61 protein-coding genes, 1 tRNA gene, 1 other RNA gene, 1 pseudogene and 1 riboswitch (2 of these 65 cut by a window edge) are annotated in these 57671 nt (G+C 29.4%); of the genes and pseudogenes, 55 read left to right on the top strand and 9 right to left on the bottom strand.

Annotated elements, in window-relative coordinates:
• The 4 genes from ELUMI_RS03820 to ELUMI_RS03805 form a co-directional block, all read left to right on the top strand.
• Positions 1-822: the 3' portion of a segregation and condensation protein A gene (locus ELUMI_RS03820; RefSeq protein ID WP_025734636.1), read on the top strand. It extends 12 nt beyond the left edge of the window; 822 of the gene's 834 nt are visible here — the last part of the coding sequence; its start codon lies beyond the left edge, outside the window; it ends in the stop codon at positions 820-822.
• On the top strand, positions 809-1456 hold the full coding sequence (scpB, locus tag ELUMI_RS03815; RefSeq protein WP_025734637.1) for an SMC-Scp complex subunit ScpB: 648 nt from the start codon (positions 809-811) through the stop codon (positions 1454-1456). Before ELUMI_RS03820 ends, scpB begins: the two co-directional genes overlap by 14 nt.
• Positions 1456-2214: a pseudouridine synthase gene (locus ELUMI_RS03810; protein ID WP_025734638.1), complete on the top strand. Its 759-nt coding sequence runs from the start codon at positions 1456-1458 to the stop codon at positions 2212-2214. Before scpB ends, ELUMI_RS03810 begins: the two co-directional genes overlap by 1 nt.
• A 143-nt stretch (positions 2215-2357) precedes the next feature.
• Positions 2358-2978 (top strand): deoxynucleoside kinase, encoded by a 621-nt coding sequence (locus ELUMI_RS03805; RefSeq protein ID WP_025734639.1) that lies wholly within the window; start codon positions 2358-2360, stop codon positions 2976-2978.
• A 76-nt stretch (positions 2979-3054) separates the two neighbouring features.
• Here ELUMI_RS03805 and ELUMI_RS03800 read toward each other — a convergent pair whose 3' ends face one another.
• The 5 genes and pseudogenes from ELUMI_RS03800 to ELUMI_RS03780 form a co-directional block, all read right to left on the bottom strand.
• On the bottom strand, positions 3055-4740 hold the full coding sequence (locus ELUMI_RS03800; protein WP_025734640.1) for a hypothetical protein: 1686 nt from the start codon (positions 4738-4740) through the stop codon (positions 3055-3057).
• A gap of 1 nt (position 4741) precedes the next feature.
• Positions 4742-5566: an ABC transporter ATP-binding protein gene (locus tag ELUMI_RS03795; RefSeq protein ID WP_100618552.1), complete on the bottom strand. Its 825-nt coding sequence runs from the start codon at positions 5564-5566 to the stop codon at positions 4742-4744.
• Positions 5547-5831: a hypothetical protein gene (locus ELUMI_RS03790; RefSeq protein ID WP_025734861.1), complete on the bottom strand. Its 285-nt coding sequence runs from the start codon at positions 5829-5831 to the stop codon at positions 5547-5549. Before ELUMI_RS03790 ends, ELUMI_RS03795 begins: the two co-directional genes overlap by 20 nt.
• A 237-nt stretch (positions 5832-6068) precedes the next feature.
• The gene (locus tag ELUMI_RS03785; RefSeq protein ID WP_100618551.1) at positions 6069-7832 is read right to left on the bottom strand and encodes an ABC transporter permease; all 1764 of its coding nucleotides are present in this window, start codon (positions 7830-7832) and stop codon (positions 6069-6071) included.
• Positions 7832-8656 (bottom strand): annotated as a pseudogene (locus tag ELUMI_RS03780) (ABC transporter ATP-binding protein). The gene ELUMI_RS03785 and the pseudogene ELUMI_RS03780 overlap by 1 nt, the downstream one beginning before the upstream one ends.
• Positions 8657-8912: 256 nt before the next feature.
• Here ELUMI_RS03780 and ELUMI_RS03770 point away from each other — a divergent pair.
• The 10 genes from ELUMI_RS03770 (at position 8913) to ELUMI_RS03725 (ending at position 17807) form a co-directional block, all read left to right on the top strand.
• Positions 8913-9524, top strand: a complete 612-nt coding sequence (locus tag ELUMI_RS03770) for a deoxynucleoside kinase (protein WP_025734551.1) — start codon at positions 8913-8915, stop codon at positions 9522-9524.
• Positions 9525-9700: 176 nt separating this feature from the next.
• The gene (locus ELUMI_RS03765) at positions 9701-10669 is read left to right on the top strand and encodes an NAD-dependent epimerase/dehydratase family protein (protein ID WP_025734552.1); all 969 of its coding nucleotides are present in this window, start codon (positions 9701-9703) and stop codon (positions 10667-10669) included.
• A 53-nt stretch (positions 10670-10722) separates the two neighbouring features.
• Positions 10723-11868, top strand: a complete 1146-nt coding sequence (locus ELUMI_RS03760; protein WP_025734553.1) for an AEC family transporter — start codon at positions 10723-10725, stop codon at positions 11866-11868.
• Between the two features lie 37 nt (positions 11869-11905).
• On the top strand, positions 11906-12904 hold the full coding sequence (dhaK, locus tag ELUMI_RS03755) for a dihydroxyacetone kinase subunit DhaK (protein ID WP_025734554.1): 999 nt from the start codon (positions 11906-11908) through the stop codon (positions 12902-12904).
• Between the two features lie 118 nt (positions 12905-13022).
• Positions 13023-14021, top strand: coding sequence for a dihydroxyacetone kinase subunit DhaK (gene dhaK, locus ELUMI_RS03750; RefSeq protein WP_025734555.1), 999 nt, complete (start codon positions 13023-13025; stop codon positions 14019-14021).
• A 2-nt stretch (positions 14022-14023) separates the two neighbouring features.
• Entirely contained in the window at positions 14024-14620 is a 597-nt protein-coding gene (gene dhaL / locus ELUMI_RS03745; protein WP_025734556.1) for a dihydroxyacetone kinase subunit DhaL, read from the top strand.
• Positions 14620-15018 carry a PTS-dependent dihydroxyacetone kinase phosphotransferase subunit DhaM gene (locus ELUMI_RS03740; RefSeq protein ID WP_025734557.1) on the top strand — a complete coding sequence of 133 codons (399 nt, stop codon included), beginning with the start codon at positions 14620-14622 and terminating at the stop codon, positions 15016-15018. The genes dhaL and ELUMI_RS03740 overlap by 1 nt, the downstream gene beginning before the upstream one ends.
• Before the next feature lie 217 nt (positions 15019-15235).
• Complete coding sequence (locus tag ELUMI_RS03735) at positions 15236-16099, top strand: TMEM164 family acyltransferase (protein WP_025734558.1); 864 nt, start codon at positions 15236-15238, stop codon at positions 16097-16099.
• 179 nt (positions 16100-16278) lie between these two features.
• On the top strand, positions 16279-16989 hold the full coding sequence (locus ELUMI_RS03730; RefSeq protein WP_025734559.1) for a YebC/PmpR family DNA-binding transcriptional regulator: 711 nt from the start codon (positions 16279-16281) through the stop codon (positions 16987-16989).
• Between the two features lie 38 nt (positions 16990-17027).
• A complete protein-coding gene (locus ELUMI_RS03725) occupies positions 17028-17807 on the top strand; it encodes a hypothetical protein (protein WP_025734560.1) in 780 nt (259 codons plus the stop codon).
• 63 nt (positions 17808-17870) lie between these two features.
• Here ELUMI_RS03725 and ELUMI_RS03720 read toward each other — a convergent pair whose 3' ends face one another.
• Complete coding sequence (locus tag ELUMI_RS03720; protein WP_025734561.1) at positions 17871-18431, bottom strand: inorganic diphosphatase; 561 nt, start codon at positions 18429-18431, stop codon at positions 17871-17873.
• 72 nt (positions 18432-18503) lie between these two features.
• On the opposite strand from ELUMI_RS03720, the gene ELUMI_RS03715 reads away from it, so the two are divergent.
• From ELUMI_RS03715 to ELUMI_RS03685, 7 genes are all read left to right on the top strand, one after another.
• Positions 18504-19205: an ECF transporter S component gene (locus tag ELUMI_RS03715; protein WP_025734562.1), complete on the top strand. Its 702-nt coding sequence runs from the start codon at positions 18504-18506 to the stop codon at positions 19203-19205.
• Positions 19206-19279: 74 nt separating this feature from the next.
• Positions 19280-20092: an ECF transporter S component gene (locus tag ELUMI_RS03710; protein ID WP_025734563.1), complete on the top strand. Its 813-nt coding sequence runs from the start codon at positions 19280-19282 to the stop codon at positions 20090-20092.
• Between the two features lie 63 nt (positions 20093-20155).
• Positions 20156-20857 (top strand): SH3 domain-containing protein, encoded by a 702-nt coding sequence (locus ELUMI_RS03705; protein ID WP_025734564.1) that lies wholly within the window; start codon positions 20156-20158, stop codon positions 20855-20857.
• 10 nt (positions 20858-20867) lie between these two features.
• Positions 20868-21536, top strand: a complete 669-nt coding sequence (gene cmk, locus ELUMI_RS03700; RefSeq protein ID WP_025734565.1) for a (d)CMP kinase — start codon at positions 20868-20870, stop codon at positions 21534-21536.
• Positions 21536-22846 (top strand): ribosome biogenesis GTPase Der, encoded by a 1311-nt coding sequence (der, locus tag ELUMI_RS03695; protein WP_025734566.1) that lies wholly within the window; start codon positions 21536-21538, stop codon positions 22844-22846. The genes cmk and der overlap by 1 nt, the downstream gene beginning before the upstream one ends.
• Positions 22846-23856 (top strand): NAD(P)H-dependent glycerol-3-phosphate dehydrogenase, encoded by a 1011-nt coding sequence (locus tag ELUMI_RS03690; RefSeq protein WP_025734567.1) that lies wholly within the window; start codon positions 22846-22848, stop codon positions 23854-23856. The genes der and ELUMI_RS03690 overlap by 1 nt, the downstream gene beginning before the upstream one ends.
• Positions 23849-24121 (top strand): HU family DNA-binding protein, encoded by a 273-nt coding sequence (locus ELUMI_RS03685; protein WP_025734568.1) that lies wholly within the window; start codon positions 23849-23851, stop codon positions 24119-24121. Before ELUMI_RS03690 ends, ELUMI_RS03685 begins: the two co-directional genes overlap by 8 nt.
• Before the next feature lie 53 nt (positions 24122-24174).
• On the opposite strand, the gene ELUMI_RS03680 is transcribed toward ELUMI_RS03685, so the two are convergent.
• Positions 24175-24666 carry a Holliday junction resolvase RecU gene (locus ELUMI_RS03680; protein WP_025734569.1) on the bottom strand — a complete coding sequence of 164 codons (492 nt, stop codon included), beginning with the start codon at positions 24664-24666 and terminating at the stop codon, positions 24175-24177.
• A 51-nt stretch (positions 24667-24717) separates the two neighbouring features.
• On the opposite strand from ELUMI_RS03680, the gene ELUMI_RS03675 reads away from it, so the two are divergent.
• From ELUMI_RS03675 to ffh, 6 genes are all read left to right on the top strand, one after another.
• A complete protein-coding gene (locus ELUMI_RS03675) occupies positions 24718-25074 on the top strand; it encodes a DivIVA domain-containing protein (protein WP_025734570.1) in 357 nt (118 codons plus the stop codon).
• A 243-nt stretch (positions 25075-25317) separates the two neighbouring features.
• Positions 25318-25651, top strand: an RNA gene (gene rnpB / locus ELUMI_RS03670) — RNase P RNA component class B.
• Positions 25652-25678: 27 nt separating this feature from the next.
• On the top strand, positions 25679-26158 hold the full coding sequence (locus tag ELUMI_RS03665; RefSeq protein ID WP_025734572.1) for a CinA family protein: 480 nt from the start codon (positions 25679-25681) through the stop codon (positions 26156-26158).
• Positions 26159-26176: 18 nt separating this feature from the next.
• Complete coding sequence (gene recA / locus ELUMI_RS03660) at positions 26177-27220, top strand: recombinase RecA (RefSeq protein WP_025734573.1); 1044 nt, start codon at positions 26177-26179, stop codon at positions 27218-27220.
• A 125-nt stretch (positions 27221-27345) separates the two neighbouring features.
• Positions 27346-28857, top strand: a complete 1512-nt coding sequence (gene rny, locus ELUMI_RS03655; RefSeq protein ID WP_025734574.1) for a ribonuclease Y — start codon at positions 27346-27348, stop codon at positions 28855-28857.
• A 62-nt stretch (positions 28858-28919) separates the two neighbouring features.
• Positions 28920-30278 (top strand): signal recognition particle protein, encoded by a 1359-nt coding sequence (ffh, locus tag ELUMI_RS03650; RefSeq protein WP_025734575.1) that lies wholly within the window; start codon positions 28920-28922, stop codon positions 30276-30278.
• 52 nt (positions 30279-30330) lie between these two features.
• Here ffh and ELUMI_RS03645 read toward each other — a convergent pair whose 3' ends face one another.
• Positions 30331-30903 carry a hypothetical protein gene (locus tag ELUMI_RS03645; RefSeq protein WP_025734576.1) on the bottom strand — a complete coding sequence of 191 codons (573 nt, stop codon included), beginning with the start codon at positions 30901-30903 and terminating at the stop codon, positions 30331-30333.
• Between the two features lie 373 nt (positions 30904-31276).
• Here ELUMI_RS03645 and ELUMI_RS03640 point away from each other — a divergent pair, with 373 nt between their 5' ends.
• Positions 31277-31879, top strand: coding sequence for a hypothetical protein (locus ELUMI_RS03640; protein ID WP_025734577.1), 603 nt, complete (start codon positions 31277-31279; stop codon positions 31877-31879).
• Between the two features lie 205 nt (positions 31880-32084).
• On the opposite strand, the gene ELUMI_RS03635 is transcribed toward ELUMI_RS03640, so the two are convergent.
• Positions 32085-32615 (bottom strand): phosphoribosyltransferase, encoded by a 531-nt coding sequence (locus ELUMI_RS03635; RefSeq protein WP_025734578.1) that lies wholly within the window; start codon positions 32613-32615, stop codon positions 32085-32087.
• 88 nt (positions 32616-32703) lie between these two features.
• Between ELUMI_RS03635 and ELUMI_RS03630 the strand changes: the two genes are divergently transcribed.
• The 27 genes from ELUMI_RS03630 to ELUMI_RS03500 all read left to right on the top strand — a co-directional run.
• Positions 32704-33171, top strand: a complete 468-nt coding sequence (locus tag ELUMI_RS03630; protein WP_025734579.1) for a 23S rRNA (pseudouridine(1915)-N(3))-methyltransferase RlmH — start codon at positions 32704-32706, stop codon at positions 33169-33171.
• 145 nt (positions 33172-33316) lie between these two features.
• Positions 33317-33631, top strand: a complete 315-nt coding sequence (gene rpsP / locus ELUMI_RS03625; RefSeq protein ID WP_025734580.1) for a 30S ribosomal protein S16 — start codon at positions 33317-33319, stop codon at positions 33629-33631.
• Positions 33632-33640: 9 nt separating this feature from the next.
• Positions 33641-34132 carry a ribosome maturation factor RimM gene (locus tag ELUMI_RS03620; RefSeq protein WP_025734581.1) on the top strand — a complete coding sequence of 164 codons (492 nt, stop codon included), beginning with the start codon at positions 33641-33643 and terminating at the stop codon, positions 34130-34132.
• Positions 34132-34884, top strand: coding sequence for a tRNA (guanosine(37)-N1)-methyltransferase TrmD (gene trmD, locus ELUMI_RS03615; protein ID WP_025734582.1), 753 nt, complete (start codon positions 34132-34134; stop codon positions 34882-34884). The genes ELUMI_RS03620 and trmD overlap by 1 nt, the downstream gene beginning before the upstream one ends.
• Positions 34856-35257 (top strand): 50S ribosomal protein L19, encoded by a 402-nt coding sequence (gene rplS / locus ELUMI_RS03610; protein ID WP_025734583.1) that lies wholly within the window; start codon positions 34856-34858, stop codon positions 35255-35257. Before trmD ends, rplS begins: the two co-directional genes overlap by 29 nt.
• 120 nt (positions 35258-35377) lie before the next feature.
• Positions 35378-35662 carry a lipoprotein gene (locus tag ELUMI_RS03605; RefSeq protein WP_025734584.1) on the top strand — a complete coding sequence of 95 codons (285 nt, stop codon included), beginning with the start codon at positions 35378-35380 and terminating at the stop codon, positions 35660-35662.
• A 174-nt stretch (positions 35663-35836) separates the two neighbouring features.
• Positions 35837-36133, top strand: coding sequence for a hypothetical protein (locus ELUMI_RS03600; RefSeq protein ID WP_025734585.1), 297 nt, complete (start codon positions 35837-35839; stop codon positions 36131-36133).
• A gap of 151 nt (positions 36134-36284) precedes the next feature.
• Positions 36285-36605, top strand: coding sequence for a lipoprotein (locus tag ELUMI_RS03595; protein ID WP_025734586.1), 321 nt, complete (start codon positions 36285-36287; stop codon positions 36603-36605).
• A 94-nt stretch (positions 36606-36699) separates the two neighbouring features.
• Positions 36700-37623: a ribosome biogenesis GTPase YlqF gene (gene ylqF / locus ELUMI_RS03590; protein ID WP_025734587.1), complete on the top strand. Its 924-nt coding sequence runs from the start codon at positions 36700-36702 to the stop codon at positions 37621-37623.
• Positions 37604-38221: a ribonuclease HII gene (locus tag ELUMI_RS03585; RefSeq protein ID WP_100618547.1), complete on the top strand. Its 618-nt coding sequence runs from the start codon at positions 37604-37606 to the stop codon at positions 38219-38221. Before ylqF ends, ELUMI_RS03585 begins: the two co-directional genes overlap by 20 nt.
• Before the next feature lie 76 nt (positions 38222-38297).
• Positions 38298-38600 (top strand): single stranded DNA-binding domain-containing protein, encoded by a 303-nt coding sequence (locus tag ELUMI_RS03580; protein ID WP_025734588.1) that lies wholly within the window; start codon positions 38298-38300, stop codon positions 38598-38600.
• Positions 38600-39367 (top strand): DNA-processing protein DprA, encoded by a 768-nt coding sequence (locus tag ELUMI_RS03575; RefSeq protein ID WP_025734589.1) that lies wholly within the window; start codon positions 38600-38602, stop codon positions 39365-39367. Before ELUMI_RS03580 ends, ELUMI_RS03575 begins: the two co-directional genes overlap by 1 nt.
• Positions 39368-39474: 107 nt before the next feature.
• Positions 39475-41364: an ABC transporter ATP-binding protein gene (locus ELUMI_RS03570; RefSeq protein ID WP_025734590.1), complete on the top strand. Its 1890-nt coding sequence runs from the start codon at positions 39475-39477 to the stop codon at positions 41362-41364.
• 12 nt (positions 41365-41376) lie between these two features.
• Complete coding sequence (locus tag ELUMI_RS03565; protein ID WP_025734591.1) at positions 41377-43233, top strand: ABC transporter ATP-binding protein; 1857 nt, start codon at positions 41377-41379, stop codon at positions 43231-43233.
• Positions 43233-44552 carry a methylenetetrahydrofolate--tRNA-(uracil(54)-C(5))-methyltransferase (FADH(2)-oxidizing) TrmFO gene (gene trmFO, locus ELUMI_RS03560; protein ID WP_025734592.1) on the top strand — a complete coding sequence of 440 codons (1320 nt, stop codon included), beginning with the start codon at positions 43233-43235 and terminating at the stop codon, positions 44550-44552. Before ELUMI_RS03565 ends, trmFO begins: the two co-directional genes overlap by 1 nt.
• A gap of 76 nt (positions 44553-44628) precedes the next feature.
• Positions 44629-44705 (top strand) — tRNA-Arg (locus tag ELUMI_RS03555).
• A 25-nt stretch (positions 44706-44730) separates the two neighbouring features.
• A complete protein-coding gene (locus ELUMI_RS03550; RefSeq protein WP_084040367.1) occupies positions 44731-45501 on the top strand; it encodes a DUF3196 family protein in 771 nt (256 codons plus the stop codon).
• Entirely contained in the window at positions 45488-45805 is a 318-nt protein-coding gene (locus tag ELUMI_RS03545) for a hypothetical protein (protein ID WP_025734594.1), read from the top strand. Before ELUMI_RS03550 ends, ELUMI_RS03545 begins: the two co-directional genes overlap by 14 nt.
• Positions 45795-47315 carry an APC family permease gene (locus ELUMI_RS03540; RefSeq protein WP_025734595.1) on the top strand — a complete coding sequence of 507 codons (1521 nt, stop codon included), beginning with the start codon at positions 45795-45797 and terminating at the stop codon, positions 47313-47315. The genes ELUMI_RS03545 and ELUMI_RS03540 overlap by 11 nt, the downstream gene beginning before the upstream one ends.
• Positions 47315-48613: a GTPase ObgE gene (gene obgE, locus ELUMI_RS03535; protein WP_025734596.1), complete on the top strand. Its 1299-nt coding sequence runs from the start codon at positions 47315-47317 to the stop codon at positions 48611-48613. Before ELUMI_RS03540 ends, obgE begins: the two co-directional genes overlap by 1 nt.
• A gap of 1 nt (position 48614) precedes the next feature.
• Entirely contained in the window at positions 48615-49349 is a 735-nt protein-coding gene (nadE, locus tag ELUMI_RS03530; RefSeq protein ID WP_025734597.1) for an NAD(+) synthase, read from the top strand.
• 56 nt (positions 49350-49405) lie between these two features.
• The gene (locus ELUMI_RS04650) at positions 49406-49681 is read left to right on the top strand and encodes a TIGR04561 family membrane protein (protein ID WP_025734598.1); all 276 of its coding nucleotides are present in this window, start codon (positions 49406-49408) and stop codon (positions 49679-49681) included.
• A complete protein-coding gene (locus tag ELUMI_RS03520) occupies positions 49648-50592 on the top strand; it encodes an MSC_0882 family membrane protein (RefSeq protein WP_025734599.1) in 945 nt (314 codons plus the stop codon). The genes ELUMI_RS04650 and ELUMI_RS03520 overlap by 34 nt, the downstream gene beginning before the upstream one ends.
• Before the next feature lie 128 nt (positions 50593-50720).
• Positions 50721-51686: a Fic family protein gene (locus ELUMI_RS03515; RefSeq protein WP_025734600.1), complete on the top strand. Its 966-nt coding sequence runs from the start codon at positions 50721-50723 to the stop codon at positions 51684-51686.
• Positions 51687-51810: 124 nt separating this feature from the next.
• Positions 51811-51872, top strand: a riboswitch (nucleoside riboswitch).
• A gap of 62 nt (positions 51873-51934) precedes the next feature.
• Positions 51935-53476 (top strand): glutamine-hydrolyzing GMP synthase, encoded by a 1542-nt coding sequence (gene guaA / locus ELUMI_RS03510; RefSeq protein ID WP_025734601.1) that lies wholly within the window; start codon positions 51935-51937, stop codon positions 53474-53476.
• 9 nt (positions 53477-53485) lie between these two features.
• On the top strand, positions 53486-54607 hold the full coding sequence (gene guaB / locus ELUMI_RS03505; protein WP_025734602.1) for an IMP dehydrogenase: 1122 nt from the start codon (positions 53486-53488) through the stop codon (positions 54605-54607).
• Positions 54608-54874: 267 nt separating this feature from the next.
• Positions 54875-57671, top strand: the 5' portion of a protein-coding gene (locus ELUMI_RS03500) for a BspA family leucine-rich repeat surface protein (RefSeq protein WP_100618546.1). Its footprint extends 422 nt past the window's final position; only the first 2797 of its 3219 coding nucleotides appear in the window; the start codon lies at positions 54875-54877; its stop codon lies off the right edge, out of view.

The following is a 57671-nucleotide window of genomic DNA, read 5'->3' as shown; positions in this document are numbered from 1 at the left end:
GATGAAATTAAAATAGGTAACTTCTTAGGGCCATTAGATCTATTATTAACGATGGTTCGTGAAAAAAAGATTAACATCATGGATGTTAATCTAATTGAATTAGCGGATCAATATATTATGTATATTCAAAAACAACAATCACTAGACATTGAAATTGCGAGTGAATATTTAACAATGGCTGCTCAATTAATTGAAATGAAATCACAATTATTACTCCCAAAAGAAGTTGATTTTTTAGAAGAAAATAATTTATATGATGACTTCTTACAACAATTAACACAATATGAACAAATAAGAAGTGTGACTGATTTTTTTGTTAAAAAACAAGAAGACTATTACTTGTCATTTTCAAAAACTAAGTCAAAAAATAAATTTTCTTCAACTAAAAATCTTGAAGCAAATATTGATGAAACATTGATTGAACCATTAACAATTGATATGGATGCATTTGCTCAAATTTTCAAAAATGCGATGGCCCGTTCAACAATCCAAGATGAAGATTTTTCAGAACTAGAAGAAGAATACTTCAACACAATTACAACTGATGTGATTTCCCCACACGAAATCACACAGATGATTTTAAGGGTGATGAAAACTGATCAAATGCGAAGATGAAGATTGGAAGAATTAATTACAAAAGATATTTTAAATTTAAAAAATTTAATCTCAACGTTTTTAGCGGTTCTTGACATCGTGCGGAATCAGGTCGCAATTATTGAACAATCAGATCAAACCTTATTTATCGAATTTAGTGCAGCAGCACTAAAAGATCAAACCTTAGTAGAGCAATTGGAGAATAGAAATTATGATGAACAAGAATAAATTAATGGCAATCATTGAAGGAATGCTTTTCATTTATGGAGATGAAGGTGTTGCATTAATGGATTTAGAAACAGTTTTAGACCACGAAAAACCCTCTGATATTAAAGAAGCAATTAAAAGTTTAGAAGATAAATATCTAAACGATGAAGCGTCTGCTTTTTCAATTCAAAAATTTAGTACAAACAAATATCGTCTTCAAACTAAAAAAGATTTACACGAGTGATTTGCTAAATTAGAAGATGTTGAAGTTCAATCTAAATTATCAGTTTCTTCAATTGAGGTGTTATCAATTATTGCTTACAAAGGTCCGATTTCTAAAAATCAAATCGATCATATTCGTGGATTAGATTCAACATATCAAATCTACAAATTGAAGGATCGTAAACTGATTAGAAGTGTTGGTAAAACTGAAGAAACCCGCGCTAACTTATATGCAATTACAGAAAACTTTTTCAAATTATTTAATCTAGCCGGAGGTAAAGAAATTTTACCTAAAATTAGTGATGATGAGATTCAAGAAGAAGTGGTAACTAAAAAAGCAAAACACAAAACTTCTGGAACTGGCATTTTTAATGCCGCAGATTTCTCAGAAGAACAAAACGAAAATATGGAAGAATTGTTTGGTACAAATTAATGAATAATAAAGAACAAGAACGCTTACAAAAAGTCATCGCTAATCGTGGTGGGGCTTCAAGAAGAGCGACTGAAAAAATGATTGAAGCTGGTAGGGTTAAAGTTAATGGGGTCGTTGTCACTCAATTAGGGACTAAAGTTGATGTGGATGCTGAAATTACAATCAACGACCAACCAGTGATTGATAATAAAGAAAAATACTATTTCTTATTCAACAAACCAAGACGTGTCATTTCAACAATGTATGATCCTAAAAAAAGAAAAATTGTTGCTGATTTTTTTCAAGATGTTGAAGCAAGAGTTTATCCTGTTGGTCGATTGGATTATGATGTTTCAGGTTTAATCATTATGACCAACGATGGAGATTTCGCTAATTTTGTAATGCACCCAAAATATGAATTTTTAAAAACTTATCAAGCACTTTGTGATGGGCCAGTTTCAAAAGAACAAATTCGTAATTTGTTAAAAGGTGTGATTATTGATGAAGATTATAAAACTAGTGCTGTAACAGCTAGAATGGCCAATTACAACAAAGAACGCAACCATTCAATTATTGAATTAACAATTGCCGAAGGACGCAAACACCATGTTAAAAAAATGTTAGCAGCTGCTGAAATTCAATTATTAAAATTAAAAAGAACCCAAATTGAATTTTTAACTGATGAAGGTTTAGAAGTTGGTGAATATCGTTCACTAACTCCTCATGAAATTAAAAGATTTTATGGAATCTATCATGCCGTTAAAAGAAAAGGTGATTAATTGTTCATTTTGAACAATTTTTTTGTTTAATTTTTACATAATAACATAATTGATACTTAAACCACTTAAATATATGTAAAAATTAAAAAAACAAAGCATTGAGATATGTAATTAATGAAACCTTAATTAGATCGGAGCACAATATGAAAATCGCCATTTTTGGAACAGTGGGAGCTGGTAAAACAACAATCGTCAATTTAATTGCTAAAAAATATGGCCATCAAATTTTTGCTGAACCCATTGCTGAAAATCCTTATTTTGATGATTATTATCGTGAGATGAAACCATTTGCTTTTAAGATGCAAATTTATATGTTAACTGCAAGAATTCAACAATTAACTCAAGCTCAAAACTTAAGTAATGTGATTTTTGATCGCACAATTTTAGATAATCCTGTTTTTGTCAAAACCAACCATGATTTAGAAACAATGAACAATCCTGATTTTAAAACTTATAATGATTTTTATGACCATGTAATCATTCCTTGAATCAGTCAAAGACAAGATTTTGATTTAGTAATTTATTTAAAAGTATCAACTGATAAAGCGATTGAAAGAATTCATAAACGTGGAATAAAAGCAGAACTTCAATTACCAAAAAAGTTTTGACAAACACTCAATAAAAATTATGATAAATATTTTAAAATTTGAAAAAATTATTTTAACTTTGTCGTGATTGACGCAACAACTGATGATTTGAATTTAAAAATGGATATTATTTACAAAAGCATTGCTGAAATTGAAACCAAAATTCAAAATAACTAAAAAACGAATTTTAAGAAATAGAACTTATGAATAGACATCAAAAAAACTAGCAACTTGCTAGTTTTTTCGTTTGAATCTATTTTGTCATTCTATATCTAAAAAGAAAGAATGATCCAATAATAATCATAATAAATATAGCGGCATAAACAACAATCGCAATAACCGGATTAAAAATTTGGCTTTTAATTTCTAATTCAATTAAATTTGAAGTATTGTTAAAAATTTTAGGTTCTTTTTCTGTACGTGTTTTTAGTTCTACAACAACTTCTTTATTTAATCATGAATAAGCGAAATTTTTTTGTTCAAAACGATTGCCTAAGATTTCACTACCAAAATAATTGTAATTAAGAATCCTATTAAACATAGTTCAAGGGTTAAGATACAAACTAACTTTAGCACGAGAATAATAGCTTTCTAAATTCATTTGAGATGTTGGCAGATTAATTGTTGAATTAATAACTTTAATAAAAGCTGTTTGATACATTCTAGCTCCAAGCGAAATGTTGACATTTTTTAATCATTCGTTTTTGACATCAAAATTTTCTCCCAGTCTTAAATTTCAATCTTTTCAATTATATAAATTGTCTAAAGAACTACCATCAAAAATAATAAACGAGTCCTTAACCACTCTATTGATAAGGTTGTAGAATTCTTTTTTTTCTTCGTTTGCATCTTCATTTAATGTTTTCATTAAAGCATTAAATCCATTTGGACCATCGTAGTTAAATTTGAATTTATCATTAACATATCAATCTTTTTTAGTAAAATAAAAACTTTGTTCTCAAATATCTTTCCGATATTTATTTTGAAGATTATAAACACCAAGTTCTAATTTTTGTTTCTCTTTTACAAATTTCAGATGTTCAAAAAGAGGGTTACCATTTAAATTTGGGTTTGTTTTATATGTGGTAAATCCATTTCCATCAAATTCAGTTATAAGTCCAGAAATAGCGATATCATAGATTTGTTCCTCGTTCAATGGTTCTCATCGTTCATCATTGTTCGATTTTTTCAAAATTGAACCATACAAACCACCATAACTATCAAGCATTTTTTGAGTAAAACCATTTTCATATTTTTTTGTTAAATTATGAACTTCGTCAGCAATTAAATATGCTTCATAATCTCTATATATTTGACGTGGATCTGAAAATTTAACAACATGATTACCAGTTATTTGTTCAAATGAAGCGATCACCGGTGTCATTGCTGCTAAGAAAAATGTTAAAAAGCCAAAAATTCCCATAAATATATTAGAACCAAATATCGCCACTATTAATAATATTGCAGTTAAAATTATATCGTATAGAAAAACCCCAATAAAACCAATCGAAAAATTAAATAAAATTGGTGGCAAAATACTTGATGGACTAATACCTGCAAATAAAAGAATTGATAATGTACAAAATATATAGAATCCAATTGTTCAAGATTTTGAAAGCAGAATTCTTTCAAAAAACATTTTGCCTTTAGAAATTCCGCTTCGTATTTCTAAACTCATAGTTCCATCTTTTGTAGAATTAGAAAAATATTTACTAAAAATAAATAAATTTATGACTGTAATTTGAATAAACCCCAAAATATATATCAATATTTTTAACACACTTGCTTTGAAATCTATGGCACTAGAATTTCCAATTAATTCAAATGTAAAAACAGATAATAGTATAATGATGATTAATGAAAATATTGTTGAAGTAATTCATAATAATTTAGATTTTAAAGTTGATCGATAAAAATATTTAAATATTGTTAATTGCATATTATTCTTTATCCTCATTTTTTAAAATATCAACTAATGAAGATACATTAGGTTTATTATCTTGATTTTTTTGATTGATATCTTTAATTTGTTTTCTTGAATGAGTAACATAATCTTTATATAATACTTCTAATTTTCCATCTTTAATAAGGGAATAATTATTGTCATAAACAATTTGCCCATCTTTAATTAAGACTACTTTATTAATTAAATTTTCCATCTCATCAATAATATGACTCGTGATAATAATTGAAATTTTTAAATCGTTTGCCAACGTTTTTAATATTTCTTGAAATTCCATTCTTGCATCAACATCTAAATTAGCAGTTGGTTCATCTAAAGCGATGATTTTAGGATTAGTTACTAAAACACTTAATAATAATGCTCGTTTTTGTTGTCCAGCAGAAAGTTTGGTAAATTTACTTTTTCTCAGTTCTTCTAATTTTAAAAATCTAATTAATCTTTCTAATTTCTCGGTATATTCTTTAGGTTTAATATCTTTTAATTCAGCTGAAAATTTAGCAAATTCAATAATATTAAAATGTTTGGGATAGTTATTTTGATCTGGAAAAAAAGCCATTTGTTTCAAATGCTTATTTTCTAATGGTTCCCCATTAATTAAAATTTGACCACTTTGTGCAGTATATTCTTTAAAAAGTGTCTTCAATAAAGTTGTTTTACCAGCTCCATTATTACCTATTAGACCAACAATATTATTTTCTTTTGATATATCAAAAGAAATATTTTGAATGCCTCTGCCTTCTTTGAAAAGTTTTGTTATTTCTCTAAATTCAATAACCGGATTATTATTTTCTAAGTAATTCAATTGAGTCCACCCTTAATAAGACGAAAACCTTGATTTGATCAGGTTTTTGCCCTCCTAAATTTCCCAATTCAATAGAAACTGGTTCTGATTCAATTTTGGTTAAATTAACTTTTTCCTTTTGAACAAACTTTGCTAAATTGTTTGTTGTTTTTGAAATAGTATGAATAGGAAGTACATTGTTATTTTGTTGTGTTGTAATATGTGTAGTTGTTAAAACTGGAGAGACTCCACTTATAGACAACATTGTTAATAATAATTTGGTCATATATCGTTTCTTTCTCAGAGTCTAATAGAAAAATGTCTAATATCAATTTATCTAAATCTCTTGGTTTTATCTTATATTATAAAATTTATTATTTGCGCATATTTTTATAAAAAAAGCAAGAAATTCAAAATAAAAATCTTAAATTAAATCAAAAAATTGATAAAAATGCCAAATAATAGCATTTTTATCAATTAAAATTAGGTTTTGAGTTTTATTTTATTAATTCAAAATCTTCATTTAGTGTTCTTTTTTCATTTTTAAATTAAAGATGAAAAATGTTCCAATAGTTATTAAAATCAGTATTAACCCATACACAACAATTGCTATAATTGGGTTAAAAACTTTATCTTTAATTTCTAGTTTTACAAAATTAGAAGAATTTAGGTCATTAAAAATTTCATTTTTACCTTCTTTGTTATTGTTAAGTTCGAGAATTACTTCTTTATCTACTCATGATTTATTAAATGCTTCTTGTTCTATTCTATTTCCAATAAGATCATCACCATAATAGTTAGCACTCAGTATTTTATTGAACATAGTTCAAGGATTCATATATGAATCAATTTTTGTTTTGTAATAATAAGTACTTAAATCTTGTTCTACATTATTTTGATTGACTGGATAAGGTAAGTTAATGGCTGAATTTATTGCTTTAATAAAAGCTGTTTGATACATTCTAGCTCCAACTGTAATAGTTACGTTCTCTAATCACTTGTTCTTGTCTTGTTCGTTTGAACCATTTTTATTGATAATTATATTTCAATCATCTCAGTTTCTTGAATCTAAAAACATGTGATCACCATTAAATATTACAAAAGAATTTTTAATAATTCTATCAATAATTTTATAAAATTCTTTCTTTTCTTGATCTTGTTCATTTTCGTTTAATTTTTTATATAAGTTATTAAAACCGTATTTTGAATCAAAAGCAAAATCAAATTTTAGATTAGGTCTTGATGGAGTAATTGTGTGATAGAAACTTTTTTCTCAAGTTTTTTCCCCGTAGTAATTAGATGAGTTATAAACTTGTTGAGGAAAAATTCCCTTTACGTCATTTAAATGTTTCAAAATGTCACTATTTTTAAATTCATTATTATCATTGTATTTATAATGACGTCCTTTGTTATCTCTATCAATTCCATCCGTAAACTCAGTTAAAAGACCAGAAATACCAATGTCATAAATTTCTTTTTCAGTCAATGGAACATACTTATCACTTGCAGTGCCATTATAATTCTTTCTTCATGATATTGAATCTTTTAAACTAGGGTAAGAATTTAACATTTTTTCAGTAAATCCACCAGGATTTTTATTTGCTAAAGTTCTTACATCATTTGCAATTATGTATGATTCATAATCATTATATGCTTTTTTAGAAGTTGTATAATGACTAGTTCATGTTTTATCAATCATTTGTCCAATTGATGGAACTAGTGGAGTTATACCACTTAATAAAAAGATTAAAACTCCGAACATTCCTAGGGAAAGATTTAAACTAAATGTTGACAAAGTAGCCAATATTGCTGTTAAAAATAGATCATACAAGAATACAACAATGAAACCCACTGATAAATTCATAAGAAAGGTTGAATAAACCAAAGAAGAAGTTGATAAACCAAAAATTAAAACAATCATTGTGAAAAAAATATACATTCCAATTGTTCATGCTTTGGATAAAAGTATTCTTTCAAAAAATATTTTAGTTTTAGAAATACCACTTCTAATTTCAAGACTCATAGTCCCATCTTTTTTAGAATTAGAAAAATATTTAGAAAAGATATAAAGGTTCATTGCTGTTATTTGAGCTATCGCTATTAAAAATAAGAGAATCATTTCCAAAGAAGATCATTGAGTTAAAACGATCGAATCTCCTTGCAATGCAAATGTGAAAATTGATAATATAATCAAAAAGATTAACCCAAACAAAACAGAACTAATTCACAAGAATTTAGATTTTAAAGTTGATCGATAAAAATATTTAAAAATTGTTAATTGCATCATTATTCTTTATCTCCGCCCTGTAAAATATCCACTAATGAAGATACATTAGGTTTATTATCTTGATTTTTTTGATTGATATCTTTAATTTGTTTTCTTGAATGAGTAACATAATCTTTATATAATACTTCTAATTTTCCATCTTTGATAAGGGAATAATTATTGTCATAAACAATTTGCCCATCTTTAATTAAAACTACTTTATTAATTAAATTTTCCATTTCATCAATAATATGACTTGTAATAATAATTGAAATTTTTAAATCGTTTGCTAATGTTTTTAATATTTCTTGAAATTCCATCCTCGCATCAACATCTAAATTAGCAGTCGGCTCATCTAAAGCGATGATTTTAGGATTAGTTATTAAAACACTTAGTAATAATGCTCGTTTTTGTTGTCCAGCAGAAAGTTTGGTAAATTTACTTTTTCTTAGCTCTTCTAATTTTAAAAATCTAATTAATTTTTCTAATTTCTCAGCATATTCTTTAGGTTTGATGCTTTTCAATTCAGCTGAAAATTTTGCAAATTCAATAATATTAAAATGTTTGGGATAGTTATTTTGATCTGGGAAAAAAGCCATTTGTTTCAAATGCTTATTTTCTAATGGTTCCCCATTAATTAAAATTTGACCACTTTATGCAGTATATTCTTTAAAAAGTGTCTTCAATAAAGTTGTTTTACCAGCCCCATTGTTTCCGATTAAACCAACAACATTATTTTCTTTTGAGATATCAAAAGAGATGTTTTGAATACCCCTACCTTCTTTAAAAAGTTTTGTTATTTCTCTAAATTCAATAACTGAGTTAGTTTCTATATTTTTATTCAATTTAAATGTTCCTTCTATGAATTTACTAGTTAATTATTAGCAAACTCTCTAACTTATTTTACATTATTTGAAAAATTTTCCAAATGGGCATTTTTATAATCAAAAAATGCACTTTTTCAGTTCTAAATTTTCTTATGAAATGTTATTATAGATATTGAAACCATTTCGATGTTTATCAATATTAAAAACAATAAAGTGAATAGCATAATCAAACCAATAACTTTATCATAAAACCAAATTCAAAGGAGAAAAGCAAATGAGAATAGCAATTTTTGGAACAGTCGGGGCTGGGAAATCAACAGTCTCTAATTTAATTTCTGAAAAATATGGATATGAAATTTTTCCTGAACCAATTGAACAAAATCCTTATTTTGAGGATTATTATCGTGATATGAAAGCACATGTCTTTAAAATGCAAATTTATATGTTGACTGCTCGCAGTCAACAATTAACTCAAGCTAAAGCTTTGAAAAATGTAATTTTTGATCGCACAATTTTAGAAGACCCAATTTTTGTTAAAGTTAACCATGATTTAGGAACAATGAATGATATTGATTTTAAAACATACAATGATTTTTATGAACAAGTGATTATTCCTTCACTTGGTAGTCGGAATGAATTTGACTTAGTGATTTATTTAAAAGTTACAACTGATAAAGCAATTGAACGAATTAAAGAACGTGGGATCAAAGCAGAATTACAAACCCCAAGACAATATTGAGAAACATTAAATAAACGTTATGATGATTATTTTAATTTAAGAAAAGAACATTTTAATTTTGTGGTTATTGATGCTAACACTGATGATCTAAATTCAAAAATGGATTTGATTTATAAAAACATTGATAATCTCCAAAATAAACAATAATTAGTGGAAAATTTTCTATTTAAAATAGAAAATTTTTTTTAGAAAATAAAACACCTTTACTTCTACTCAAATTCAAACCACAATCATCTTAGAGGTTGTAAAATACTGAAATTATAGTCATAACTTTATGATGTTTTTTAATCTCGTAAACTATTCAAGTGTAAGAAGGAGAAACTATGAAAAAAGTTTTAATTACAGGAGCAAATGGTCAAGTTGGAAATGAATTTACAGCAAGACTTAGAAAAGATTTAGGAAAAGATAATGTGATTGCCACAGATATCAAAATTAAACCAGATAGTGCTAATGCCACAGAAGGTATTTTTGAAGAATTAGATGTCACTGATGTCAAACGTTTTAGAGAATTAGCCCATAAATACAAAGTTGATGCAATTATTCATTTAGCATCATTATTGTCAGTGAGTTCAGAAAAGGACCCTGTTTTTGCATGAAGTTTGAACACAGGTTCAATTATTAATGGATTGGAAATTGCAAAAGAATTGAAAGCACAATTCTTTTTCCCATCTTCAGTTGCAGCATATGGAGTTGATGCTCAACCACGTTTTAATACACCACAAGATACATTTATGCATCCGATCACAATTTATGGAGCAAGTAAATATGCTGGTGAAATGCTTGCCAATTACTATCACTGAAATCACGGAGTTGATGCTCGTTCAGTCCGTTTTGGACGTTTGGTTTCATATAAAGTGAGACCTGGTCAAGGAGCTACAGATTATGCTGTAGCAATTTATTTTGATGCGATTGAAAAAGGTAGTTATGAATGTTATTTACGTCCAGATACAATGTTGGACTTTATGTATGTCGATGACGCAGTTGATCAAGTTTTAAAATTTTTAAATACTGACGAAAAGAAATTAACCCACCGCAATGGATTTAATGTGACAACTTTCTACGCAACCCCAGAAGACATTGCTGCTTCAATCAAAAAATTTATTCCTGATTTTAAAATCACGTATAAATTAGACCCGGTTCGTCAAGCAATCGCTGATTCATGACCTCAACATATGGATGACAGTTGAGCAAGAAAAGAATGAGGTTTAGATCCAAAAATTGGTTTGGATCAAATGACTGAAATCATTTTAACTAATTTAAGAATCAAATTAAAAAATGAGGGGGCAAAATAATTTTTAAAATTTATATCTAGTATAAAATTCAAAAATTATTTGATAAAAATATTATGAATTTTCAAAAATTGATAGAAGCAACATTTCAAAATTTTGCTTTTTGATCAGTTTTGCTTGCCGCCATTGTCATTATTGGTGTTGGTTATTTTATTGAAAAGAAAAAAATCATCGCCAGTGGGTGAGAAAAGGTTTTAAGTCGAATTGATTTAGTTATTGCCATCCCAGCTTTAGCTTTAAATAGTTTTATGGTTGATACCAAAGGAATTGAAATTGGAGAAATCTTAATCATCATTTTGATTGGTTTTGTCTTTTATGTTCCAATGACATTTTTAGCAAAATATTTCTTTTTAAAATCGAATATGTCCAGAACCTTGAGTTTAAGTATGGTTGTGGTGCTTCCAGCTGGTTTATTTTTTGGATTTCCAATTTTAAATGCAGCATTTTCAAGTGCCCAAGATCAAAAAGTGATTGGAATTATCACTAGTGTCTTTCAAATTTCATTTTGAATCTTTTTAGCAACTGCTGCTCAACACTTTTTTCAAAAACCAATTATTGAAAAAACTGATAATCTAGCAGTTGCTCATGAAAGAAAATATAAATTTACTTGAAATTGAAAATCAATCAAGCCATTTATTAGTAACCCAGTTTTAGGAGCATCATTAATTGGATTTACATTATGGATTTTCCAATTAATTCCAGGAATTGATTTTGTTCCGAGTTTAGCTGACCCAAGCAAATATGTTTCGATCACTAGATTTGATCAATACATTCCAGGATTTGACAAAATTTTAAAATTAATTAGTGCTCTAGCTGCTCCACTTGCTTGATTAGCAATTGGAGTAACAATTGGTAAAGTTGTTTGAAAAGTTGCTTTAAAACAAAAAATAGTTTGATATGCAGTGGGATTAAAAAACATCTTAGTACCATTTATTTTCTTCTTGATCACTGCATTCTTTGCATGAATCGGAAAAGCGAGTGGAGGATATAGAATTACTATTATGTCTTATATGGCAATCATGTCGATCATTGCTTCTCCAACAGCCACCGCGCTAGTTAGTTATGCAATTTTAAACAAACGAGAACCTGAATTAGTCTCTCAAAGTATTTCATTTTCAATTCTATTCTCATTTATAAGTCTTCCTTTATGGATGGTTTTTGGGACAAGTTTAGCACTTGAAATGAATGTTTTCTTAGCATAAAACAATTTAAAATTTAAAGTAAATTAAGGAGAAAAAAATGAAGAAATTCATTAATAAAATTGAGGACATTGTCACTGAAGTAATTGATGGATTAGTGCTAGCTAATCCCGAAATTTTAAGTCATGTCCCAAATACAAAAGTTATTACAAGAAAAAATATTAATAAAAACAAAGTCGCAGTTATTTCAGGTGGAGGTTCAGGACACGAACCTTCTCATGGTGGATTTGTCGGAATCGGAATGTTAGATGCCGCTGTTTTTGGTGAAGTATTTACATCCCCGGGTCCAGATCGAATTTATGATGGAATTCAAGCTGTTGTTGGAAAACCTGGTGGTTTATTATTGGTTAAAAATTATACTGGTGATACCATGAATTTTGCCATGGCAGAACAAATGGCCAAAGATGATGGGTATAATATCGAAACAGTAATCATCAATGATGATATCGCTTTAGTAAATTCTGATTCAACAACTGGAAAACGCGGAATTATCGGAACACTTTTTGTGCAAAAAATTGCTGGAGCAGCTGCTGAATCTGGTTTAGATTTACAAGAAGTTAAACGTATTGCTCAAAAAGCTGTTGATAATACAGCTTCATTTGGAATTAGTTTAAGTGGTTCAACAGTCCCAGCAAACGGCAAACCTGGTTTTATTGTTCCAGATGGAGAAATGGAAGTTGGTTTAGGAAATCATGGCGAACCTGGACTGCGTCGTGAAAAACAAAAATCTGCAGATGAATCTGCAGAGATGATTATGAAAAATATTGATCAATATTTAAATCTAAAAAAAGGTGATGAAGTCGCTTTGATTGTCAACGGACTTGGTGGAACACCAATGATGGAATTAAATATTCTTGCTAGAAAAGCCATCAAAATTTTACAAGCAAAAGAAGTTAAAATTTTTAAATCATTTGTTGGAGTTTATATTACTGCTATTGATATGGCTGGATTCTCATTTTCAGTCATTCGATTAGATGATGAATTAAAAAAATTCTTAAAAGCAAAAGTTATCACAAGTTCATTGGTTGGGATTGAATAAATGTTAATTGATTTTCTTTTGTCTTATAATTAAAAGGAGTTTTTCCTAAATAAATGGTTTATTCAGGAAAAATATCCATTTAAAATAAAATTATTTAAACAAAATTAAGGAGAATAAGATGAAAAAATTTATTAACAAAATTGATGATATTGTAACTGAAGTAATTGAAGGTTTGGTTTTGGCTAACCCTGAAATCCTAAGTAACATACCAGATTCAAAAGTAATTACACGTAAAAGCATCAACAAAAATAAGGTTGCACTTATTTCTGGAGGAGGTTCAGGACATGAGCCAGCTCATGCAGGATTTGTTGGGACTGGTATGCTTGATGCTGCTGTTTTTGGGGAAATATTTACATCCCCAGGACCAGATCGTATTTATGATGCAATCAAAACCGTTGTTGGAAAACCTGGTGGGTTAATACTTGTGAAAAATTATACAGGTGATGTCATGAATTTTGAAATTGCAGCAGATATGGCAAAAGATGAAGGAATTAATCTCGAAACAGTAATCATCAATGATGATATTGCTTTGGAAAATTCAACATCAACAACCGGAAAACGCGGAATTATTGGAACAATTTTTGTTCACAAAATTGCTGGAGCAGCTGCTGAAGCTGGTTTGAATTTACAAGAAGTTAAACGCATTGCTCAAAAAGCTATTGATAACATCGCATCATTTGGTGTGAGTTTAAGTGGATGTACAGTTCCAGCTAGTGGTAAACCAGGATTAATTGTTCCGGATGGAGAAATGGAAGTTGGTCTAGGAATTCATGGTGAACCTGGGTTGCATCGTGAAAAACAGAAAACTGCAGATGAATCTGCAGAAATCATTATGCAACATATCGATCAATATTTAAACCTTAAAAAAGGAGATGAAGTTGGATTAATTGTCAATGGACTTGGTGGAACACCAATGATGGAATTAAATATTCTTGCCAGAAAAGCGATCAAAATTTTACAAGCAAAAGAAATTAAAATTATCAAGTCATTTGTTGGTAATTATATGACTGCAATTGACATGGTTGGTTTTTCATTTTCAGTGATCAAATTAGATGCTGAATTGAAAAAATTCTTAAAAGCAAAAGTTGTAACAACCGCAATGGTTGGAATGGAATAAAAATGAATTATATAAGTGTTATTAAAAAAATATTGGATAAATTAGATGAGCACAAAAGCTTACTTAATGACCTTGATCAAGCAATTGGTGATGGAGATCATGGAACAAATATGGTGAGAGGTTTTCAAGCCGTTGTTGATGATGAACAAAACCTTAAAGATCTTGAACCAAGTGTTTTATTCAAAAAAATTGCCTTAATTTTAATGTCAAAAATTGGTGGTAGTTCAGGACCTTTAATTGGAACCTTTTTCATCAATTTAGGTAAAACTTGAACAGGTCTATCACAAACTGAAATTGCTCATGCATTTCATGCTGGGGCGATGAGTTTACAACAATTTGGTAAAGCAGAACTTGGTGAAAAAACAATGGTTGATGCATTAAATCCAGCTGTTGATGCTCTATCAAATAATGTTAATCTACCAATGAAAGCGTTTTTTGAACAAGGATATCTTGCAGCTAAAATTGGTGCTATAAACACTAAAGAAATGGTTGCTAAAAAAGGGCGAGCATCATATCTTGGACCCAGATCTGTTGGTCATGTTGATCCAGGTGCGCAATCAATCGCTTTTATTTTTGAAGCACTTTATGAGGTAGTGTAATGGTTGATATTTTAGTAGTATCTCATTCTGAGGATTTAGCAAAATCAGCAATTGAATTATTAAGTGAAATGAAAACCGAAGATTTTCAATTAACTTATTATGGTGGAATTTTCGATCAGAACCAAAAAGTTTTTGGTTCTGATCCAACGCTAATTGCTGAAAAAATTGAAAAAACTTATCATAAAAATGATCTTTTAATTATTTGTGATTTAGGTTCTTCATATATGAATAGTGAAATGGCACTTTCATTTTTACCAAGTGAAATTGAAAAACACATTTTAATTCATCATGGGCCCTTTTTCGAAAGTTTACTAATCGCTATTGTTAATAATCAAGAACATTTTACAGGTCAACAATTAAGTGAATTGATTAGTTTAGAAACAAAACAAATGTATTAATAAAATATCGATTAAAACAGAATTTTTTGTTAAAAAAATTGTATCTATTTAAGATCAAAATAGTTCTCTTTGTATCCAAAATTAAGACAATAAATTATTTATTGTTCTCATGATACAAAGAGAATTTTTTATATCAAATTCTAACAAAAAAATAATGATTAAGTTATAATAATTTACACATAAATTAAGATATAGAAATGTCGAACAAGGTAAATTAATGAATCATTTAGCAGAATATATTGTCGCTCTATTAGTGAGTGTTATTTTAATGGGATCACTTTTTGTTTTTCATAAATTTTGAGCAAAAACAACCAAAACATATTGAGTCAGAATCGTAATTATTACTTGAATGTTAGTGGTGCAAATTTCGTTTTATGTCACACAAGACATCTTTAACAAAGCTAAACCAAGTACTTTTATGTATTGAGAATTATGTAATATTCTCGCTTGGACCTCAATCTTTTTAATGATTTTTCCAACTAAATTACAATTAGATTTTTTTATGCCTTTGGCCATTATTGGCCCTGGTTTAACAATTTTTGTTCCGGTTGGTGAGGGTTATAGTTTTAGTTCTTTTTGGTATTATCAATTTTATTTAGGACATTTAATAACTCTTTTTGCCTATTTTTACATCTACTTATTTGGTTATACCAAATCTCAATTCAATTGAACAATGATTAGAAGATCTTATACTTTTGCTTTCTTCTTATTAACATTTGTGATGATTTGAAATATGGCTTATGTCCCAAATGGACATAACCCACTTGAACCAGTTCCAAGTGGAGAGTCAAGTGGAAGTTATTGAGGACCAAACTATATTTTTGGTCAAATCATCAATAATATGGGTCTAGGTTATCTAAGTTTATTAGTTCAATACTTCTTAATGATTTTAGTGTTTGGTCCAGTTTTGTTAATTGTGAGTTGAATTATTTTATATTTCACCAGACCGATTTATGCGAATTGCGGAACTGAAAAAATTAAGTTCAATCTTTGTGAAGATATTTTGGATGTGAAAACAATTTTTACTAAACAAAATTTAAAAACCATTTGCAAAAACTTGATTGCTAAAATTAAAGTTTAAAAATCTTATTATTAATTAATCTTAAAACTCAAAAACATCCTGATGTTAGCGCTAACATGCAGGATGTTTTTAAATTGAGATTTTTAAAAACTCCAAAGGAAGAAGGTAAAAATCAAATCTTAAAATCAACTTTTTTCTTATATAATAAATTAAGATTTAAAATACAAAAAGGAGTAATAATGGGAAGAGCACACGAAGTTCGGGCAGCGTCAATGGCTAAAACTGCTGCTAAAAAAGCATCAGCAAATGGTCGAGCAGCGAAAGAAATTTATATGGCGGCAAAAGCTGGAGGAAGTGATCCAACAGCCAATTTGGCGTTACGTTCATTAATTGATAAAGCTAAGCAAAATCAAATTCCAAGTGATGTAATCCAACGAGCAATTAAACGTGCTCAAGGTGGAGATGCTGAAAACTATGTGACTAATCGCTATGAAGCACTAGGACCTGGTGGTAGTGCATTAATTATTGAAGCATTAACTTCAAATGTTAATCGTGCCGCTGCCAATATTCGTGAAGTTCTAAATAAGAACCATGGAAACCCAGAAGGGAAAGTTTTATTTGGATTTAAAGACAGTTCTGTTTTTGCTTTTGAAGGTTATGAAATTGATGCGGTACTTGAAATTTTAATGGTTAATGATGTTGAAGTCGATGATGTTGAAGTCGATGAAGGTGTGGTTTTCGTTTATGCTCCATTCAAAGAATTTGCTCATGCAAAAAAAGTTTTGGATGAATTAGGAGTTAAAGAATATTTGGTTGCAGAAACAAAAATGATCTCAATTAATACAAACATTAAGTTGTCTGAAATTGACAACGATCAATTGAAAATTTTATTAGATAAACTTGAAGAATTAGAAGATGTGCAAAACATTTATCACAATGTTGATTTATAGAAACACTGAAAAGTGTTTTTTTATTCTATAATTGATTTATGGAACAAATCAGAAATTTAAATTTAATTCTATGAATTGTAGATACCACCTTAATTGCGATCATTGCTGGGGGTTATCTTTTTTATTTGCGCATTTACAACAACATTATCGTTCCCCCAATTAATAGTGCTCACGATGTAATTGATTCCAAATCAATTGAAAATTTAGTGCAAAGTTTTTTAAAGTTTAATAATTTAGAAGATTATGAAGTAGTTTTTACTGATAAATATTCTCACTCTAAACTTTTTTCTAATTTAAAAAAACATAAAAAACAAATTTTAATTAGTAAACGGATTTTTCTTTCAGTTGGTTATGAATTGGATTATATTATTTCTAAAATTTGATTAAGTGCCAAAGAAATCAAAAAAGATCGTCGCATCATTTTTTATAAATTAAGCATTAAATGATTTAACATCTCACTGTTATTAATTTTCTTTTTAGCATATGTGTTACAAGCAGTGACAACTTTTGGTGCGATGTTAATGGATGATAATACTCATCTTTCAGATACTTTATATACCATTTTTATAACTCCGATTTGAACAATTTTAATCTTTGTGGTGCTGGTTTTATTTTTGTTGAATTACCTTTTATCAAAAAAAATTAAAGAACAAATTGAATTAAATTATAATCAAGAGACAGTTTTAGCTTTTAAAAACACGTTACCAGAATATCATTTTGATTTTACTGCTGCTCGACAAATGGCGATTGAAAATAAATACCCACTGCTCCATATGGGAAGAAAAACCACAAAATGGTTTGGCCCATTTGTTTATTAAGAATTGAAAAAAGAATCTCGTTAGAGATTCTTTTTTAAATTAGTTATTTTCTGAACTAAGGTTTTAACCTTGTCCTAAACCTTTAGCTTTTCATTCTTCAAGAATCATATCTCTTTGGCCTTTTGCTAAACGGTCTTTGTATTCAACAAATCTTTCTTTACATTCTTCTAATTCATGTAAAGCTTCTTTTTGATCACCTCAACCATTGATCACAACTGTTTTCTTTTGCAATGCTTTGTATTGCAAGAAGAAATTTTCAATTTCATCACGTAAATGTTGTGGAACATCACTTAATTTTTCGTATGATTTAAATCTTGGATCATCATTAAAAACACCAAATAATTTTGTGTCAATTTCTCCAGCATCAATCATTTTAATTGAACCTAAAATACGCACATCAACTTCAACACCTGGTAGAGTTGGGTAAGTACATAAACTGATTACATCTAATGGATCACCATCTCAATCTAAGGTATTTTCAACCATTCCATATTCTCCTGGATAGAAGTTTGCCCCATATAAAACACGATCTAATTTAATTTTTCCACTCACTCCATCAACTTCATATTTATTTGATGAACCTTTAGGAATTTCAACAATCATTGGAATAACATTTTTACTCATTTAATTTTTCTCCCTTTTGACTATTATTTTACATTAATTTCTTTAAAATATAAACAATGGAAGTATGTAAGTGTGAAGAAAGAAAAAAAGCCTAAAATCAACTCGAATAAAAATCTAAAAAACATTTGAGGCAACAAATTTGACACTTCAGAAATCAACCGCCGTAATCGAAAAATAATTATCAAAAATTATTTTTCGTTATCAATTAAAAAGATTACGTTGATTTCAATGATGTTAACTTTGAATATTGTTGTTTCAGCGTTTTCAAAATTTGTGATTGGCATGGTTCCAATTAATGGTTTTTTTGTTTTGGAAGTTTCTTTTTTTACAATCTTGATTTTTCTTTTGATCACCAATCTATTTTATACAATATTTTTTATTCAAATGACCACTTGATTTAGAGTTGTGTTTGGGGATGAATGGGTTGGATTATTAGCAATGGATTTAATTGATTCATATTTTATTATTATCTTTGCCTTCATTTTATTTATTGTGAAATATTTAATGGTTAAATTTAAAACACCGAATATTTTGAACAAAGTTTTTTGATTGCAAATCCCAATCTTCATCATTGTTATTTTATTAACAGCTGGTTTTGGGACATTATTGAACTGAAGTTTTTTATTAGATATTTGAAACGCCCCCAAAGAAACCCAAATCGGTTATTTACCAATTATTTTTGGATTAAACATTGCCAAATATTCGATCAATGTTTTCATTTTTATGTTGCTATATAAACCAGTTTTAATCTTAATTAAAAACTATCAATTTTAATTTTTTCAAAGATGGTGCTTGTAAAATTCAGTTTCTTATTTATAATTTTTATAAATACAAGGATATAAATATACATGAAAAATAAAGAAAAAAAATCTCCAAAAGATTTTGATTTGTTAACTGAAACGAATGAAGCTAAAAAAGAACATTCAGAAACACAAGATCATTATCATGACGAGAAGCATTATGATGCAAAAGGAAATGTTGATTACATCACAAGAGAAGATTTTAGAATTAGAAACCATTTTAAATATACACGTCGAAATCTAATTTTAAAAATCTCGCTGACCGCGCTATTTTTAGCCCTTTCAGTGGCGGCCGCTGCTATTGATATGGCTTTAGAAATTATTGCCATTCCAATTGGACAATTACGATTATCAACAAGATTTATTGATGTTGTAGTGATTTTTTTAGCACTGCCTGTTGTTGGACCTTTGTTCGGAATGCTGATCGCTTTTGTTGAACCTTGAATTCATTTGATGATTGACCCGAACCACTTACCATTGCAAATTTTAGTTGATGCAATCACAAATACAATTATTGTTTTAACCACTTGATTTGTTTTTTATATTGCTTTTAAAAATTCACCGATTCATAAAGATCCAAATAAAAAAATTGATTTATATAAGAGAACTATTCCATTAATTATTATGTTTTTTGTTTCTACAATTATTGCTACTTTATTGTTTGTTTTTGCCTTGTTTATTCAAGACAAAAACATGGTCATTCATGCTGACCATGACCATGATCACATTCAATGAGAGAATTTAAACTGAACAATTATTGGTGTGGTTTTAGGAATGAATTTCTTAAGATTTGCTATTGCTTATACAACATTCTTTTTCATTGAAGTGAGAATGCGCCCGATTAATCACCGATATCGTTAAAAGAAAACTATATTCTTATGGTTTTTAGTATAATTAATTAAGTTAAGATAAGTGAGGTAGTTTATGTCAGATCAATTTGTATCGAGAAAAGAAATTCATAAAGACACTATTGCCTCGACTAACAAACAAATTGAAATTTTGAAATTGCAAACCCAAAACAGTCGCTACTTATCATCAATCACCGATGCTTTAAATGCGATTGATAAAAACCATTTTACTGAAGTTTTAGACGAAATAAATACAACTTTAAAAACTGTTAATTTTTATGTGGAAAATGATCATTCTAAAAAAATTATCAATCCTGAAAATCAACAAATTTTAGAAGAATATTTAAATCTTTTAATCAAAGCTAATCAAGTAAATGATGATGACTCAAGTAATGATTTAAATGCAAAAATAGAAGCTAAAATTTCACAAGATGTTTTATCTTCCTTATCTTTACAAAATCTACTGGATCGAATGAAAAAAATCATTGAAGAAAGAGGACAAAAATTAGAAGCTTGAGCTAAAAAAAATAGCAATGACATTGGTATTGCTTCCAATCCATTTCAAGACTCTCGAACTTTAGAAACTTTAATTCAGCAAAATAAAGATGTCGAAGTTCTGACTTTGGTGAAAGAAACCAAAGCTCAAATGCACCATAAAGTGGCTGAAATAAATATGCAAAAAAGTAAATATAAAATTAAGTATAAATGATTTTTAATTTCTGCTCCAATCTTGTTAATTGGAATGATTGTGGCAATTGCTTTGCCGTTTATTTTTTAGAAAGGAATATATGAAAGAATTAATTATTGCTGTTGATGGAACTGCTGGTTCTGGTAAAAGTGAAACAATGAAAAAAGTTGCCCAGCAACTTGGGTATAATTTTATTGACACTGGTTTAATGTATCGAGCTTTTACATTATTTGGTTTAAAAGCAAAAATTAACTTTTCACATTCCCAAGAAATCATTGGTTTAATTCCTCAATTTAATTACAAAGTTCAAAATGATTTAGTGTTTTTGAATGATGAAAATGTGACTGAACAATTACAAAGTAGTGATGTGTTAAAAGCAATTAATAAGGTGACAGTTATTCCTGAAGTGCGAGCAATGATGGTTGAAAAACAACGTCAAATCGGGAATGTTCCAGGCACAATTGCGATTGGTCGCGATATTACAAGTGTGGTTTTACCCAATGCTGATTTAAAAATTTATCTCGATTGTTCACCTAAAATTAGAGCCCAAAGAAGGTATGCCCAAAATGTTGCAAACAACATTTTGGATATGCATGTTGAAGAAATTGAAAAAATGATTATTGCAAGAGATTTCAATGATAAAAATCGTCAGGATGGACCATTGGTCTTAACCAAAGATGCTTGATACATTGATAACTCCAATTTAACATTAGAACAAACAGTCGAGCTGATCATCAACAAAATCAAAGAAATAAAGAGGGAAAAATAATGGCAAAAAAAAGTATCGTCGCAATTGTCGGGCGACCAAATGTTGGTAAATCATCATTATTCAATAGAATTATTCGTGAACAAAAATCAATCGTTGAAGACATACCAGGAGTAACTAGAGACAGAATTTATGGGAATGCTGAATGACTGACAAGAGAATTTCTTGTCATTGATACTGGAGGAATTACTTTAGCTGATGAAATTTTTGCCAAAGAAATTAAAATTCAAGCCGAAATCGCAATGCAAGAAGCCGATGTGATTATTTTTGCTTTAAATTTCAAAGAAGGTTTAACTGACCAAGATCATATGATTGCAAAAATTTTATATAAAACCAAAAAACCAATTATTTTAGTTGTCAATAAATATGATAAAAAAGGTTCTGACAATGATATGTTCGAATTTATGTCATTGGGATTTGGAAATCCAATTATGGCCTCATCAACACACGGAATTGGGATTGGAGATTTACTTGATGCGGTTGTTTATCAATTACCAAAAGTTGAAAATACTCAAAAAGATGATACACCCAAAATTGCAATTATTGGAAAACCAAATGTTGGTAAATCTTCTTTGGTAAATTCTTTGGTTGGAGAAGAGCGCATGATTGTTTCTGACATCGCTGGAACTACTCTGGATTCTGTTGATACCCAAGTTCAATATAATAATAAAAAATATGTTTTGATTGATACAGCTGGGATTCGTAAAAAAGGAAAAATTTATGATGGGATTGAAAAATATAGTTACTTAAGAAGTCTTGGTTCAATTTCTAATGCTGATATTGTCGTTTTGATGATTGATGGAACACAAAGCATCACTGATCAAGATACAAATATTGGTGGTCTAGCTTTCACTGAACACAAACCAATTATCATTGCTGTTAATAAATGAGATTTAGTTAAAAATAAAGAAAAAGCGATTTTAGAAAAAGAAGAAGAGATTAGAAGTTATTTTAAATATTTACAATATGCCAAAATTATTTTTATCTCAGCTCATGACAAAATTAGAATTGGAAAAATTTATGATGCTGTTGATCACATTAATGAAATGTTGAAAAAAACCATTAAAACATCTGTTTTTAATGAAATTTTAAACCGTGCTCAACTTGTCAATCCAGCTCCTGATCATAATGGTGGAAGGTTAAGAATTTATTATGGTTCTCAAGTTGAAGCTTATTTACCAACATTTGTCATGTTTGTAAATAACCCACATTATGTCCACTTCTCATACAAACGGTTTTTAGAAAACCAAATTAGATTACAATTTGGTTTTGAAGGTGTACCAATTACACTAATCTTTAGGGAGAGAAAATAATGAAAAAACAAATTACAATTATTGGAACTGGTGCATATGGCACATGTTTGGCAAACGTTTTAGCAGATAATGGACATGATGTTGTGATGTACGGAATCGTTGAACAACAAGTTGATGATCTTAATATTTATCACCGTAATTCGACCTTTTTTAATGACTTAAAATTTAATGAAAAAATCAAAGCAACAACAGATTTAGCAGCTGCTTTAGCTAAAACAGAAATTCTGATTTTAGGAGTTCCTTCTAAAGCTTTAAAATCTGTGATTGCAGATATTTTAAAAATTCTTAATCACAAAGTTATTGTGATTAACACAGCCAAAGGACTAGAAGAAGAAAGTTTAGGATTGTTATCAACGCTTGTGAAAAAAGAATTTGCTAAATCTGAGCTTTTAATCGCTTATGCTGCGATTTATGGGCCTTCAATCGCTAGTGAAGTGGCAAATAGAAAACCAACTGGTGTGATGCTGGTTAGTGATGATCTGAAAATAGCGACAGATTTAGCCCCAATTTTTAGAAATGAATATTTTGCAGTTTCCCCTTGAGATGATTTAGCCGGTTGTGAAATTGGAGCTGCCTTGAAAAACGCGATTGCGATTGGAAGTGGAATTTTTGATGGAATGGGGATTGGTGATAATGCTCGTGCATCCTTAATTACAGTTGGCCTGCAAGAAATCTATGAAATTGCCAAAAAATTCGGGGCAAAAATGGAAACTTTTCTCAATTTTGCCGGATTAGGAGATTTAATTTTAACTGCGACCTCAACAAAGTCAAGAAATTATTCGCTTGGTCAATTAATCGCCAAAGAAAATAACCCTCAAATGACAATAGAAAATCATAAAATTACAGTTGAAGGTGTAAATGCGACGAAAGTTGCTTATAATATGTTTGTTGAGTTTAATATCAGTTCGGAGGTTTTTAAAAACCTATACGAAATTTTATTTAACTACAAAAGACCAATTATTCTGGTCAACAATTTTTTAAAAATGAAAGAGGAAAAAACAAATGACTAAAAAAGAAATCGCAGAAATAGTAATTAATACTGAAAACTTATCAAAGGCTCAAAGTGAAAGAATCATTACATTAATATTTGATGAAATTGCTAAAAGCTTAAAAAGTGGAGAAGAAGTTTCAATTGCAAATTTTGGTAAATTTTCAGTTGCTGCACGTGATGCACGTGAAGGAATTAACCCAGCAACTAAAGCAAAAATTACAATCGCTGCTTCTAAATCAGCTAAATTCAAACAAGCTAAACAATTAAAAGAATCATTAAATTAATCATTTAAAAATTAGGATAAAAAATAAAGTTACCAATAACTAAATTGGTAACTTTATTTTTTTGCAATTTGCATTTTTAAACAATTTAAATAATCTAATTTTAATTGACTGTTTAAATAAATTTTTTGCGTGTTCAGTTCAAATCATTCATATGGGATATGTTGTTGATTTGTTTCAACTCAAGTTTTTAAAAATAGATAATCAACAAAATAAAAACTGTCATGTTCCCCAAAATAAATAATCAAAAAAGCAATTCCTTGATTTTGAATAATTTGATTCATTTTTAAAATTTGACTTTTTCTGATCATTTTTCAATCAAAAAAATTTTTATAAGTTTCTTTGGCTTCAAATTCAAAATAATAGCCTTGATAATTACCAATGTAATCACAAGCCTCATGCTTTAAAAATGAATGATCATTGGCTTTGGTAATTACTCAATTAGTTGGAATTTTAATGACTAAACATTCATTGTCGATTTTAAATTTTTCATGCGTCAGATTGAGAATTGTTTCTAAAAACATCCCTTGTTGGTTTAATGGTTGCATATTCACCCCTATATAGATTAGAAAAATGTTAAAATAAATGATGGAGAAATTATGCAAAAAATAAAAAATTTTACAATTGAAGAATTACAAACACATGAATTTTCGATTGAATTACAAGGTTATAAGATCGAAGAAGTGAATGTTTTTATCGATGATGTTCAACAAGACTATATTGCTTTTAAGTCTGAAATTGAACACTTAACCAATGAATTAACTCAAACTCAAAACAACTTAAAAAATCTGAAAAATGAAAACGTCAATCTGAAAGAACGCAGTGAAGTTTTTTTGGCTTCACACAACAAACAAATCAAAGAAAATCTTTCAAATGCTGATATTTTTACACGTTTATCAAGTTTAGAAGATTCAATGAAGCGATTATTGAGTTATTTTGAAGATAATTCTAAATAATTTCCAAAAACCACTTGCAAAAATAGAAAAAATAATCAATACTATTATTGAGGTTAGGGTTTCCTTTCCTCGAAGTTTATTGTTCTCATATTTCGAGTATATTTATTTTATAAATTTATAAATAAATATATCTTATTTTAAAAATTTTCCTTCTTTGGAAAATGCAATTAATAAAAATATTTTCTTGAATCCCATCTTAAAAAGATGGGATTTTTAATTAAAAAAGTATACAATTAATAAGAGATTTTGATAGTCAATCGCTGTATCTGAAAAAAGATATAGAGGAAACTCCACGCTTGCACAATCTGCGATGATTGTAGTGTTTGTGCTAAACGAAAAAATAAGTTTAGGCATTATTTATGATGACGGCAAAACTAACCTAAGGGAAACTATGGAATGGTTTGAGGTGCCACAGAGACGAGTAAAGGGAAACCTGGAAATGGAACGCGGTAAACCCCACAAGCAAGAAACTCAAATTTTGGTAGAGGAACTTAACAACAAGAATTGAATTGAAGTTAGGATCGAAAGATAGATAGATGATTGACACAGGAAACTGAACAGAACGTGGGTTATGCAAAATCTCGTATTTTTTAATAGGTTGTTTATGGAAAAAATAGTTCAAAAAATTATAGAAATTTTAAAAGATCAAAAGCTAAAGTTAGCTAGTGTTGAATCTTTTACAGGGGGCATGTTCGCCAATGAACTGACCAATGTACCAGGTGCTAGTGAAATCTTTTATGGTGGAATGATTTCTTATTCAAATGAATTTAAAATCCAACAATTAAAAGTCAAAAAAGGACTTATTAAAAAATATGGTGTTGTCAGTCAAGAAGTGGCTGAAGAAATGGTGGTCAAATTAATCAAAAAAACTAAAGCCCATGTCGGGATTAGTTTTACAGGTAATGCCGGACCCACAAGCAATAATCAAGAACAAGTCGGGGTTGGTTATATTTGTGTTTGATATTTGGGGTCTTTGACCTGTTTAAAGGTCGTTGAACCCGAAATGAGTAGAATTGAGTTCAAAACTAACGCTATTTTGATTGGTTTTGAAGAAATATTGAACAAAATTGAAAAAAATTCCTAATCTTATATGGAGGGAATTATGGAATTAATAAAAAATCAAGGAGAAACAAAGATGGCATCGAATTTAAAAAACGTTTGAGAAGACGAAATTTTAAAAGATGTTTTGAAAGAAATTGAAAAGCAATTTGGACATGGAACAATTATGAAACTCGGAGACGATGATGAAAATCTGAAAGTTGAAGCGATTTCAAGTGGAAGTTTTTTAATTGATCATGCAATTGGAATTGGGGGATACCCAAAAGGCAGAATTATTGAAATTTATGGTCCTGAATCATCAGGAAAAACAACAATTGCCTTACATGCAATTGTTGAAGCGCAAAAATTAAATGGGAATGCAGCATTTATTGACACAGAGCATTCACTTGATCCGAAATATGCTAAAAATTTAGGAGTCGATATTAACAATCTTTTAGTCAGTCAACCAGACAATGGTGAACAAGCTTTGGATATTTTAGAAATGTTAGTCCGCTCAAATGCGATTAGTGTGATTGTTTTAGATTCAGTGGCAGCGTTGACACCAAAAGCTGAAATGGAAGGTGACATGGGTGACCAATCAATTGGATTACAAGCAAGATTGATGTCAAAAGCGTTGAGAAAATTAAATGGAATCATTTCCAAAACAAACACGATTGTGATTTTTATCAACCAATTACGAGAAAAAGTTGGAATCACATTTGGTAATCCAGAAGTGACAACAGGAGGTAGGGCGTTACGTTTTTATTCTTCTGTGCGATTGGAAGTCAGAAAAGGTGAATCAATCAATGAAAATGGTGAAATTATTGCCAACAAAGTCAAAGTCAAAGTGGTTAAAAATAAGGTCGCCCCACCTTTTAAAACCACATTAATTACGATCAATTACAATCAAGGAATTGATCGCATGGTTGAAGTGATTGAATTGGCAGCAACTTATGATATTTTGAAAAAATCAGGAGTTTGATACTCGTATAATGACCAAAAAATTGGTCAAGGTAAAGCAGCTGTTGAACAATGGTTAAAACAAAATCCAGAAACGGCCAAAGCAATCGAAGAGCAAATTTTAGCCAAAATTAAAATTCAAGATTAAACGGTTTTAGTTGTAAAATAAAATTTTATGCTTAAAAGATAAGAAAGTAAACCTTTTTCCTTATATCATTATAAATAGGCATACGAAAGTATGCTCCACACTTTTCAAATAGAAAAGAAAATATAATGACTGAAAAAATTATAATCGGTTTACTTTCGTTTTTTTTGATTGTAGCCATTGGTTTAATCCTTTGAATCTACATCTCTAAAAGCCGAAAGAAAACTCTTGAAAATATAAAAAAAGAAGCAAAACAAGAACGAAAAAATATTATTTCGAATGCTTATCGCGATATTAGTGAAATGAAAATTTCTTTTCAAAGAGAAAGAGAAGTTAAAATTCATGAAATGGAATTGATCAAAAATCGCATCTTATTAAAAGAAGATGTTTTAGATAAGGACCAAGAAATTTTAAAAATCAGACAAGCGAGATTAGATGGATATGAAATCGCTTTAGAAAAAAGAAGTCAAGAATATGATTTTAAAATTTCTGAAGTGATCACTTCTTTAGAAGCGATCTCTGGATACTCTAAAGAAGAAGCCAAACAATATTTGATCGAACAAGTTAAACAAAGAAGTAAATTAGAAATTAACACTTTCTTAAAAAATGCTAAATTAGAAGCATATAACAAAGCAAAAGATGTTGGTGCAAACATTTTAGTTGAGGCAATGGAAAAATTTGTCACAAATGTTGTCAATGAAAAAACAACAAATCTAATTAGATTACCAAATGATGAGATCAAAGGTCGTATCATTGGAAAAGATGGAAGAAACATTAAGGCATTTGAACAATTTGGTGGCGTTGATATCATCATTGATGAAACTCCCGAAGTTGTGACCATTTCTTCATTCAACCCGATTAGAAGAGAAATTGCGACCAAAACTTTGGAAAAATTAATTCTTGATGGAAGAATTCAACCATCAAGAATTGAACAAGAACTTTTGAAACAAAAAGAAGAATTAGATGAAATAATTTTAGAAACAGGACAAAAAACAGTTCAAGAACTTGGTATTTTGGACATGGATATTGAATTAGTAAAATTAATTGGAAGATTAAAATACCGTACAAGTTACGGGCAAAATGTTTTAATTCATTGTATTGAAGTTGCTAAATTATCTGGTTCAATTGCTGCGGAATTAGGACTAAATATTAAAGATGCTATTAGGGGTGGACTCCTTCACGATATAGGAAAAGCTGTGGATTTTGAAATTGAAGGTAACCACACCACATTAGGAATTGAAAAGGCAACACTTTATGGTGAAAACGAAGTTGTGATTAATGCAATTGCAGCGCACCATGAAGAAGTACCTAAAACTTCATTGATTTCAGCAATTGTTTCAATTGCTGATTCAATGAGTGCTGCTAGACCTGGGGCGAGAAATAATTCAGTTGATGAATTTTTCAAACGTATGAGTACATTAGAAAAAGTGATCACCAAACTCACTGGAGTTGATAAAGTTTATGCTTTACAATCTGGAAGACAAATTCGGGTAATTGTTGACCCGAATATAGTTGGGGATAATGATATGGCGAATTTGATTGAAGAAATTCGTGAACAAATTATGAACAATGTGACAATTCCTGGAGAAATTACGATTACAATTATTCGAGAAACAAGAGAAATTAAAATCATTAAGTAAACTAAGCTTTTAAGGCTTAGTTTTTATTTGGTATAATAAAGTTTAGAAATAAAGGAGATTGTATGGGATTTGGTGATTTTTTATCTAAACGCATGAAGCGTTCTATTGAAAAAAATATTCAAAAATCAACTTTAACAAATGAAAATATTGCTGAGACATTAAAAGAAATTCGTTTAGCTTTATTAGAAGCCGATGTGAGTGTTGATGTTGTAAAAGAATTGATTTCGCGAATTAAAACAAAAGCTGAAGGAGGTTATATCCAAGAAGGGGTAAAAGCTCATCAGCAAATGGTTAAATTAGTTCATGATGAATTAATTGAAATTTTAGGTAAGGAATTAGCTCCTTTAGATTTAGGTAAAAAACCAACTGTGATTATGATGGTTGGTTTACAAGGTTCAGGGAAAACTACAACTGCTAATAAACTTGCGAACTTAGTTCGCAAGAAGAATTCTAAAAATCCACTGCTAGTTGGATTAGATATTTATCGACCAGGGGCGATTGACCAATTAGTTGAATTAGGTCATCAATCAAATATTCCTGTTTTTGAAAAAGGTAAACAAGACCCAATTAAAACTGCCAAACAAGCCATTGAATATGCTAATCAAAACAATCATGATGTTGTAATTTTAGATACAGCTGGACGTTTACAAATCGATAAAGATTTAATGAATGAATTAAATGAATTACGTAAACAAACAAATCCGAGTGAAATTTTACTTGTTGTTGATGGAATGATTGGTCAAGAAATTATTAATGTGACCAACGAATTTAATCGCTTATTAAAATTAACAGGAGTGATCGTGACTAAATTAGATGGAGATGCTCGTGGAGGAGCAACTTTATCAATTAGTCATATGACAAAACTGCCAATTAAATTTATTGGAGAAGGTGAAGGCATTAAGGCACTAGCTCCATTTTATCCAAAACGTATGGCTGATCGTTTGTTGGGAATGGGTGATATTGAAACACTTTATGAAAAAGCAATCGAAAATATTGATGAACGTTCAATTCAAAAAACGATGAAAAGAATGTTCATGGGACAATATGACATGGAAGATTTACGTAATCAATTAGTCCAAGTTGCTAAAATGGATAATCTTGGTGGAATTTTAAAAATGTTGGGTGGTCAAAACAAAGTCAACGAAGACCAAATTAATGATGCTCAACGTAAACTTGTTGTTTTCTCAATTTTAATGGATTCAATGACTTTAAAAGAACGACGTGATCCACGTTTATTAAAAGGTTTAACTAGAAAAAGCCGAATCATTAAAGGTTCTGGAAGAAATGAAAAAGAATTTAATGAACTTGTTAATAGCTTTGAAAAAGGTAAAAAACAAGTGATGGAAATGACCAAAATGATGAAATCTGGAAAAATGCCAAATTTTCCAGGTCGTGGTGGTAAAGGATTTGGTTCCTTTTAAGACAAAAAATGATAGTTTTTTAGAACTATCATTTTTTTTGCACATTTTTAATTTATGAATTAAAAATTTTTAAAATCGCTTTTTGAAATTCATCTAAAGAGCGATTGTTGTCCACAATTTTTGTGGCTATTGGCTCAACTTCTAAAACCCCTTTTGAGATTTTAAAAATATCTTTATTTTTTGTTTGTTCAATTACAGTTTCTAATGTGATGCTTGGGTCTGTTTGATAGATTTTTTCAAATTCTCTTTCTGCTCTTTTTTCGATTTCTGCATCAATATAAATAATTTCAGTATCAAATCTAAAATCATTTAAAAAAGATTTTGCTAAATTTGCACGATATAAAGACTCTAATGAAATTGCTTCACATTTATTGATTAGCATAAAATCAAAAATTTGATCTCGAAATTTCGAACACATTTCAACTTCGTTAGAATACATAGATTTGATGGCATTGTTCATTTCATTTTTATTTGAAACAGGGATACCTTCTATTTGGGCAATCATCTTTTCAAAATAAATGATTTTTAGTCTAAAAATTCCATTTTTGGTGGCTCATTCCCCGGCTTGAGATTTCCCACATTCACTCAATCCTGAGAGAAAAAACACTTTTTTCTTTTTTTCCATTTTTACTCATTTCTTGTTTTGTAATAAACAGTCTGATAAGACATTTATATTTTACAACAACATTTTTTTGTCATTACCCAAGAACACATAATAAAAAAATTTAGGATATAAAAAAGCGAATTAGAGAATATTAAAAACAAAAAAATCAAACATAATTTATTTCTAATTTTAAAAATAAAAGTAATTAAAAATCGAAATAACAAGTGCAACACCTTATAGGATTATTATCCTATAAGGTGTTGCACTTCCGAATTTAATTCATAAAGTTTATAGTTCATTTTTTATCCATCTACAAAAAGTTTTCAATTAATAATACAAATCAAATCTTAAATTTTAAAAAAGTTTATACTTTGCTTAGAAAGGAAAATAGACTATGAAACTTTTAGATAAATTAAGTAAAAAACCACAATACCAAACGCATGCAAAAATAACTGAATTTGTTTTTAACAATGATAAGGAACGTGCGATGTATGAAGAATATAAACAGCTAAAAGGTGAGGAAATTCACTTTTATGTAGCTGAACATATTCAAAGTAATAAATATATTGAAGTTGCTGCAGCAATCCAATATGATTTAAGACTTAAATACATCTTGTATCGTTACGTTTGTTTTTATGAAGAATGAATTCGTGCAATTTTAATGAATTGTAATATTAAAAATGTTGATTTCTTTTTATATAAATCAGTCACATTAGGCGATATTCAACAACTATATTTTAAAAATTTTAAACAAATACAAGAACAAAAACCTGATTTAAAAATGATTAGTGGAAATCAATTTGATTCAGTCCGTAGACTAAGAAATGATGTTTCACATTTTAAATTTTTAATTTTTGAAATGTATGATCAAAGCGTGAGAAACATTAAAACTTTACAAGCAGTTATTCCAGAACACTATATGGAAAATTTAAAAAAAGATATTAATAATTGCACTAGTGATTGACCATTACCACCTGGATTAAAAATTACAATTTAATAGCTATTTAACTAGAATGCATTACCATAAAGCGCCACTTTAAAAGTGTGTAAATCTGTTTGCATTATCTAATTTAAACATAATATTTTGAACACATTTTAAGAATTTGTAAATTCTTGAAATGTGTTTTTAAATTGTTTGTTAAATGAGCGTTTAACTAAAAAAAGAGTCCCAAAGGACTCAAAGTTTGAATTATAAAATTTAATTAATCTTCAACTGTGTAGATTTGGTCAAGTTGACGATAATTATCATCAAATTCTAAACCATAACCAACAATAAATTTATTTGGCACTTCAAATAAAGCTTGGTATGGATATTTAAAATCAGGATGAGTTCCATCTTTATCTAATAAAGTAATTAAACTCAGACTTTTTGGTTTTAAAGCTAAAAGTTCTTCATAAATTGCATTCAATGTTAAACCTGTATCAATTATATCTTCAATCACAACCACATCATGATCAGTAATGATTGGTTTGTTGACTTTTTTATAAAAAGTAATTTGTCTTGTTGATTGTTGTCCAACATAACTTGCAGCACAAATTGCATCAACTCGAATTCTCATATCTAATTGTTTTAATAGGTCTGCATAAAAAAATACTCCCCCATTCATAATCACAATTAAAGTTAATTCTTTGTCTTTGTATTTTGTGTTTAATTCATCAGCTAATTTGGTAATTCTTGCTTGAATTTCTTCCTTGGTTAATAAAATTTTTAAGTTGTGTCTAAATTTCATCATTTGTTTGTTTTCCTCACTTTACTAGGTAATTGTAAACTATATTTTTCAAAGGTGAAAAAAAATGCTTATAATTTTAAAAGAGGTTTTTATGAATATTAATATAATCTGTTTTGGCAAAATTGATAGCAAAAATGCTTTGCATTTAGCTAAAGATTACCAAGATAAAATTGTCCATTACACCAAACTAAATATTGTTGAATTACAAGAAGAAATTAACAGTGACTTAAAATCAGCGATGGTTAAAAATGAAAAGAAAATTACTGATAAATTAGCTAATTTTAAAAATTCAACAATCATTTTAGCTGATATTAATGGGGCACAAATCACAAGCGAACAATTAGCTAAAATGATTGAAAATAATAAGGATTTTCAAGGTGGGAATTTAACTTTTGTGATTGGACCAAGTGACGGATTTAGTCCAGAATTTAAAAATAAATATCAAAATAAAATTAGTTTTGGACAAATTACATTACCCCATCAACTTTTTAGAATTATTTTATTAGAACAAATTTTTCGCAGTTTCAAGATTATTAATAATGAAAAATATCATAAATAAAGACTTAAATCTAAAGTAAAACATTTGATTCGATGCTTTCGACAATAAAAATAATTATGTGAGTTAAGTAAAAAGACTTTACACCCACATTTTTTTTATGTATACTTAAAAAGTATTTATTTACAAGAAGAAAGGGAGGATACTAATGGTTAAATTAAGATTAAAAAGAATCGGTAAAAAACGTGCGCCGTTCTACAGAATTGTAGCAGCTGATGCTCGTGTTAATCGTAATGGACAATATATCGAATTAGTTGGAACATTTGATCCATTAAAAGATGAAATTAAAATTAATAATGATTTAGTTTTAAAATGATTAAATAATGGAGCTCAACCAACAGATACTGTTCGTGATTTATTTAGCAAACAAGGAATCATGAAGGCTTATCATGAAGAAAAATTAGCAACTGCTAAAACAAATAAAGAAAACAAGCCAACAAAAGCAGTTGCTGCTAAAAAATAAAGAGGAATTATGCAAGAAAAGTTAATGCGAATTGGTGAAATTGTTAACACTGTTGGAATCAAGGGAACTGTGAAAGTTTTGCTTGATTCAAATCTAGATATTAATGATTTATCTAATTTTAAATTATGCTTTTATCAAACAAATTCCAAAGTATTTATTCCATTACAAATTAAAACCTTGGAAGTAAAAAATAATACTTTATTAATATCTTTTATTGATTTTGAAAATATTAATGATGTGCAAAAATTCAGAAATCAAATTTTATATGCCCCAATTGAAATTCAAGCTTTCAGCTTAATTCCACATTGAACTGAATATAAAATTGAAACTGAACTTGGAGAAGGAATTGTGATTGATTGAATGAATAATTCAGTTCAATATCTAATTAAAATTCGAGTTCAAAATCATGATTTTTGAGTACCGATGGTTGATGAATATTTAGTGGTTAAAAATGATGAAACTAAAACAATTCAGTTAAAAAACATTAGAGGATTGATGTAATGAAATTTTCAATTATTACATTGTTTCCCAAAACAATCCAAGCTTATATTGAAGAATCAATCATCAAAAAAGCTTTAGAACGTAATCTTTTAGAAGTGGAAATTATCGATTTAAGAGACTATACAACTTTAAAACAAAATCAAGTTGATGAATATCAATTTGGCGGAGGTAAAGGGATGGTTTTAATGGTTGAACCAATTGTCAAATCAATTGAAGCAATTAAAACCAAAAATTCTTGAATCATCTTAACAACTCCGCAAGGGAAAACTTGAAATCAAAATCTAGCAAAACAGTCTGTCCAAGACCATGACCATATAATTATTATTTGTGGACATTATGAAGGATATGATGAAAGAGTGCTTGAATATGTTGATCAAGAAATTTCAATTGGAGATTATGTTTTAACAGGGGGAGAAATTCCAGCGTTAGTTATCCTTGATAGCATGACGCGTTCAATTCCTGATGTGATTAAAAAAGAATCATTTGCAAACGATAGTTTTGAAAATGATTTACTGGATTATCCAGTTTACACAAAACCAGTTGATTTTCGTGGAAGTAAAGTTCCTGATGTCCTGCTAAGTGGTCATCATGCGAATATTCAAAAATTTAGGGATGAACAACAAGTCATTAATACTTGAAATAAAAGACCAGATTTAATCAATGAATCGAAATTAAATAAAAATCAAAAAGCAATACTAAACAAATTAAAGAAAGGAGAAAGTTATGAGTACAAAACAAACAAAAGTAACTAAATCAAAGTACGATGTGATTAATAACCAATTAAGAACAGACCTACCAGACTTTAACTCAGGAGACACAATTTGTGTTGATGTAAAAATTAAAGAAGGGGAAAAATTCCGTATTCAATCATTTGAAGGACTTGTAATTAAAACTCAAGGATCAGGAATTACCTTTTCTGTTGTTGTTCGTAAAATGAGTAATGGTGTTTTTGTGGAACGTACATTCCCATTACACTCACCAATTATTGATAAAGTAACAATTATCAAAAAAGGACGTGTTCGTCGTTCAAGAATTTACTACATCCGTAAATTATCTGGAAAAGCTGCACGTATTAAAGAAATCTTACCTACTTCAGACAAAAAAGTTGAAAAAACCAAAAAATAATTGATTAATCAGATTAATTTAAACAAAAAACACCAATTTAATGGTGTTTTTTGTCTTTTTTGGTCATTTTTTCAACTTTTTTTCTAATCTATTATAGATACAAAAAAGGAGAATAATAATATGAAGAAATGATTAACAATCATAGGCAGTATCGGATTAGTGGGGGTGACTGGGGCAACGGTTGTTGGATGTCATCAACCAACTAAAATTGAACGTTTAAAAAATGAAATTAGCAAAGCTAAAAAACTCATTTCCAATCACCCCAACAAACAAGGGGTTGACCAATTAAAACAAGTCGTAAATATGACTGAAATTTTAATTCAAACAGATGAAATGACCGATGATCAAATGGATAAAATTGGATTATCCTTAAAACTTGCCATTGATTTAATTGAAGGGATGTAGGTTAAAGTGTCATCAATGTTATTTTTGAATTGAAGCTTAAAAGCTTATATATTGTTCATAATTGGGATTATTGAAAAATAATCCTTGTTTTTTGAGAAATAAGGTATAATTTTTAACGAAAATAAAAATTGAAAATATAATATGGATATACAAGTATTATGAGAAGGTAAGACAATGAAAAAATTATTAATGATTTTGACAAGTATTGGGATTATGGGAGCGACAACTTCGATGGTTGTTTCATGTGATCAACCAACAAAATTAGATGGTCTAAAAGCAGAGATCAAAGCTGCTCAAAAAATACTTAAAAATAGTAAAAGTAAATCGCTTGCAGATATCCAAGCATTAAGAGAAATGATTGAATTATCACAAATGTTAGTTGATGCTGGAGATTTATCTAAAGAACACGTTGAAGTGATTAAATTAGGATTAAAATTGACAATTGAATTATTCCAACACCACCAAGATTAAAATATTTTAAAAGTTCTAAATTTTTAATCTATTCATTTTTGTCATTGCGGCATCATGAAGTTTTTTAAAAACTAATCCTGATTCCAATAATGTTAAAAATATAAAAATATAATATGAATATACAAATGTATTGGAAGAAGGATCTAAAAATATGAAAAAACTATTAATCATTTTTGGTAGCATTGGAATAATGGGGATTGGGGCTTCAACGGTTGTTGCATGTACCAACTCTAAATTGGATGGTTTAAAGGCAACAATTCAAAAAGCGAAGAAAATAATTGCAGATAATGCAACTAACCCAAAAGAAGAAATACAAAGTTTACAACAAGTGGTGACGTTGACAGAAATTATGATTGAAACAAATCAAATGACAGATGAACAAATTGATGCAATTCATTTATCTTTAAAACTTTTGATAGCAATAATTGAAACGCCATCAATTCAGGATGTTGCTAATAGACCTCAAATATAATTAGTTTTCAAATTTAGTTATCAAAGTTCTTATTTTTTTATTATGTTCATTTTGAAAAGGTTGATATAATTAAAGATATTTTAAAAAGGAGTTTATGAGCGCAGAATTTAATTGATTTCCCGGACATATGAATAAAGCTTTGAAAGATATTGAAGCCAAAATTCCAGTTGTTGATTTAGTAATTGAAGTGGTTGATGCTCGCGCACCATTTTCTTCACAAAACTTAACATTTAGAAAATTATTAGAAAAAAAACCTGTTTTATATGTCATTTCTAAAGCTGATGTGGCGGACAAAAAAATCACCAAACAATGAATTAATTTTTTCAAAAAAGAAGGTCGTCTTTCGCATGTTTTAGATTACAAAAATAAACATGTTGTTGAAAATTTAGTTGCTTTGATTAATGAGGCAACTGCTGAAAAACAAGCAAAAGACAAAACAAAAGGCTTAGTTACTTCATTGATAAATGTTTTGGTGATCGGGATTCCAAACGTTGGTAAATCAACATTTATCAATAAAATTATTCGTGATAAATCTGTGAAAGTTGGGAATAAACCAGGGGTAACTCGTGGAATTCAAACTTTACAATTAAGTAAAAATATCACTTTAATGGACACGGCTGGTGTTTTGCCTTCACGTCTATTCAATGAAGTTATTGCTAGTCATTTGTGTGCAATCAATTCAATTAAAGAGGGAGTTTTCCCCTTAGAAAGAATTGCTGGAATTTTGATGAAAGAAATTTTTGATACTCATTTTGAGATGGTTTTAGATTATTACAAAATCAAATCAAATTTAAAAGCTCCAATCTCATTTGAAAAAGTTTATTTAATTTTTGAACATATTGCAAAATCTAAAAAATGATTATTAAGAAATGACCTATGAGATATTGAGCGTGCAATGTCTTCATTTTTAGCAGATATTGCTAATGGTAAATTTGCGATTTCATTAGAAACTCCAGAAGACATTGAATTTTTAATTAATGGTCCAGCCAAAAGTGAACATGTTAAAGTTGAAAAATAGAATTTTATTCGATCATAACATCCGTCAACAACATCAAGTGCAAATCATTTCTGGAAGTGATGAAGCAGGAAGAGGGGCGATGGCTGGACCGATTGTGGTGGCAAGTGTGATTCTTCCTTTGGATTATGAAAATGTTGAAATCAAAGATTCCAAACTAATTAACCAAAATCAACGAAAATTACTTTTTGATGAAATCAAAAAGATTGCTTTGAGTTATGCAATTGAAATTATTCCTGCAAGTGTTGTTGATGTTTTAAATCCTAAACAAGCAAGTATTGTCGGAATGATTAATTCAATTAAAAAATTATCAATCAGCCCAGAAATAAGTTTAATTGATGGTGAAAAACTTAATGACCCAAAAATTAATTCTTTGCAATTAATTAAGGGTGATAATTTAAGTCAATCAATTGCTGCTGCTTCCATTTTGGCTAAAGTTACACGTGATGAAATTATGAAAGATTTGGATCAAAAACATCCAGGATACGATTGAGCACAAAACAAAGGGTATGTAACTGTTGACCACCAAGAACGATTAAAAGTTCATGGAATTAGTCCAGAACACCGAAAAAGTTATGCTCCAGTGAAAAAATATTTATAAATTAACCATTTTTTGGTTATTTTTTTTATTTTATTCCTAATCTATATTGGGTACAACCTAAGGAGTAAGAAAAATTATGAATAACGTAAACATTATTGGTCAAATTGAAGGGGATGCACAAATTGCTTATACTTCACAAGATGGAGCTCGCAAATTATATAAATTTGTTTTAAGAGTGCCTAGACCATTTAAAAAAAATGATGAAGTCATCGATGACTTGATCAATGTTAAATGCTGATCAACAAAAATTGAAGATGAGGATAATCTTCATGATCAAGCATATGTAGGAATCGAAGGAAGAATTCAATCATTTGGCAATGAAGAGTTTAAAACTCCAGTCAATGAAGTGATTGCATTCAAAATCCTTTACTTAGAATAATGGATAAAGTTTTATTATATTTCTCATTAAAATACAAAGGAAATTGAGAAAAAATTTATGAAGCATTAGAGAGAAAAGAAAAAATTCCTAATGTTGAATTAGAAGAAGTTGAAGACAGAATTGATTGTAACTATTTAACAATTATCAACACGCTATATCCAAGCAATTTGAAACATAGTTATAAACCACCATTTCTACTTTATACACACGGTAATTTATCGTTGCTACAAAATTACTATCAAATCATTGGTGTGAGTGGAGATGAAAAATTTGACGAATATGGTTTTAAAAACGCCAGAGAAATCATTAAAGATTTAACCAATGAAAAAAGAACAATTTTAACTGGAAGTTCCGTTGGAATTGAAAGCGAAATCATTAAAATTGTCTTAGAAAATAAAGCCAAAATTATTATTGTGGCTGAAGAAGGGATTAAAAATTTTATTGATTCGCATCAAGAATTAGTGACAGAATTAGAGAAAAATGCTGACCTATTAATTCTTTCTGAAAGCTATGAAAATGAGCAATTAGACAATCTAACAAGTGAATATGCTTCACGTTTAAAAGTTGGATTAATGAAAGTTTTGGTTTATATTCAAATCTCAACATTCAACAAAAATTATCATATGAGCGAGTATGCTTTGAATGAAGGTAAAGACATCTTCGTCGTCCCTGAACCGATCAAATCAAAGTTTAAAGGAAACAATAATTTAATCAAACAAGGCGCTAAAATTATTGAAGATGGAAGAGATGTTTTAAACGAAATTTAACCCCAAAAATCAAAAAACGCAATTTGCGTTTTTTCTTTACAATATTCCTCTTTTTTTTAGATTATTAAAATGATAAAATTAAGCAATATGATAAACGAGGTGAAATAATGATCAAAAAAGAACAAAATTTAGATGATGTGAGCATTTTCGAGTCTCAAAAATCGCAAGCACAAATTAATGCTGAAATTGAAGACGAGTTAAGAGAAAAAGAAGGATCGTTTTTTAAAATGATGTTTCGTTTTTCAATGAAATACAAGTTGCAATCATTAATTGTTTTAATCACTGTGATTATTTCAGCATTAGCTGTTGCTGTAACACCTTTGATTACTAAAGAGTTAATGGAAGTGGCTGGAGAAATTGCAAGGGGTAAACCAGAATCAGTTGTTGGTAAATGAGGAATGACTTGGCAAGCTTTAGTTGGTTTAGACCTGGGAACGATTCTTGTCAATGTAGTGATGGGATTTATTGCTCAATTCATTTCAGGAATGTTAGGAAAACAATTAGAGATTGATTTAAGAAATCAAACTATTGAAAAATTAATTGAAGAAGATATGTCTTACTATTCTGATAAAAAAATTGGAGAAATTTTAACTAAAATTGTTTCTGATACCCAAATTATTGGTGAACAAGTAGCAATCATCATTATTACAGCCATCACTTCAATCTTAACTTTCTTCGTTTCATTGATTATGATGTCAATTATTGATTGAAAATTAACTCTAGTTGCTCTAGGAATGTTTGTAGTAATGCTTATTGCCATGGGTTTAAGTTTCCCACCATTAAGAAAAAGAATGCAAGTTATTCGTAAAGAAGTGACATCACTTAACGGGGATGTTATTGATCGAGTTAATGCTGTGAAATTAGTTAAAGCAATGGGAACAGAAAAATATGAATCAAAAAGAGTTGTTGAAACTCATAAAACATATTATGCAGAATTCAAAAAAATGAACTACTTTTTATCACTATTTATCGCATGTTTATTTGTTGGTGTTTCATCAGTTCAAGTCATGGTCACATTGGCTGCTGGTTTAATTTACGAATCAACACCAGAAGTTCTGATTTCATTAATTCCAACATTTATTATTTCTGTTGGGATTCTAATTGGTCCAATTATGCAAATGATTCGAGTAATTATTGGTTTAGTTCAAGTCTCAACTGCTTCAAAGCGTTTGCATGCAATTTTAACAACTCCAGTCCTATTTAATAACCATTATAAGGACAAGGCCGGAATCGATATTAAACATGTAAATGGTGATATTGTTTTTAAAGATCTTGAATTTAGATATCCTGAAAAACCAAACAAAGTCATCTTACCAAAATTCAATTTTACTTTTGAAAAAGGTAAATCATATGCCTTTGTTGGTGAAACTGGAAGTGGTAAATCTTCAATTGCTAAATTATTATTAAGATTTTACGATCCAAGTGAAGGTGCTGTTTTGATTAATGGTAAAACTGATTTGAAAAAAGCTAATTTATCAACTTACTTAGAACATGTTGGTTATGTCGAACAAGAACCAGCCATCCTTTTAGGAAATGTTTATGAAAATATTAAATATGGTAAATTTGATGCAACCAATGAACAAATCATTGCAGCTGCTAAAAAAGCAAATTTACACAATTTAGTAATGACTTGACCAGGTGGATATGACACCATTTTAGGGGAAAGAGGATTCATGCTTTCTGGAGGTCAAAAACAAAGATTAGTGATTGCTCGAATTTTCTTAAAAAATCCAGAGATCTTAATTTTAGATGAAGCAACATCAGCTTTAGACAATATTGTCGAAAAAGAAATTCAAGCTGAGTTAGATAAATTAATGGAAGGTCGTACATCTTTCACAATTGCTCACCGTTTATCAACAATTAAAAGAGTTGATAAAATCCTGGTTTTAGAACCAGGAAAAGGAATTGTTCAACAAGGAACATATAATGAATTGAAAAAAGTTGATGGAAGATTTAAAAGGCTTTATGAAGCTGGAAAATTAATTAACCAAAAATAGAAAGGGGTTCACATGAAAGAAAAACAAAAAAAGAAATTACCAAATCCAATGAAATTCGAAAGTGAATTTGCTTTTTCATGACAAAAAATGGGTGCTTTTGCTGCCATTATTTGAGAAACTGCAAAAAAGAACCCATTACTTTTTATTTCAATGGTTTTAACAACATCATTAAATGCTGTGATCGCCACTACCATGCCTTTGATTTCATCAAAAGCCGTTACATTATTAACTGCTAATGGTAGACCTTTAGGCCCTGAATTCACTAGCTTTCTAGGGATGGACATGGTTTGAACTAGTTGAATCTGAGTTGCGGTTTTTATGTTCGTGATTTTATTAATTTCAGAATATATAACTGACTATACAATTGGTTTATTCTCACTTAAAATCGAAATCAATGAACGTATCAAAATTGTTCAAGCCTTAGTTAAACAAGATGTAGACTTTTATTTTGATCATGTTTCAGGAAATATTTTAACAAGATTTGTTGCTGATACTCAAAACCTTTCACAAGGAATTCAACAATTTTTAAGTAACTTGATTTATTGTTTGGTGGCGTTTATCGCTGCAACTATAATCTTATTTTCACAAAATTTATATCTTGTTGGGGGAGTTACAATTGGTTATGTTGTCTTCGTGTTAGTGATTGCTGTCTTTATTTTCGTTTATTTCCGTCGTGCATTAATTAGACAATTTGACTTTAAACGTGAAGTCGATGCTGATATCACAGACCGAATTAACAACATTACATTAATCAAATCAACAGGAACAGAAAACTACGAAATTGATCGTCTATATCAAAAAAACCAAGAATATAGTCGTAAAGGAGATCGAGGAGTTTTATTATCAACAATTTTAACACTTTGATTAACTGTCACAATTTCTTTCTTAACCACTTTAATTACAATTGTTGTAATTGTCGGAGTAATTAAAGGCGGACATGATGGACCTAGTTTAATGTTTGAACTAACAACAGGATTACCAATGGCTTCATCAATGGCGATGGCAATTTATATGTTAGTTCCATCATTGCGTGCAGCGACTCGTGCTTCAAATGCGTCACATCGAATTAACGAATTAACTAAGCCAATTCCCTTTATCCAACCAAATCCCGAAGGTCCAAAAATTAATAAAATTAGTTCAATCGAATTTAAAAATATTGATTTTGCTTACCCTAAAAAAATTGATAAAGTGATTATTCCGAATTTGAGTTTCAAATTCGAAAAAGGTAAATCATATGCTTTTGTTGGTGAAACTGGAAGTGGTAAATCAACAATTGGAAGATTACTATTAAGATATTATGATCCAAAAAATGGTCAAATTATTATCAACAATAAACACGATTTAAAAGATGTGAATTTACCATCATATTTAGACAATATTGGTTATGTCGAACAAGACCCACAAATCTTTTATGGAAACTTTATTGACAATATTAAATATGGTCGTTTTAGTGACACCAAAGAACAAGTAATGGAAGCTGCTAAAAAAGCTGATCTTCATGATTTTATTATGTCGTTGCCTGAAGGTTATGAAACCTTAATTGGACAAAGAGGATTCTTATTAAGTGGGGGTCAAAAACAACGTTTAATTATTGCCAGAGTCTTTTTAAGAGATCCTGATTTAGTGATTTTAGATGAAGCAACATCAGCGTTAGATAACATTGTGGAAAAAGAAATTCAAGATCAACTTGATAAATTAGTCGTTGGAAAAACTTCAATCACGATTGCTCACCGTTTATCAACCATTAAAAATGTTGATCAAATTATTGTCTTAGGAATGAATAAAGGAATTGTTCAAGTCGGAACATTTGAAGAATTAATTAACAAACCTGGACACTTTAAAAACCTGTATGAAGCAGGAACAATTTAATGAAAACAAAAGTCCAAGTGATTGGGGCTGGATTAGCGGGATGCGAAATTAGTCACTATCTTGCTCAAAAAGGCTATTTTGTGACGCTTTTTGAATCAAAAAACGTCAAACCAAATCCAGTTCAAGTTTCGAAAACTTTTGCTGAATTAGTTTGTTCAAATTCTTTGCGCAGTAATGAAATTACTAACGCTGTGGGAACTTTAAAAGCAGAAATGCGATTGCTTGGTTCTTTGGTGATTGAAGCTGCTGAATTTGCTCAAGTTCCAGCTGGTGCTAGTCTGGCAGTTGATCGTGTTAAATTTTCAGATTACATCACAACTAAAATTAAAAACAATCCCAGCATTGAAGTTGTTGAAAAAGAAGTTGTTGATTTTGATGCTTCAATTCCGACAATTATTGCCACAGGTCCATTAACCACTCCAGATTTTCAAACCAAAATTCAAACATTACTTGGAACTGATGATTTTTATTTTTTTGATGCCGTGGCCCCAATTGTTAAAAAAGAATCAATTGATATGAATAAAGTTTTTCGTAAAAATCGTTACGAAAAAGGTGAAACCTCAGACTATTTAAATTGTCCAATGAACAAAGATGAATATACTAAATTTTATCAAGAATTAATTCACGGAGAAGTGGCAATCAGTCATTTAGCAGGAGAAGCTGAATTAAAATATTTTGAAGGTTGTATGCCAGTTGAAGCGATGGCAAAACGTGGTGAACAAACACTTTTATTTGGTCCAATGAAACCTAAAGGTTTAAGAAATTTAGATGGGGCAAATAATTATGCCGTTGTCCAATTAAGACAAGATGATGCCAAAGACAGTTTGTATAATCTTGTTGGTTTTCAAACCAACTTAAAATGACCAGAGCAAAAACGTATTTTTCAATTAATTCCAGGATTGGAAAATGCTGAATTTGTCAGGTATGGAGTGATGCATAAAAACAACTTCATTAATTCGCCTAAATTATTAAATCTAGGTCTACAATTAAAAACTAATCCCAACATCTTTTTTGCAGGTCAAATCACGGGCGTTGAAGGTTATGTTGAATCAAGTGTGACTGGAATTATTAGCGCAATTAACTTAGATCGTTGATTAAAGGGATTAGAACTTTTAACCCCACCATCAACAACAGTCACCGGGGCTTTGATTCATTATATTAATAATGCCTCAAACACTGATTTTCAGCCAATGAAAGCCAATTGAGGGATTGTTGATGATATTCCTGATCTCAACAAAAGAGAAAATAAGGTTTTGAAAAAAACACTCTTACACGAACGAGCAATTGAAGATCTTCAAAAATATCTGAATAAAATCTAGTTTTTATCAAATTTAATTTCAATTTACATTTAAATTCACCGTTTAAATATGGTATAACTTATATGTAAATTTATTTGCCCATGTAGCTCAGTTGGATAGAGCACGCGCCTTCTAAGCGTGAGGTCGGAAGTTCGAGCCTTCTCGTGGGCACCAATTAAAAACCAATCATGCTTATGGCATGATTATTTTTTTTAGAAAGGAATTTGTAACAATGTTTTATGAAGAATTAAAACAAGAATTAGAATTATTGAAACAACAAAAAGATTTTTCTGCAGCTTTAAAATTGATTGAACAAGAATTACAAATGCCTTATGTGCCCCACGAATTTGAGCAATATTTAATCAATTTAAAACAAGAAATAACTTCTGAAATGATGAGCGAACAAACTCGCAATCAAAAACAATATGATGTCAAAGAATTAATTAAGATGTTAAATGATGAACAAGATTTAGCAAGTCAAGCTTTAGCAATCAAAGCCTTAGAACATATTAATGTGCGTCCGATTTTAACAGAAATTGAACACTATTTAATGAATGCAATAATGCCTGATGAAAATAAAACCTTGATTTTATTTATTCTTAATGCCCAACAAATTAATCAATCAGTTAAGATGCAAAAAACTAATGGTTTTTACACTCTTAATCCGATGGAATTACAAATTAATCAATTCAATCAAAACTTTGATCAAGTTGTATTGATGATTGAAAATGCGATTGGTAATGAAAATCCAAGCATTAGTCAAATCGCATGTTCATCAGCTTTAATCTTCATGTTGATTAATTTTCCAGCTCCCAACCAAATTGCTGCAAACAATCTAGCAGCTGCAATGATCAAACAAGCTCATGAATTTTTAGGATTAGAATTAAACTATCCAGAATTAAAAACAATGATCAATTTCGACCAAGCAATGGTCGAAATAATTTTAGGAGGAACCAATGAACAAAATTAATTTTAAGGCTCATAATTATGAGAAATTTCATGATTTTAAAGATATAATGATCCAAGCATTTGGGATTGGTTGTTCGTTATGCGAAAGTGATGAAATCGAATATGTTTATCAGAATCACCCACCAATTATCGGAAATTTAATTAAAAATCAAAGTAAAAATTTAACAGATCAAGAAGTTGATAAACTCATTGCAAAACCCTTAGAACAATGACAAGCATTTGATGAACAAAATGCTAATCAAATGATTCCAACATTTTTATGCATGAATTGCTTTGAAATAGAAAAGGATAAAAATGAAGAATAAGAAAAAACTCTTTGAGTTTTTAACCATTTTTACAGCTGTTGTCGGAACAATGGTTGGAGCTGGAATTTATGTTAAAAACGACAATATTAATGGTCATGTTTTAGGAAATGTTCAAAACCCAATTTTAGCAATTATTTTATGAGCAATCATGGCTGTTGTTTTGTTGTTCACAATTATTGTTTTTTTAGAAATTGCTAGTTCAACAAAAAAAGATGGTCATGGAACACTTGCCAATTGAGTCAACAAGTTTTTAAATCGTCGTGTTGCAAGTGCGGTTAGCATTTTTTTCACCTTTGTTTATTTACCAATGAACTATGCTTTCTTTTCCACTTTAATCATTCAATATTTAATGGATGCTGCTCACGTGACATTGACTCAAAATCAAAGTTTTATTTTATATTTAACAGCCCCAGCAATTTTTATTCTTGGATTGGGTGCGATTAATGCATATGCAAGAAATATTGGTAAACATATTCAAATTTTTGGGACTTTTTTCAAATTTATTCCTTTATTTCTAGTCTTTATTGCCTTTATTGTTCCAGACAAAACTTGAGGTGTACTTTTAGGAACCAATCAAGATCCTGGGACTGGTAATTCATGGTCAACGAGTTTTGAAAATATTGATGGAGTGAAAGTTTTGTCTGGTTTTGCCCCGATTTTATTTGCTTTTAATGGTTTTATTTATGCTGCTAATATGCAATCAGAAACCGAAAACAAGGATGTTGTTGCCAAAGGAATTTTATTTGGTGTGATATTCACTGGAGCATTTTATGTTTTAATTGCCCTTGCTTTATTTTTAGGTTCAAAAAATGGAAGTGTTGTCAGTTTTTTTGAATATTTATTTTCTGGTTTTAAAAACGTTGAAACAGTTGATCCAACAACCAAAAGTGTTGCTATTTTATTATCTAATTTAATTTTAGTTTCAGTCTCATTTTTAGGAGTTAATTCTTATAATCTAACTGGAACGAATAACATTTATACTGATTCACAAACCGGAATTCTTTGATCGAATTCCAAATTTATCAAACGTGCACATTCAGGAATGTTTCAGTCATTGCTTGGATTAATCTATTTATTTATTTGAATTCCAATTTCAATTTCATCAGGTAAAAAACCTGGATATATGCTTGATCAAATGTCAAACTTTGGGGCTGTGATTAGTTTTACGATTTACACCCTTTTAGTGGTTTTAGCAATGATCAATCGGAAAACTCAAAAAGTCGAAGTTGATAAGATAAAAAATGGTGTTTTTTGAGTTTCATCCATCATTTCAACCTTAATGCTTGTTTTTATTATTGGTTTTCAATTTTATGATTATTTTTCCTCAAGTGAAATGATTAAACCAATTATGGCTGGGATTGTGATTGGTTTAATTGTCATTATTTGAACAATTAATGAAATTTTATTATGGAAAAAACCAATCAATCTGGAAAAAATAATCAAAGCAAAAAATGAGTATGAACAAAAAGAAAGTATAATTAAGAAAAGAAAACTTAAAGAGGTAGTGTAATGAAATTTATTGATAATGCTAAGTTTATGATTAAAGCTGGTAAAGGTGGAGATGGAGCCGTCAGTTTTCGTCATGAACTTTATGTCGCTGAAGGTGGTCCGAATGGTGGAGATGGTGGAAATGGTGGAGACATCATTTTTATTGGTGACAGCGGAAAACAATCATTATTAGATTTAAAAGTCCAAAAAATTTATAAAGCTGAAGATGGTGAAAAAGGCGATATTAAAAATATGCATGGAGCTGCTGGAAAAGATAGAGTTATTAAAGTTCCGACTGGAACTGTTCTTTTTGATGCTAAAACTGGAGCGATGTTAGTTGATATTGATGAACATGATAAAACAGTGATTGTTGCAAAAGGTGGCAAAGGTGGCAAAGGAAATGCGCGTTTTGCCAATTCTAGAAACAAAGCTCCAACCATTTTTGAAGCAGGTGAACTTGGTCAAGAATTTGAAGTTAGAGCAGAATTAAAAGTTTTGGCTGATGTTGGTTTTGTTGGTTTACCAAATGCTGGTAAATCAACTTTGCTAAGAGCAATTTCTAATTCTAAACCTGAAGTTGCTGATTACGCTTTCACCACTTTAAATCCTCAACTTGGTGTGGCAAAAGCCCAAAGTGGTGAAACATTTATTGTCGCTGATTTACCTGGTTTAATTGAAGGAGCAAGTTTAGGAAAAGGACTTGGTCATGAATTTTTAAAACATATTGAACGTTGTCGTGTAATTTGTCATGTGATTGATTGAACTGGAAATTATGGTCAAGAAAACATTATTAAAAATTATGAATTAATTCGCAAAGAATTATTAGATTACAATTTAAATCTTGATAAACGTCCTGAAATTATTGTGGCGAACAAAATGGATCAAGATGAAGCCCAAATTAATATGTTGGATGAAGATATTTTAGCTTACTTTAAAGATAAAAAACTTGTTCAAGTTTCAGGTTTAAAAAGACAAAACACGAGTCAATTATTAAATATGATTGCCGAAGAATTGAAAACTGCTAAAATGATTCCGTTATGAGAATTAGGTGAAACTCAAAATCCAGATTTCAAACTTTATACCCTTGATGAACCAGTTGTTGATATTCAAATTATGAATAAAGGGAATGGTCGATGAGAAGTTTCTGGTGATTCTGTTTTTAGAGTGTTTCAAAAAACCCCAATCACCACTCATGATAACTTACTATTGTTTAATGAAAAAATGAAAAAGCTTGGAATTTATGAGCAACTAAGAAATCGTGGTGCCAAAAAAGGTGATATTGTTAAAGTCTTTGATTATGAATTAGAATGATTGGACTAAGATGAAATTAGCAAAATATTTAGATGATCTTGTTGAATGAATTCAACAAAGTGTCAAAGCCGCACATGCTGATGGAGTTATTGTTGGATTAAGTGGGGGTATTGATTCGGCAGTTGTGGCCAATTTGGCCAAAAAAGCTTTTCCCAATAATTATTTAACCGTTTGGATGCCAATTGCTTCAAGTCAAGAAGATTGAACATGCCAAGAAGCAATTGTTCAAGCAAATGATTTAAATTGTGTGACTGTTGATTTGCTTGAAACATTCAAGCAAATCGAAAAAACAATGACTAAAACCAATGTTGAACTTGCCCCACTTGCTTTAGCAAACACTAAAGCCCGATTAAGAATGTCAACTTTATATGCTTTGGGTCAATCAAAAAAATATTTAGTTCTAGGAACTGATAATTGAGATGAATGACATATTGGTTATTTTACGAAGTATGGTGATGGAGGAGTTGATCTTGTACCATTAATTCATTTACTAAAACGTGAAGTCAGACAAGCTGCTAAACTGTTGAATGTCCCTGAAGTGATCATCGACCGTGCTCCCACTGCTGGATTATGAACCAATCAAACTGATGAAGATGAAATTGGGTTGAGTTATGATGTGATTGATGATTATTTAATCGGAAAAAACAAAGATGTAAATGTTGAACAACGCCTTCAACATTTACATGCAATTAGTGAACATAAACGTAATTTAGCTGCAAAACCAAAAGAATTTTTAAGAGATTAGAACTATCAAATGTTCTTTTTGTTAAAATAAGATAAATTATTAGTTGAGAGGTTAGCATGTTTTTATCGTCATTAGAAGTCTTCGGACTCAATGTTCCATTATCAATTTTGGTATATGTTTTTAGTATCATGGCCGGTTTAACCTTGCTGATTTACATCTTGAATTTAGTTTTTCGTAAGATCAAACAAGAAACAACCAACAATGAAGAATTAGAAAATATTAAAAAAATTGAACTAGGGAAACAAAACGTGGACAACGAAATTCAATCAATTCTGAAAGATAGAAAGAAAGGCAAAAAATGGACTTCTCTAATAAAAAGAATAACAACTTAAATCCGGTTCAACCTGACAAAACACCTGTTTATGTGAATGATGCCAACATCAAAAATCCATATCAACAAAGTCAATTTTCCAACCAAAATTTGAGCAATCAAAATTTGGCTGAAAATTTAGGATTTAACCAACCAATTCATAATCAAACAAGACCTAATTTTACAAAAAAACAATTAGAAAATGCTGAAATCCCGAATCAAATTGCTAAAGAAATTCGTTTGCAAAAACTTTCTTTAACCGGCATTATTTTTATTGGTTTTGTGCTTTTATTTATTTCGGCATTTTTTGTTTTAGTGCATTATTTAGCCCCAATCGTGAATGATTCACAACTTAAAATCCCGTTAAAGTTTATCCCTCATCCAGCTGTGATGATTATTTTAATGATCTTTTCATTACTTTTCTTTTTAATTGGTTTAATTGATTTTAACCATTTAAGAATTGGGTTAAAAAGTTATAAAACCGATTTGCTAATGGGGGTTGAAAAAATTCCTTACTTTTTGGTGAGAAATTATAAGGCTTTAGTTGCTCGTCCAATTTATATGAATTGAATTTCATTTAGTATTTATTTATGAGGTGGAATTATTATCGGAATTTTCTTTATTATTAAAACAGCGACAAAAGATAATCCTTCAATGAACACTGAAATTATTATTATGATTTCAATTTTAGCTTCAACACTTTTTATTCACATTATTTCGTTATTTTTTACAAGAGCTCGCAAAGGTAATATTAGTGCATATTATGGTTATGAAATTGTACCTTTTGATCAAGTTAAAGATATTCGTAAAAGAACTAACCGCATTTGCATGGTAATCTTCTTTGTCTTCTTAACATTGGTTTTATTCATTGTGATCATTCCTTGAATGATTGTCAGAAAAAATAAAAATAAACCAATAATTCCGTTCATTTAAATTGTAGTGGTTCCTTTTTCTTTACATATAATTTTACAACCACTTTGTTGTGATTTTGATTATGTGTCCCGAAAAAGGAACCACTCGTTTTTTGTTATAATATATGTATAGAAAGTTGGCGTTTATTTATGAAAGATTATCTAAAATATTGAAAAGAAGATATTGGTTTTAATTCAAATTCTATTGAAAATGAAGAATTGACTAAAGAACAATATCTTTCATATTTTTATCAAAATCAAGAAGTGCAGGAATATTATTCAGTAGCTAATAAAAATTTAAATAACGCTTTCTTAGAAACGTTGAATGGTAAAAGAATTAAAGAGATTTTTACTGAATTAGAAATCTTTAATTTTAAAAATGCCGTAGATTTTGTTGAACAAAATTTTTTTTATAATAAAACAAAAATTGACAATAGATATATCAAACAAATTAGTGAGATATTATTAGAAAATTTTAATATGAATATTTTTAGTAGAACGTTCGTTAATGCTTTGATGCCAATTTGAGATAAAAAAACTCAAGAACAAATATATCCGAATTTAATTGGAGAATATAGAACGACTGGTTTGGAAAAAATGAAAGCAAATGGAGAAAGGTTAGTTTTTATGAATCCTAATTTTATAGAATCTAACATGAATAAAAATTTGGAAAGATATAACAAAGTTTTATTAGATCCATTATCCACAGAAATCAAGAAAGTTGATGCTGCATTATTATTTCATCTAAATTTCGAATTTATTCATCCATTTGCAGAAGGGAATGGAAGAACTGGTAGATTAGTTTTGGATTCTATGTTTTTTGAACAAAACATATTTCCAATTAATATAAAAAATAAAAGAAATCACGAAAAATACTTAAATATTTTGAGCACAACATTAAGCGATAAAGAAAAACAAAAAGATTGAACTTTATTCGAAGAAATGCCAACTGATTTTAAAGAATTTTTCTATGAATTAATTTTCGAAGAATCTAATAATCTAAGTGAAAAAGGTTTAATTTCTAAGGAAGTTAAAAAACAATTTTTTTCAACTCAAAATTTATTAAAACAAATATATGAATATCATCAAAATAAAAATATTGAATTAGAACTTTAGAATAATTCAATGCAATGACTCAAAAGTGAAACAGCATTTTTTCTTGTAGTTAAATGATATTTTATTGTATTTTGCTTTATATTGTGTAATATTTCTATATACAATTGAATATCAAAAGTCAAAAACTTATATATGCTAGAACAATGGTCTGGCGTCTCTACCCTTAACCAATTAAGGACTATAAGTTCATCTTAAAGTAAGTTTTTGTCACACAAAAGCTTACTTTTTTTGATTTCAGAAAGGAAAAAATGAAAAATACACAAATTATTATTTTAGATTTTGGAAGTCAATACACCCAACTCCTTGCTCGTCGAATTCGTGAATTACATGTTTATGTTGAAGTTATTGATTATGAAATTACAGCTGCAGAATTAAAAGCATATCAAAATTTAAAGGGAATAATTTTTTCAGGTGGTCCGGCTAGTACTTATCAAACAGATGCTTATCAAATTGATCAGCAAATTTATAATTTAGATTTACCAATTTTAGGAATTTGCTATGGAATGCAACTTTTAGCCCATGACTTTGATGGGGTTGTGCAACAAGCACAAAAACAAGAATTTGGGCGTGCTACAATTTCAATTTCGATTCACAACGCTTTAACCAAAGATATTCCCAAAGACTCAATTGTGTGAATGAGTCATGCTGATCATATTGATAAAATGCCAAAAGATTTTGAAATTATTGGAACTTCAAAAAATTCAATTGCCTTGATTAAGCATGAAACCAAAGAATTCTATGGCATTCAATTTCACCCTGAAGTGACCCAATCAGAATACGGAACAGTGCTTTTAAAGAATTTTATTTTTAATATTTGCCAAGTCAATCAAGATTGATATCTTGAAGATTTTATCGAACAAACAATCGCTAACATCAAAGCAACAGTTAAAGACCAAAAAGTTGTTTTAGGATTATCTGGGGGAGTTGATTCTTCGGTGAGTGCTGTGTTAATTCAAAAAGCCATTCAAGAACAACTAACTTGTGTTTTTGTTGATCATGGTTTGCTTCGTAAAAACGAAGCAAACGAAGTGATTGAATTTTATGAAAAGCATTTTCAAATGAAGATTGTCAAAATTGATGCTAGTGAAATGTTTTATCAACATTTAAAAGGTGTTGTTGATCCTGAACAAAAACGGAAAGTTATTGGTAAGTTATTTATTGATGTTTTTACCAATTACATTGAAGAACATAACCAAGAAATTACTTTTTTAGCCCAAGGAACCATTTATCCCGATATTATTGAATCCTCAAAAAAAGGACATAGTTCAAAAACAATTAAATCACACCACAATGTTGGAGGATTGCCTAAAGATTTAAAATTAACTTTGTTAGAACCAATTAAAGATTTATTTAAAGATGAAGTTCGTCAAATTGGTCAAAGTTTAGGCATTGCTGATCAACTAATTAATCGTCATCCATTCCCAGGTCCTGGTTTAGGAATTAGAATCATTGGGGAAGTGACAAAAGCAAAATGTGATTTACTTCGTGAAGTTGATGCAATATTTATTGAAGAATTAAGAAAAAAGAAATTATACAATAAAGTTTCTCAAGCATTTGCCACCTTACTACCTGTTAAAACAGTCGGAGTGATGGGAGATAATCGCACATATGAAAATCTAGTGGCTTTGAGAAGTGTTGATTCAATTGATTTTATGACTGCTCAAGCTTCACATCTACCTTGAAAATTTATTGATCATGTTGTTGGACGCATTATTAATGAAGTTGAAGGGGTAAATCGTGTGGTTTATGACGTGACGTCAAAACCACCAGGAACGATTGAATGAGAATAAGGAGATAAGATGACAAAAAAATTAATCCAACAAGCTTTAACTTTTGATGATATTTTAGCAGTTCCAGCATACAGTGAAGTGTTACCAAAAGATGTAGTTTTAAAAACCCGTTTAACTAAAAAAATTAGTTTAAACATTCCTTTAATGTCAGCTGCCATGGACACTGTGACTGAATCAGAGATGAGTATTCATTTAGCGCTGCTTGGTGGGGTTGGGGTGATTCATAAAAATTTAACCATTGAACAACAAGCTGATGAAATTAGAAAAGTGAAAGCTTTTCAAACTAACTTTGACCATTATGTGAATGCCAATTTAGATCAAAACAAGCAATTAATTGTTGGTGCTGCAATTTCAACAAGTGCGGACGCTGTTAAACGTTTAGAACAACTAGTGGAGGCTGGAATTGATTTTGTGGTCATTGATTCAGCACATGGTCATTCTTTACATGTGCTGAATTTAGTCAAAAAAGCTCGTAATTTATATCCAAATTTACAAATCATTGCTGGCAATATTGCAACCGAACAAGCAGCCAAAGATTTACATGAAGCTGGGGTTAATGCTGTTAAAGTCGGGATTGGTCCAGGAAGTATTTGTACAACCAGAATTGTGGCTGGAATTGGAGTTCCTCAAATTACAGCTCTGGCCAATGTGGCCGCATATTGTCAACAACATGATCTGCCTTTAATTAGTGATGGGGGAATTAAATATTCTGGAGATTTAATTAAAGCATTGGGATTTGGGGCTGATGTGATTATGATTGGTTCATTGTTTGCTGGAACTAAAGAAGCTCCCGGAAACATCATTACAATCAATGACAAACATTTTAAATCTTATGTTGGCATGGGGTCAATGGTTGCCATGGAGCGTGGGAGTCATGATCGTTATTTTCAAAAAGACCAAAAAAAATTAGTTCCCGAAGGAATTGAATCGTTGGTTGAATATAAAGGTGAAGTTAGCAATATTGTTTATCAATTAATGGGTGGTCTTTGTTCTGGAATGGGGTATACTGGTTGTCAAACCATTGCTGAAATTAAACACAAAGTGGAATTTGTGCAAATCACACATGCTGGTTTAAGTGAATCACACCCTCATGGTGTGGAGATGATTAAAGCCCCACCAAATTACAAATAGTGACTTTAAATTGCTTGGCAATCTAAGCATAATAATCAAACTATTAGTTTATCATTTTCTCAATGTTAACCTAAAATTCTAAAAAGTACTTTCTAAACAGGAAAGTACTTTTTAGTTATTTTCTTATAAGATTAAATTGAGTAGGTATATAAAAAAACAAAATACTCACATAAAACAGCAATTATTAAGGTATTTAATTTAAAAATATAAACATTTAAGTGCTTATATATTAACATAAATGACATTTACTCAGAAAGAACTTTGAAAATGAAAAAACTATTAACATTATTAGGTAGTATCGGAATTTTAGCCACAACAAGTGTAACTGTTGTGGCTTGTGGGAATAAAGCAACAAATTCAATTACCAATATTGAAAATGAACTTAAACAAATTTTAAATCAAAAACAAGATTCCGCGTGAAATTTAGAAGAACTCCAAGACAAAATTAATGATCAATATGGAGAATCCTCAATTAGTGTTGAATTGATTGATTCATCCATCCGTGCTTCTGGTTCACAAATTCATCAAGATCAATACAAATTCACAAGTAGTGGTAATAATTACACTGGTTCAATTATTTTAACCCATACTTGAACAGAAACCATTAACGAGACTGTTAATATTTCAACAATCGAAATTGATTTACAAGCGATTTTAGATGAACAAACAACCAAAGCTTGAACTGAAAACGATTTACAACAAAGAATTGATGAAAAATATCCTTGAGGGGGAATTACTGTTAAAAAAAGTGGTTCATCTCGTGCTAATCATTTGGAAGAACGCCACGATCAATACACCTTTACAGGTGATGGAAATATTGGTAATGAATTTGAATATACTGGATCAATTATTTTAACTCATAATTGAACAGAAACAGTTGATGATACTGTTAATATTTCAACAATCGAAATTGATTTACAAGCGATTTTAGATGAACAAACAACCCAAGCTTGAACTGAAAACGATTTACAACAAAGAATTGATGAAAAATATCCTTTAGGTGCAATTGCTGTTAAAAAAAGTGGTTCATCTCGTGCTCATCATCCTGAAGAACATTATGATCAATATACATTTACAGGTGATGGAAATATTGGTAATGAATTTGAATATACTGGTTCAATTATTTTAACTCATAATTGAACAGAAACAGTTGATGATACTGTTAATATTTCAACAATCGAAATTGATTTACAAGCGATTTTAGATGAACTAAAAAATCAAGCTTGAATTGAAAGTGATTTACAACAAAGAATTGATGAAAAATATCCTTTAGGTGCAATTGCTGTTAAAAAAAGTGGTTCATCTCGTGCTCATCATCCTGAAGAACATTATGATCAATATACATTTACAGGTGATGGAAATATTGATAATGAATTTGAATATACCGGATCAATTACTTTAACGCATAATTGAACCAAAAAAATTGATAATACCAAACCAATCGGTGAGATTAAAGAAGGTTTACAAGCTATTTTAGATCAAGAAGAATATAAATATAAAGCTTGAAATCAAGAAGACTTACAAAGTGCAATTGATAAAGAATTTGGTATAAAAGAAATTGAAGTTACTCCAGTTAATGCTTTAACTCGTTCTTTTGACATTGCCCCCCAACCCCAACGAAATAAATGAAAATTTGTTGGAAATGGTTCAATAGACAACGAATATAAATGAAATGAAAACATTGAATTAACTCATAAATGAGAAAAGAAAATTGATACAACAAAAAATATTTCAGAAATTAAAAAAGATTTAGAAAAAATTGTTAGATCTCAAGAAGAATTTTGAAATGCAAAAACATTAGAAAACAAAGTCTCAGAATTATATCCAAAAAGTGGAATTAAAGTTATTGAACAAAAATTATTAAAATCTGAAAAAGTTCCGATTACAAAATGGAAATTTATTGGCGAAGGTTCTATTGAAAATGACTATATATATAATGGTGAATTAGAAATATATCAAATCAAAGACATGCAATCTTATCCTCAAACCATATATATCGATGCTAAAACTCAAGAAATTAAATCAACTAACGATACAGCCCCACAAGAAACTAAAGAAGTTTTACATATTGGTTTTGGCATGGACAATGAAAAAAATATAATGAAAGCACATAAAATGCCAAAAAATATTGAAAAAGTACCCAATTATATTTCACCCCAAATAAAGAGTTTATACAAAATATTTGATGGGGCTATTCAATTTAATGACAGTAATGTTTCGGAATGAGATACTTCAAATGTTGAAATTATGAAAAATGCATTTATGGATGCAGAATCATTTAATCAAGAACTAAATGATTGAAATGTATCTAATGTTTGAGACATGAATACGATGTTTATTAGAGCAAAGGCATTTAATCAAGATTTAAATAATTGAGAAACCTCAAAAGTTCAAAAAATGTCGCACATGTTTCAAGGAGCTGAACAATTTAATGGAAACATTTCAACATGAGACACCTCAAATGTAACTGAAATGCAACTAATGTTTCAAGATGCAGAATCATTTAATCAAGATTTAACAAGAAAAGATAAAATATGAGACACCTCAAATGTAACTGATATGACCATGATGTTTGATGGGGCAAAGAAATTTAATGGTAACATTTCAAATTGAGATACTTTAGAAGTAAAAAATATGGGATCTATGTTTCAAAATGCACAATCATTTAATGTTGATATTTCAAATTGAAACACTTCAAATGTAACTGATATGTCTAGCATGTTTAAAGGTGCAAACAAATTTAATAGAAACATAAACACTGTAGACGATCATTGAAACACTTCAAATGTAACTGATATGTCTGGAATGTTCTCAAATGCAAGAGTATTTAATGCTGATATTACCAACTGAAACACTTCAAATGTAACTGATATGAGTTCTATGTTCGAAAATGCAAAAGCATTTAATGCTGATATTACCAACTGGAACACTTCAAAAGTCACAAATATGTCTAGTATGTTTAAGGGCACAAACAAATTTAATAGAAACATAAACACTGTAGACAATCATTGAAACACTTCAAATGTAACTAATATGTCTGGAATGTTCGAAAATGCAAGAGTAT

The organism is Williamsoniiplasma luminosum (assembly GCF_002803985.1).
GTDB classification, from domain to species: Bacteria; Bacillota_I; Bacilli_A; order Mycoplasmatales; family Mycoplasmataceae; genus Williamsoniiplasma; species Williamsoniiplasma luminosum.
Note: the sequence above shows the minus strand (reverse complement) of the source record. Positions and strands in the feature narration are given on the sequence as shown.